A 57,276-nucleotide genomic window follows, 5' to 3' on the forward strand; every position below is an offset into this window, starting at 1 on the left:
AAAAGACCACCCATTTCTGAGTGGTCTTTGTAATCTTCCTGTGAAAGGAGAGATTAGAATACGAATACGAACTGAGCACGTGTTTCTTCGCCCGGATCAGCATTGCCGTCTTTTGCACTGGTTGCAAAGGACTGCATGATCTGGAACTGAGCGTTCTTAGCGAAGGTGTAGTCAATACCAGCACCCCAAGATTTAACGTTGTTCAAGAGGCTGCCTTCTCTCCAGCCATAGGTAGAACCAATGAAGTTACCCTTACCATCTGCAAAGCCGTTGTCGGCATTGAGGTATTCAACCCAAGCATCCCAGGATTTCGGTGTAGCGAAGTTGGCAGCACCATAGCTCAGGCGGCCAACCCATACTTCCGGATCGTCTTTAGAGCTATTCGTGTTGTTATATTTTTCATAGTTAGCCAGGGCATTCCATTTACCGAAGTTAACGCTGGCATAAGCGCCCCAGGAATCATCAAAATCAAAGCTACCTGTACGATCACTACCGCCAGCCACAGTATAGTCGTTGTAGTAAACGCCTACTGCCGAACCAGCTGCACGGCCGCCGCCGAAGAAGCCATCTAATTCGCCGTAACCGGTCTTGACACCATCAGTATCTGTAGCCATCGAGCCTTCTTTAAATTTACCATAGCCAGCGGTAGCTGCGAATTTGTCGTTGTGATACTGCAACTGAGCGCCGTCGAAGGTATCGCCATAGAGGAAGCCATAGCCGTGGCCATTGCCCATGTCATATTCATAACGGCCTACGAGGAGGTCCCAGTTGTTGCCGCCGAAGTTGTAATCAACGTTGGCCAAGTCCGTATAGATATTGTTATTATCGCTATCGCTAGCCGTGCTATTGTCAGCAAAGCTTATGCTATTAGTGCTAATACCATAAGTAACTTTCGTGCGGTCATTGACCTGAGCATTGGCACGGACGCGGACACGATAGGACCAGGAATCATCATTCTTCGTGGCATCATTTACACGACCCGTATCTTCAAAGGTCGGCTGTTTAGCCGTATCTTTTACACGGTCGCCTTCGCTCTGGTGAATGTAACGGATACGAGCGTCACCAGTGAGTTTTACGTTGCCAACGCGGTTTTCCAGAGCGCTTACGCGAACGCCGAGGTTGTTGAGTTCGTCAGCATATTCGTCAGCAAGTTTGTTAATGAGGGCGCGCTGTTCAACAGAAGCTTTGTCCATGTGAGCCATAGCTTTGGCGACCATTTCAGCGGCTTCGTAACGAGTGATGTTACGGTTGCCCTGGAAGTACTGGCCGTCAACGCCCTGGATGATGCCGGCGTCAGCCAATTCTACGACGGATTTGTAAGCCCAGCTGTCGGACGGTACGTCGACGAACGGGTTAGCTGCGAATGCGCAGGTTGCGCCAACAGCCATAGTTGCTGCGAGAGCTGCTAATACTTTTGTTTTCATGAGTATTACCCCTTTTCAAAAAATAAGTTTCCTAAAGCCTTACTCGGTTACAAGCGAGAGACAGAAACATATTTCTGAGTGTTCATTGGCGAGTTGTCCTAGTTTCCTCTCTTTTACTGCCTCAGACTGTCTGTTTCTTCGTACCTCTTTTCACTAGTATACCTGCGACGCACTACACTAGTTATTTTTCACTATACCTTATTTTGTAAATTTTGTCAAAATTATGTAAGTTTTTGCCATACTAAAAAGCCTCATAAAGGGCATAAAATAGCCAGGTTTTACGTATTATGCCAATTAGGAATATATATAAAAAAAGACCACCCATTTCTGAGTGGTCTTTGTAATCTTCCTGTGAAAGGAGAGATTAGAATACGAATACGAACTGAGCGCGTGTTTCTTCGCCCGGGTCGTTGCTGCCTTCTTTAGCTTCAGATGCGAAGGACTGCATTACCTGGAACTGAGCGTTCTTAGCGAAGGTGTAGTCGACGCCAGCACCCCAAGACTTAACGTTGTTCAAGAGGCTACCGTTTCTCCAGCCATAAGTAGAACCGATGAATTTGCCATCTGCATCAGCAAAGCCGTTGTCGGCATTGAGGTATTCAACCCAAGCGTCCCAGGACTTCGGCGTAGCGAAGTTAGCTTTATTGTAAGTAATCTTACCAACCCATACTTCCGGATCATCTGCTTTGCTGTTTTCACTATTGTATTTTTCGTAGTTAGCCAAAGCATTCCATTTACCGAGGTTCAAGCTGCCATAAGCACCCCAAGCATCGTCAAAATTGAAGGACTTGTTACCACTGAAATCATTGTAGTAAACGCCGATAGCCGAACCAGCTGCACGGCCGCCGCCGAAGAAGCCTTCTAATTCGCCATAGCCAGTTTTTGTAGCTTCATGGGAATCTACTACGCTATTGTCACCACCCATGACGCCTTCTTTAAATTTACCATAGCCAGCGGTAGCAGCGAATTTATCGTTGCTGTATTTCAACTGCGCACCGTCGAAGGTATCGCCATAGAGGAAGCCATAAGCACGGCCGCCGCCCATGTCATATTCATCACGGCCAACTTTCAAATCCCAGTTGTTGCCGCCGAAGTTGTAGTCAACATAAGCGCGATCCGTGAAGATGTTATTATCCTTGCTATCGCTAGCTGTGCTATTATCAGCGAAGCTTACATTGTTGGTGCTGATACCATAGACGACTTTTGTACGGTCGTTGACCTGAGCATTAGCGCGAACACGAACACGATAAGTCCAAGAATCATCATTCTTAACTTCACCTTTGCCCTGGTCATCGCTGTCCTGATGGATGTAACGGACACGAGCGTCACCGGTGAGTTTGACGTTGCCAACGCGGTTTTCCAGAGCGCTTACGCGAACGCCGAGGTTGTTGAGTTCGTCAGCATATTCGTCAGCGAGTTTGTTGATGAGGGCGCGCTGTTCGACAGAAGCTTTGTCCATGTGAGCCATAGCTTTTGCGACCATTTCAGCGGCTTCATAACGAGTGATGTTACGGTTGCCCTGGAAGTAAGAGCCGTCAACGCCCTGGATGATGCCGGCGTCAGCCAATTCTACGACGGATTTGTAAGCCCAGCTGTCAGACGGTACGTCGACGAACGGGTTAGCTGCGAATGCGCAGGTTGCGCCAACAGCCATAGTTGCTACGAGAGCTGCTAATACTTTGGATTTCATGAGAATTACCCCTTTTCCAATAAAAATAAGTTTCGTAAAGTCTTACACCGTTACTAGCGAGCGCCGAAACGTATTTTTTCCAAGGGTTCATTGGCGAGTTGTCCTAGTTTCCTCTCTTTTACTGCCTTGAAAAAGGTACTGTTTTTTTGCTCTTTCCGCAGGTGTTGCCTGCATCCGCACCACACCTGTTGCAGTTATTATACAACTTTTCCCGGCGCTTGTCAAAACTCTATATCTACAAACCAGTTTTAGCGAAATAAAGATTGGCTTAACAGCGCCATTCAGCTTCCATTTTTTAGTCTTATTTTTTGATTTCCTAAAGCTTATTTTTGCATAAAAATTTTGTAAATGGTTATTTATACATTTCTTGTCGTTTTATATGTCGTTATCGTTATAAACGTTATTGACTCTCATTCTTTTATTCTGTAACCATTGTGACCATGACTGGCTCCATCCCTGTTTCGTCTGGTCCTGTACATACTGATAAAATAAGGACACCATTTCGTGTTTTTCATGATAATACGGTCCTTTCCAATCGCCTCGTTTGGGACGGGATACATCGTGTGGCGTGTAGTTGCCGCCGATTTCATACTGGCGATAGACGATATCCCGGTAGGACACGTCGGGATTCTTTATCATATCGTACATGACCATATAAGCCGTCGTCCGGCCGGCTCCGGCTTCGCAATGGAAATGGAGCCAGGCGTCGTCTGGTAAAGTGCGAACAAAGGCCAGGAAAGCGTCGATTTCGCCCGGCGTCGGCCAAAGGTGATCCGTACTGGCCAGGCGGACGTAGTGAACGCCTTTGCTTTCTGCCAGTTCCTGTTCCGTCTGGACGCGTCGTACGGTCATAATCTGAGGATGAACGGGCAAATCGCCTTTCCCCTGGTCGTAGACCGTGACGTCTGTCCCCAAAGCGGCCTGCAAGCGCTGCTGTTCATCGATGAGAACCTCGGCCTGGGACTTTCCTATATTTCCCCAATCGTGACGGCCATACCAGCTGATAGCCGTGCCATTGAAGAAGCCGTGTGACTCCTGGCGCAAGTCGACGTCATAAATAGGACCCCGGGTCTTTTTCCGCAGCTCATGGACGAGGGCGTCGAACTGGCGGGCCGAAAACTGGCCGGACCCGGAAATACGCAGGTCATCCAAGCCCTTCCGGGACGGAACATAAGACGGATCCACCTCAGATGCATATTTATGTTCCACTCCGTGAAAAGATGACTGACAAGTGCGAAAATTCCGTGGCAGACCTGCATCATTTTCTGCATCGACACGCCAGAAATGACCGCGATACGCTGCCGGCGCCAAAGCCGGCAAAGACGTGGGTACATTCGTAGAAAGCGCGATGCTATCGCCATTTTCCTGACCTTGAACAGCCAGCCCCATAGCCGAAAAAACGGCCAAGATGACTGCGATTTTTTTATACCCAATCATAAAATTACCTCCTGTAGTAATTATTTATTTTCATGCATTATGTGTGTTTAGTAAAACGTGTTAGGGAATATATATAAGGGGCCTGACGGCCCCGCTGGCCGTGTATTTTTTTTGCGGCCTGCACTCATTCCCATCGCCTGTATGCGATTCCGTAGGGGCTCGCACGTGGCGAGCCCGCCGTGAATCCTGGGAAGAGCAAAAAGAAAACCTCTCCCTATTGGGAGAGGCCTTCTTTCAAGGCCTCGATTTCTTCGGCCAGTCGTTTTTCTTCTTCCTCGTTGCGTTCGATGGTGATAGTGAAGGCCATGCCTTCATCGGCGCCGTCTGGCAAGAGTTCCAGTGGGAACTGGAGTTCGTGTTCATCGTCGTTGAGGATGATGTAGGCTGTCTGTTCGGTTATGCGGTCGATGCTGCCGACGAGTTCTTTTTTCATATCAATGCTCCTTTTCAATGCTGTATGACGAGCCGTCGGTGGTAATGGTGATGACGCCGTTGCGGTCAGTGCGATAGACTTCGACGTTGTATTTCTGCAAGGTCTTCAGCGTCGGTTCATGCGGGAACTTGTACTGGTTGCCGGCGGCGCAGGAAATGGTTGCCGCTTTCGGGGCTATGGCTTTAACGAAGGCGTCGGACGACGAGGTCTTGCTGCCGTGATGGCCGACTTTGAGGACGTCCGATTTGAGGTCAGCTGGTTTATAGTCCTTGAGGATCTTTTCTTCGACTTCTTTCTGGGCATCGCCAGTAAACATCATGGAGAACTGGCCATAGGTCATCTTGCAGACGATGGAATTGTCATTGGTCAGGCCGCTTTCAGAAACGCTCTGGGTATTTTCTTTAGTGAAAGGCGTGCCCGGCGACAGGACGGTAAAGGTGACGTCATCACCCAGGGTGAAGGTATCGCCCTTTTTCAAGGTCTTATAAGCAATATTCTTGGCCTTGATGTTTTTCAGGTAATTGCGGTACATGGCCGTATTGGCACTCTGGCCATTGTCATAGATCTGCTTGATTTTGAAGTCCTTGAACAGTTCCGCCATGCCGCCCAGGTGGTCGCCGTGGGGATGAGTGATGACGATGATGTCGATATCCTTGACCTTGCGTTCTTTGAGCTGTTTGACCAAATCGGCCCGGCTGTCGACTTCGCCTGTATCGATGAGCATATTCTTGCCTTTATACTGGATGAGCGTCGCATCGGCCTGACCGACGTTGAGGACGGATATGCGCAGGTCCTTGTCAGAGGCACTCAGGGACTGGACGGCCTTGGCCCCACCAGACGAGCTGGACGACGCGCTGTTGCCACAGCCGGCCAGGACGAGCATGAAGCTCATGGCCAGGGCCAGGGCGGCGGTAAAGAGTTTTCTTTTTTTCAATTTATTTTCCTCCAATCAAGGGCTGCTGCAAAATGGGCAGGGCCAAATCTTCTTCTAAAGAAGCCAGGACGCCGGGAAGGGCATCGGCTGTTTCCATGGGCGTAAAGCCATAGGGGCCGCAGGCTTTGCGGCAGGCATCGCCGGCTGATCCGTGGAGATAGACGCCGGCACAGGCGGCACTGCACAAATCGCTCATGCCCTGATGGGCCGTCATGGCGGCAATCATGCCGGTCAGGACGTCCCCCATGCCGCCACAGGCCATGCCGGCATTGCCCGTGGAGTTGATGTAGACGTTCCCCGTCCGGGCCGAAACGATGAGCGTCGGCGCCCCTTTGAGGACGAGGTTGACTTTCCATTCCGAGGCAAAATGACGGGCTGCCGCGATGGGGTCCGCTTTGATTTCCGTCATGGACAGGCCGCTGAGGCGAGAAAATTCGGCCAAGTGCGGCGTCATGATAATCCGGCTGCCCCGCGAAGCGATGAGGGCCTTTTCTCCGGCCAGCAGGTTGAGGGCATCGGCATCGAGGACGACAGGGCAATCCACAGCGGCCAGGACTTTCAGGAGAAATTCTTTCGTCCCGGCGTCGCGGCCCATGCCGGGGCCCATGGCCAGGACGGACCAGGTCTTGCTTTCAGCAATGATTTCATCGGCATCAGCAGCGGTGAAGTGGTCGCCAGTACCGACGCCGCGGACCATGATTTCCGGCTGGGCGCCGATGCAGTACGGCGCCGTCGCACCGGGCACGCGGAGGAAGACCTTGCCGGCCCCGCTGCGGACGGCTCCATGAGCGGCCATGAGGGCGGCTCCGGCCATTTGGCTGCTGCCGGTGACGATAGCGATGGTACCGTGAGTTCCTTTATGGCTGTCCGGGCTGCGGGGCACGACGATTTCAGCGATATCCGATTCCTGCAGCAAATAAGCCGGGTCTTCTTCGAGCTGCATGAGCAGCGGACCAGGCATGCCGATGGGGTCGACTTCAACGTGGCCGGCACAAGCCCGGCCGGGATAGAGGACCAGGCCCCGTTTGAGGGCACCAAAGGTGACGGTCATATCGGCAAAGAGCGGACCGTCTTCATCGTCGTCACCGTTGCTGACAGCCCCCGTATCGGAGTTGACGCCAGTCGGCATATCGACGGCGATGACCGTGACGGCACCGGCGGCGGCAGCGGCGTTGACTTCCGCTACGATAGAGGCAATGGGCTGGCGCAGGCTGCCGTGGAAGCCCGTCCCCAACATGGCGTCGATGACGACAGAAGAGGCGAGGAGCCGTTCTTGCAGGACCTGCCAGTCAGCTTCCGACTGCGGCGCCGGCAAGAGCAGGCACGTTTCATCGTCGGCCAGCTGCTGCAGCGTATGCAAGTGCTGACGCGCTTCATCGCTATAGTCGGCTTCTTCCCCGAGGACATAGACATAGGCCCTGGCCCCGGCGGCTAAGATATGGCGGGCAATGACGAAGCCGTCGCCGCCGTTATTGCCTTTGCCGCAAAAGAGGACGACATCCTTGCCATTCCAGCCTTCCAGCCAGGCACCGGCCCGTTCGGCAACGGCATGGCCGGCATTTTCCATGAGGACAGCCGGCGCAATGGCATATATGCCATGCATAGCTATCCGATCCATATTCCGCATCTGAGCGGCAGTAGTAACTTTTTGCATAGTAATTCTCTCCTATTTTTATTGAAAAGGGCGCGTGTAATGGGGCCTGACGGCCCCGCCATCTCAGGCCGCCATGGACTCAAATGCCGTGCCGCTGCGCGGCGTCAAACTCAAAGGGACGACATCGCCTCGGGAAACCATTGGCTCGTAAAATTGCCCCATCCGGGGCCACCGTAGAGGCCGGCCTGTAAAGGCGGCCCGCTACGCGCTGAGGGCTTCCCGAAGCGTCGTTCTCAGTTTGAGTCTGTCGCGGCAACGCCGCATCTGAGTCCGAGGAAAGGCCGTGGCTCGTGGTTCTTGGTTCGTAAAATCCCGCCATTAGACAAGAATGGGCTGTGGTTAAACCTCACAGCGGCACTATCTGACAGCCAATCAACCTCTCAGTCAGCTTCGCTGACAGCTCCCCTATCAGGGGAGCCATGGCGGACTGCCATCTGCGGTCTGCGGACTGCGTTTTTTCTACCCTAACACGGTGAAGGCGATGGCGTAATCGCCGTCGTGGGCGATGGACAGGGACGGCAGCTGGCTATCCTGGCCCACGGCCTGGGCGTAATAGCCATGGAGCTGATAATACGGAGCTCCCAACGAGTCATGACAGACTTCGACGTCCGTCCATTTCCCCTGTCGGAAACCGGTCCCCAAAGCTTTAAATAAGGCTTCTTTGGCAGCAAAGATGCCGGCCAGCGATTCCGCCCGCCAGGTACCATCGTTCCGCTGGCAATAAGCCAGTTCCTGTGCGGTAAAAAAGCGGCCCAGGGAACGGCCGTGACGGGCGGCCATGTCCGCTATACGGCTGATTTGTACGATATCGGTTCCGCAGTGCATCGCATTTCCCCTCCTTTTTGGGCCTGACGGCCCCTACGCATGCCTCTCAACCTCTCAGTCAGCTTTGCTGACAGCTCCCCTATCAGGGGAGCCATTGCGGCCGGCCATCTGCGGCCTGCGAACGGCGTTTCCCCTCCTTCACCACAAAAAGGAGGCTGCCGCATTGGCGACAACCCCCTCTGTATTTCACTACCACTTCTGCATTCGGATACAAACGCCCAATCCTTCCAGGATGACCCGGAAAGTCATAAAGGATACGGTCATATCGTCATGAAGGCCGTGGGCTACTTTATAGGAAATGGTGACGGTCTGATGTTGATAGTCGTAACGGAAGCCGTGCAGATTGGTCTCAAAGGTGTATTTGGGAGCCGGAATGGCAAACTGCGGCGGCTTTTCTACTTCCAGGCCATGGGTCAGGCGTTCGAGGATGACCCGTTTGGGCAGTTCAGACTGCAACATCTCTTCTGTAAAGCTATCCAATACAGACATGTATCCCCCTCAGTCTTCGTCGAAGAAGTGCGCGTGGATAGCTTTGACGGCTTTGTCGATGACATCTTCTGCAATCAGGCAGGTGATGCTGATTTCCGAAGTGGAAATGATTTCGATATTGATGCCGTTATCGCCAAGGACACCGAACATGCCGGCAGCGATGCCCGGATGACCAGCCATGCCAGCACCGACGACAGAAACTTTAGCCATCTTATCATCGATGAGGATATCTTCGACAGGCATTTCCTTGCGCAGATTGGCAAAGACAGCTTTGGCCTGTTCCAGGTCCGTACGGGCAATGGTAAAGGTAATATCCGTTACGCCTTCGTTGGCAATGCGGACACTCTGGACGATCATGTCGACGTCGACGTGTTTTTCTGCCAATTCAGCGAAAACGCGATAAGCGAAGCCCGGTTTATTGGGAATCCCTAAAACGGTGATTTTTGCAACATTTTTATCCGAAGCGACGCCGCGGATGAGATACTGTTTGACTTCCATAGAGCAATCCTCCTGTATCATAGTTCCTTCATCTTCAGAAAAAGTCGAGCGTACATGGATGGGGACGCCGAAGCGGCTGCCCATTTCGACGGCACGGGGCTGCATGACACCGGCGCCGAGTTTCGCCATTTCCAGCATTTCGCCGTATGTAATCTGTTCGATTTTCCTTGCATTGGGAACGACACGGGGATCGGACGTGTATACGCCGTCAACGTCGGTATAGATTTCACAAACATCAGCATGGATGGCACCGGCAATGGCAACGGCTGTCGTATCGGAACCGCCGCGGCCCAGCGTCGTGATATCGCCATGGCCCGTAATGCCCTGGAAACCAGCGACGACGACGATATTGCCCTGATCCAGCGCTTTCATGATGCGGCCCGGTTTCAATGCCAGGATACGGCCTTTGTTAAAGGAATCGCTGGTCTTGATGCCGGCCTGAGCACCGGTAAAGGAAATAGCCTTCTGGCCGGCTTCCTGGAAAGCCATAGCCATGAGGGCGATGGAGACCTGTTCGCCCGTCGTCAGGAGCATATCCATTTCACGGCCGTAAGTCTTAGAGGTAATCTGCTTTGCTAATGTCACTAAATCGTCGGTAGTATCCCCCATTGCCGAAACAACGATGACGATTTTGTCTTCAGGCTTTTTGCCTTTTAAGACTCGTTGTACAATAGCCCGCATTTTGTCCGGTGTCGCAACGGAGCTGCCGCCGAACTTCTTAACGATTAATGCCAACTTAAATCCCTCGCTTTTGTTTGTTTAAGTATTCATTATCATGGTAATTCATTATTATGGTTTATTACCATCTGAAACCACTTATTGAAATGATATCATGGACAAGGGGAAATGTAAAGGGCTTGTAGGGCCTAAAGGCCCGCAGGCCGCAGTTCGCCGGTCGCAGGCCGCCGTCCGTTCATCGTAGGTCGTTCTTCGTTCATCGTGATGAAATGGCCGTTTTCAAACATAAAAAAAGGACTGTCCACGATGGCCTATGCCTTCGTGTAACAGTCCTTTTAGATTCACAAGGTGATGAGTAATCAGTAAGCCGAGTTTTGTTCTGCTTGCGCAGCAGCAATCATCTATCTAGACATACCGTTGCCAGCATGTTCAAGCGACACAACCCGGAAGATCAGCGGGCCGCTTCATCCCTCCCCTATTCGGTCTTGCTCCAGATGGGGTTTACCTAGCCGATGCATTACTGCACCGCTGGTGCGCTCTTACCGCACCGTTCCACCCTTACCACTTGCGTGGCGGTACACATTTCTGTGGCACTATCCCTAAAGTCACCTTCGCCGGCCGTTAGCCGGCATCTTGCCCTACGGAGCTCGGACTTTCCTCTAATGCAAAAGCACTAGCGATTGCTTTTCATACTCATCATTCGTATAGGATACCATATTTGATGATGAGAGTCAAGGGCCTGACGGGCCCGCAGGCCGATTCCGTTCATCGAATCAGGGGCCTGATGGCCCCGCAGGTCGCAGGCCGCCGTGAATCTCGGGCACAGCCGGCATTTATGACAGGTGATACATGGTCGTAATACAATCATGAGTCTGTCGCGGCAGAACTGCCGCATCTAAATCCGAGGAAAGAGCCGTGGCTCGTTGTTCGTGGCTCGTGGCTCGTAAAACCCCGCCATTGGACAAGAATGGGCTGTGGTTGAACCTCACAGCGGCACTATCTGACAGGAAATCAACCTCTCAGTCAGCTTCGCTGACAGCTCCCCTATCAGGGGAGCCATTGCGGACGGCGGTCTGCGAACTGCGACCGGCGCTATAAGCTCTATTCGCTTATAGCTAACGCAAGGTCCGGCGGATTTTTTCTACGGCGCCTTTGATGTCTTTTTGGCCTACGATGGCGGAAATCATGGCAAAGGAACGGAAGCCTTCGTCGTAGAGGCTGCGGATGTTGGCCAGGCTGATGCCGCCGATGGTGACGACGGGCAGGTCGAATTTAAGGGCATATTCCTTGGCTTCAGGCGTTACGACTTCGTCGGCGTCTTTCTTGGACTGTGTCGGGAACATGGGACCGAAGCCGACGTAATCGGCACCGTCAGCCAGGGCCTGTTTCATTTCATCGACGGTATTGGTCGATACACCGATGAAGACGTCCGGGCCGGCGAGCTGACGGACGATCTGGGCCGGTGCATCATCCTGGCCGACGTGGATGCCGTCGGCGCCGCAGGCGATGGCCAGGTCTGTCGAGTCGTTCATGATAAAGGTCACGTCGTGGTCGTGGCAGAGCTGGGCAATGGCTTTGGCTTCTTCGTACTTGGCGCGCCATTTCTTATGTTTTTCGCGGTACTGGATAATCGTGACGCCAGCCGCGATCAATTCCTTGGCGACGTCCATATTGCTACGGCCCAGGCAGAGTTCCTCGTTGCCCATAATGGCATATACCGGGTCTTCTAATAAATGTCTTACATGTTCTTCTTTAGTCATGATACGTTTCCTTTCTATGGGAATTAATGGGGCCTGACGGCCCCGCAGTTCGCTGGTCGCCTTGGAAGGCCGTGGCTCGTGGTTCGTGGCTCGTGGCTCGTAAAAACCCGCCATTGGACAAGCATGGGCTGTGGTTGAATTTCACAGCGGCACTATCTGACAGGAAATCAACCTCTCAGTCAGCTTCGCTGACAGCTCCCCTATCAGGGGAGCCATTGCGGCCTGCGACCTGCGAACGGCGCGCCATAAGGCGCTTTACATATAATGCAGCATGTCCTTACTGGTCGGGTCAGTTTCGCAGGTGATGTGCCATTGCTGTTCTTCGGCAGCTTGTTCCAGGCGTCGGCAGAGGTCGGCGACGACAGGCGATTCGGTGCCGAAGTGGCCGCCGTCGGCGACGACGATGCCCTGTCGGATGGCTTCCTGGGCGTCGTGGTATTTGACATCACCTGTGAGGTAAAGCTGGGCACCGGCGTCTTTCGCCAGTTTGATGAAGCCAGCTCCGCCACCTCCGAGAAGGGCGACGCGGCGGACGATGACGTCCGTATCGCCGGCATAGGACAAGGCATCGCGATGAAGGAGGCCTTTGATTTTCTTCAAGACGTCCATAGCCGGTTCCGGTGTCGGCCAGGTCCCGACGCGGCCCATCATGAAGGGATGACCGGCATTTTTCAGCGGATACAGGTCATACGCCGGTTCTTCATAGGGATGAGCGGCCAGCATGGCCTGTACGGTCTGACGGAGCTTGCTTTCGGGGACTATGGTTTCGACCCGTTCTTCTGCCGTTTTTTCGACTTGCCCGATTTCACCGATAAAGGGATGCGTCCCTTCATGGGCTTTGAAACGGCCTTCGCCTTTGGCCGTAAAGGAACAGTCGCTGTAGTTGCCGATATAGCCGGCACCGGCGTCGGCCAAGGCCTGGCGGACGGCGTCACCATGGCTTTCCGGGACGTAGACGGCGATTTTATAGAGTTTATCTTCGGCGACGGGGACGAGGCCCTTCAAATCCGTCAAGCCCAGGAGGCGGGCCAGGACGTCGTTGACGCCGCCGTCGGCACTATCCAGGTTGGTATGGGCGCTGTAGACGGAAATGTGGTGGGCCAGGAGTTTTTGGTACATGCGGCCGCTGTATGTGTCGGTCCGCAGGGATTTCAAGCCATCGAAAATGACCGGGTGATGGCTGACGATCATCTGGATGCCGTGTTCGATGGCATAATCGACGGTCCCCATCATGACGTCCAGGGTGACCATGAGTTTATCGACCGGTTCGTCAGGGCTGCCGATGAGCAGGCCCGGATTATCCCACGATTCTTTGAGCGACAACGGCGCCCAAGCTTTCAATACTTTGACGATTTCACCTACTGTAGTTGCCATTTCAATTCCCTCCAGAAGCGCAATTCGCTTTCTATTTTTTCCATCCGTTCGTGCACATCTTTGCGGCTCTTCTTCAGGCCTTCCAAGATGTGCCCTTTTGTTTCCATGAGAATGTCTATCTTGCGGCCGAGCAGCGGGTCGCGGCGCTGCCAGTTCACGGGGCCGATGTCATAGATCCAGTCCGGCAGGGCCCCGGCCTGTCCCGGCACGGCCCGCATCAGTTCGTAAAGGCGGCCGTCGTCGATGACCAGCCGTTCGTCTTCGATGTGCCAGCCATGCTCATACAGGTAGCGGCGCAAGGCACCGGCATCGCTCTGGGGCTGCAAGACGACAAATTTCAAAGACTGCCAGACCGCATAGGAAGTCTGGAGTATCCGCACCATCAGCGGGCCGCCCATGCCACAGATGACAGCGCCATCGACTTCCCCTGCTTTGACGCAGGTCAGGCCGTCACCCAGGCGGCAGTCGATGCGGTCGGTCAAGCCGGCACCGCGGACGTGGGCCACGGCCGCTGCCAGCGGTCCCGGGACGATATCGGCGGCAATGGCCGACGGACAGTGGCCGCTCTCACAGACGGAGACCGGGATATAGGCGTGGTCGGTCCCGATGTCGGCAATGACGGCCCCCTGTGGAATGAGGGATACAGCCGCAGCCAGGCGGTCCGTTAATTTCATGATATAAACACTTCCTTTATAAACAGAATCTAATTGCACTCCCTATTATAACAGACGGGACGAGAATTGAAAGGGGCTAGTGGTTCGTAGCTAGGGGTTAGCGGTTAGGGGTTAGCGGTTAGAGTCGTAGGTCGTTCATCGTTCGTCGAAAAAAGGGGCTGTCGCATGTGCGACAGCCCCTTTTAAGTGGTTCGTAGCTAGCGAATGGTTTTAAATTTAAAACCATCTTCTCCAAACTACAAACTCCGTACTACAAACTTTAAAGAGCAACCTCTCAGTCAGCTTCGCTGACAGCTCTCCTATAAGGAGAGCCATGAACCACTAGCCACTATTATTCCCACTCACTTCGTCAAGGCGATGATGGTGGCGACGGCGGCCATGCCGATGGCGATGTTGGCCTTACGGTTGGCTTTGTCGACATCTTTCTGGGTCGATGTCTTATGGTTCTTTTCCCAATCTTTCCGTTCTTTTTCCCAGTTGCGGTCATCATGACGATAGTCGCGGTCATCGTGCTGTTCCCAGCGCTGTGGATAATCTCTGGGGCCTGCGGCCTGGGCCGTCAGGGCGGCGCCGCTGAAGGTCATGAAGGTAACGACCAAAACCAGCATCATGCGTACTATATAGTTGAACTTCTTCATAAGTATCACTCTCCTTATTTAGGTTACTCATAGTATACTCATGAGCCGTTACAATTCAGTCACAAGGCCATTTCAGGAGGGCTACAAATCGGCTTCTTTTTGGTATATGGCCCAAATGCCTTTCTGGGTGCGCCATTTCCAGTTCCCCGGTACTTCCTGGAGGAAGTGGGCTTCATCGCGGTCGCGGACGACGGCCAGGACTTTAGGATGGTTCGGCAGGTCTTCGATAGCCATGAAGGGCATGACGTTCTTGGCATTCCAGCTGATACCGCCAGGCAGTTTATTGGCAATGTCATCAGCCTGTTCCAGGCGATAAGCCGGATGATTGGAATAATAGGTCAGGGATACGGGGTAGCGGCCGCCATAGGTGACGACGGCCGTTTCATTATCGGCCAGGCCGCTGACGACCTGGGCGGCATCATAAGCCGAAGCCTGCTGGCACTGAGGCACGATGACCGTACACGTAGCGGCTACGTAAATGGCCAGGACGATGCCGGCCATGTTGAGGACCAGGCGGTCATATTTCTTCAAATACGACGCAAAGCCGATGGCCAGGGGAATCATATACGGGAAGGTATAGGTCATGTATTTCGTCGCCATGAGCTGATAGGTCACGAAAATCGTAGCCGCCCAGACGATGAGGAACTGGGTCTTCATGGACAAGGCAGGCAGGCGCAGTCGTTTTTCCCGCCAGGCCGCCGCGATTTTCCGGGTCAGGCCATAGTCGCGCCAGGCCAGGGGCAGAGTGAAGACCCAGGGGATGAAGCCGGCCAGGAAGATGGCGCTGTAATAATACCAGACATTGAACTGAGGATGTTCGGAAACGGTAGCCCGCAGGACGTTATGGACGCCGATGAACTGACTGACGAAGTCGCTGCCATGCATGGCGTACATCGGACCATACCAGATGAGGGTGATGGCCAGGAACAGGATCAGGCCGGAAAAGAGCTTGATGTGCAGCAGGGCCTTGAGATCCCGGCGCCATACGAGGAAAAGCAGGATGATCAGCCCGGGCTGGAAGAAGCCGATAGGCCCTTTGGTCAGGACGGCCAGGCCGGCAAAGGCGTAGGCCAGGTAATACCAGCGCGGCTTGCCTTCGCTGTAGGCGATGTAAAAGGCCATGAGGCAGGCCGAATAAAAGACGAAGAGGGTCATATCCGTAATGATGGCCTTGGAGAGGTAAAAATATTCTACCGTCGTCAGCAAGATGAGGCCGGTCAGGAATCCCGTCTTCTTATCGTAGAGGCGGGCCGTGAAGCCATAGGCCAGGAGGATGCCGGCCATACCGAATAGGGCCGGGAAAAAGCGGGCCGAGAAATTACTGATGCCGAAGAGCTTGAAGGCGGCAATGAGTTCCCAATAGAAGAAAATCGGTTTATCGTACCAGTAATTGCCGAAGATGCGCGGTGAGAAGTAGTCGCCAGAAGCGAGCATTTCCTTAGCCGTCAGAACATAGTTCGATTCGACAGGGTCCGTGACGACCAGCAGGTGGTTGGCCACAAAACAGAGGATGGCTGCCAGGACCAGGAGGATGGCAGCCGGCGAAGCCATGATTTTCTGCCACAGGCGCTGCCATACCGACAGGGCCACGTCTTCCTGTTTTGCACGAAATTCATACATAATAAAAACTCCCCTTCCTATTCGTTACCGTTTTGATGGTATCAGTATAGGAAGGGAAGTTAAATAAAAGATAAACAGAGCGATAACAAAACGAGAAAAAACCGTAAAAAATTCCGTCAGGCTAACCCCGGAAGCGGTAGCCGGCGCCCCAGACCGTTTCGATGTAGCGGGGGTTGGCCGTATCCTCTTCGATTTTTTCGCGGATGCGGTTGACGTGGACCGACACGGTCGCCGTTTCCCCCAGGGCTTCGCTGCCCCAGACGCGGTCGAAGAGGGTCTCCTTGCTGAAGACGATGCCCGGATTCTTGGCAAAGAACAAGAGGAGCTCGAATTCCTTATTGGGCAGGGTCACTTCTTTCCCCTTGACGAAGACGCGGTGGCCGCTCTCATCGATTTCCAAGTCGCCGTAGTGCAGGACGTCGCGATGGACTTCGCGGGACGTGAGCTGTTCATACCGGGCCAGGTGACCTTTGACGCGGGCTACGAGCTCATTGGGACTGAAGGGCTTGACGATGTAGTCATCGGCGCCCAGGCCGAGGCCGCGGATCTTGTCGATGTCTTCCTGCCGGGCCGATACCATGAGGATCGGGATGTCCTGGGTTTCGCGGATAGTCCGGCAAATCTGGAAGCCATCGCGGCCGGGCAGCATGATGTCCAGCAGGATGAGGTCATAGGCGTCTTCCAGGGCTTTCTTTTCCCCTGTCTTGCCATCGACCGCGATGTCGGCACTGAAGCCATTGGCTTCCAAGTAGTCCCTTTCCAATTCGGCAATGCCCTGGTCGTCTTCAATAATCAAGATACGTTTCATGTATGTGATTCCCCTTTCGGTAACGAAATGCAAATGGTCAATCCCTTAGGCACTGTCGCCTGGGCCCAGATTTTTCCCTTCATGGCATGGACAATCTGCTGGACCACGGCCAGGCCCAAGCCGCTTCCCTTGGCCACATTGGTCCGGGCCTTGTCGGTGCGGTAGAAACTTTCAAAGAGCTTCGGCAGTTCCTTCTCTTCGACGCCGCAGCCGTCATCGGCAAAAGAAAGGAGGTATGCCCCTTCCCCGCCATCGGTCAGGATAATGGCCAGATGGCCGACGGCCTGGTCTTTATATTTCAAGCTGTTGCCCAGGATATTTTCAATGACCCGCTGGAACTGCTGACGGTCCATAGAAATGACGGCCTTGTCCAGGGAGGACTGGAAGGTCACGTCCAGCCCTTGCTGGTGGAAATGGTCCGTCTGTTCGCCAATATAATCCTTTAAATAGGCCGCCACGTCGACGTCTTCCCAATGGAAGGGCACCTGGCCCAGGTCGAGCTTGGAAAAGAGGAAGAGCGTCCGGACCAGGCCGGCCATGTGGCGCGACGTATCGACGATCATGCCCAGGTAGTGCCGTTCTTTTTCCGGCGTATTGGCGATGCCGTCGAGGATGCCGCTGGCATAGCCTTCGATTTTCGTCAAAGGCGTCGACAAATCATGGGAAATGCCGGCCAGGAGTTCCTTGCGGTTCTTGTCGTATTTTTCCCGCGTATCCCGGGCAGCCCGCAGCTGGAGGCGCATCTTTTCAAAAGCCTGGCAGGTATCGCCGATTTCGTCACGCGACAAAATCGGGACGGGATGGTCCAAATCGCCCTGGCTGATGGCATCGGCCATATTGCGCAGCCTTTCGACGGGACCGACGATCTGGCCGGCCATCCAGCGCGACAGTTTCAGGCCGACGAGGATGGTCAGCAAGATAGTCAGAATAGCCAGGACGTAAAAGGCGACCTTCAAGATGTCCTTCGATGACAAGTCGATGTACTCGTTTTCGGAATAACTCGGCACGGCACCGGCGACGGCCAAATGGATGTCCGTATGAGGCGAGACGTAGTAAAAGCGCAGGCCTTCGCCAGTCCAGGTAAAGTCGGCATGGCCCTGACGATGACCGGCCATGACTTGCTGGCGCAGGTACACCTTGTCGATGCCATCCGTATCGTAGAGGTCTTCCTTATCGCGCCAAATGGATACATTGAGGCCCTGGTCCTCCAAATGATCGGCGGCCTGGAGGAGACGGTCCATGTTGCCATTATACTGATCGGCCCGGACACGAAGGCGGCTCAGCTCGAACTGGATGGACATGTTCTGACCGCTCTCAGGCCAGATAAAGGAAATGATACTGGCCCGGTTGATGTTGCCGAATTGCAGGGCCAAAAAGATGGCGATGCTGACGACGACCGTAAACAGGACGGGAATGAAAATCATGATAAAGTTGGAAAAAAGGAGGCGCTTGCGCAGCCGCCAGTCCCGGAGTTGCATAGTCCTCACCTGGTTTCTCTAAATTTTCTTCTAGTATACATATATACATACTAAGGTTAAACAAAAATATAACAAAAAGCAAATTTTCTGGTGAATCTTTTGCCCTCTTTAAAAAAGTCTGTTATAATAGGGTACAAATCTAGTATAGTTTTCGATTAAATAAGGGGTGTTTATGAAATGACTCAAATCACAAAAGAAACAAAGGAAGAAATCAGCCGCCGCTTCCCGCAGTTCGTCGAAGCGACGCAGGCTTTTTACGCTAAGGAACTGCCGCCGGCCAAATATAAGGGGACGTCGGGCAAGTTCGGCTGCTATGGCGAACGGGGGGCCCATAGCACCATGCTGCGCCTGCGCTTTTCCGGCGGTGCCATCGAACCGGCACACATCGCTTTCCTGAAGGACGTCCTCGACCGCTACGACATCGACCTCGTCCACTTCACGACAGGTGAGGCCCTGCAGCTCCATCATTTGGGCGAAAAAGAAGTCCTCGCTCTCTATCAGGAATGTTTCGACCACGGCGTCTACTGCGTCGGCGCCGGCAGCGACAATCCGCGTAACATCACGGCCAGCCCGCTCCATGGCGTCGCTCCGGGCGAATACTTCGACATGACGCCGTACATCAAGGCAGCAGCCAACTTCGTCATCAACTGCATTCCCAAATTCAACTTGCCGCGTAAATATAAAATCAGCTTCTCCAGCGGCCTGGACAACGAAGGCCATGCGACCTTCAAGGACCTGGGCTTCGTGGCCCGGCCGGACCACAAATTCGACGTCTATGCCGGCGGCGGCTTCGGACTCAACGGCTCGCGCTTCGGCATCCTCATCGACGAAGGCGTCGATCCGCAGGATATTTCCTATTACATCCTGGGCTATGGCCGGGACGTCTACATGAAATACGGCGACTATGAACACCGCGGCCAGAACCGTTCGCGTTTCATCCTCACCAAGCTCGGCGACGATGCCTTCCGCCAGGCCGTCCGCGATGCCGTCGCCAAAGCCAAGGCCGAAGGCGATTACCGCCTGACCATCGAAGAAGAAACGCCGTTAGCTAAGAGCGGCGCCGATGACAGCGTCCTCGAAGACGGCCGCATTGGCAAACAGAAACAGGCCGGCCTCTATTACGTCGAATACAAGCCTTTAGGCGGCACGCCGAAACTCTCCGTCTTCCACGACCTGCTCAAGGCCCTCCAGACCATGGAAGGCGCAGAAATCCGCCTCAATGCCGACGAAACGGCTTACATCATCAACCTCACGGCAGACGAAGCCCGTAAAGTCGCTGCCCTCACGGCGGACGACACGGCGACGACGGCCTTTGAACATTCCGTCAGCTGCATCGGCGCTACGGTCTGCCAGCAGGGCCTGCGCGATTCTCACGGCACCTTCGTCAAACTGGCCCAGCTCTTCAAAGACCGCGGCATCGACAGCCACTTCCTGCCGAAATGCCACTTCTCTGGCTGTCCGTCGAACTGCACGGTCCAGCAGCTGGCTCCTCTGGGCCTGCGCGGCGCCAGCAAAAAAATCGGCGACAAAATGGAACCGGCCTTCAACATCTACGCCGGAGGCAACTACGCCATCGGTAAAGGCGTCATGGGCGAACAAATCGGGGTCATCACCATCGAGCACCTGCCCGACTTCTTCCTGGCCCTCAACCAGACCCTTTTCGATGCCAACCAGTCCTACAACGAATGGTATCCCCAGCATAAAGAAAGACTCATAGAATTAGTCAATCAGTTTGAATAGAAAAAAAGCGCTGTCCTCGCGGACGGCGCTTTTTCTGTAGAGGCGCCACGCGGGGCGCCCGCTTTGTAATATGTACGTTTTCCCAATCAGCTTGCTAAAAAAATGCTTCATACTCCTAACGAAGTCATATTGTTTTCTTTCTCTGTATTCATAGACTGTCCCCTTCCCTTTTTAACAGCCGTTGGCCTTCATGGTGTGCATGACCCAGAAATAGGAACCACCTGTAAATAGGCAGGCCAGGACCCAGCAAATAGGGCTGGCACAGCAGATGCCGAAGTAGCCCCACATGGCGGCCAGAACCAGGGCCGATACGCTGCGGCCGCCCAGTTCCAGGATGCTGCTGATGAGGGGCACGCTGGAAATGCCCATGCCCTGCAATGCGTTGCGGTAGACGAAGATCTGGCCCAGGAAGAGATAGAACGGGACGGACATCTTCAGATAGAGGAAAGCCTGTTCCATGAGGACTTCGTCGTGGTCCGTCGTGAAGACGCTGACGAGTTCCCGGCCATAGCTGTACATGGCCACGGCTGCGGCCAGGCAGAATACCAGGGACACGAGGGAGCACTGACGGACGCCCTGGCGGATGCGGCCATACTGGCTGGCGCCGTAGTTCTGTGCCGAATAGACAGCCATGGCGATGCCGAAGGAAATCATGGGCTGCAAGGCCAGCTGTTCGATTTTCGTCGCCGATACGAAGCCGGCAATCGTTTCAGGGCCAAAGGTATTGCAGACCGACTGCAGGACCAGGATGCCCATGGAAATGATAAGGAACTGGACGGCCATGGGCAGGCCCAGGCGCAAATGCTGCCAGGCAAAGGGCCAGTCAAAGTTCCAGTCGGCTCGGGTCAGGCGCAGCATGGGAAAGCGGCGGCGCATGAAACACAGGCAGAGCACGGCCGATACGGCCTGGGCGATGACCAGGGCGATGGCCGAGCCGGGGACGCCCCAGCCAAAGGCGACGATGAACAACAGGGCCAGGGCGATATTCAAGAGAGACGACACGATGAGGAAATAAAGTGGCGTCCGGCTGTCGCCGAGGGCCCGGCAGATGCAGGACAGGAGATTATAGCTCATCATGGCTACCAGGCCGAGGACGACGATGAGCATGTAATGATAGGCGTCGTCGTAGAGGACATCTGAAATGTTCATGAGCCGCATGATGAGCGGCATGGCCAGGCTCACGCAGGCCGTCAGCATCAGGGTGATGACCAGGGCCAGCATGGCAGACGTCGCCACAGACCGGCGCACGCCGTCCATGTCTTCGGCACCGAAGCGCTGACCCGTGATGACGGAAAAACCGGAAGACAAACCGATCGTCAGGCCGAAGACGGCCATGAAGACGGGTGCCACGGCGCCGACAGCGGCCAGGGCATTGACGCCGATAGTGCGGCCGACGATGATGATGTCGGCGATATTATAAAATTGCTGGAAAACATTGCCGATTAAAAGGGGCACCGTAAAAGCCAGGATGAGGCGGATGGGATTGCCCGAAGTCATACTGCGAACCATGGAATCGTCCTTTCTCTAATAACAAGGAGTGAAATAGTTTTATTATAGCATGATAGGGCACAAAAACAAGTTTTAATCATTTTTTAATCAAGGCCCCTGATTTTTTAATGTCCCTTTCATATTTCCAGGGTACAATAGGCGTAACACGCATCTTGTTTTAAACGTTTTGTTTTTTTCGGAGGTGTTGCCCATGTATCACAAACCGTTTTTCTCCCTTCCTGCATGGCGGGAACCCTTCTCTACCGTTCCCCGGTGCCAGCTCATCACCTTTTGTACGTATCAAAAGGAAGAAACACTGGGGAAAGTCCTGCGCTATCAGGGACAGCACATCTGGCGGCCGACCGCCTGGGGCATGGCGGCGACGCGGGCCCTCAAGGCCATGCAGCGGAACAACCAGATTGCCATCATCAAAGAGTTCACGGTCATGCCCAATCACATCCACTTGTTCATCTTCTACAAGAAATTCCACCCCCGCCTGCCGGAATGGTTCATCGAAAAGACCAGGGAATTCCTGCTCTATTACATCGAACCGCCCCGCGACTGGCCTGTCCCCATCTGGGAAGAGTCCGTAGATACGCAAATGGTCTATACCGATACGGCCCAATACGCCGTCGCCGAAAGTCTAAAAGAATACGCCCATCATTGGAAATACGACCCGCTGCATAAGCGGTGAGGGGGCAAAAAGAGGCTGCCGCATGCGCGACAGCCTCTTTTTTGTAGGGGCGTCCACGTGGGGCGCCCGCTCTGAAATATGTACGATTTCCCGACCAGTCTGCTAGAAGAATCACACAAATCCCTAACGGGTCGCCCACGTGGCGACCCCTACGAAACACGAACTATTTAAAAGAGCAACCTCTCAGTCAGCTTTGCTGACAGCTCTCCTATCAAGAGAGCCAGGTGGGCCGCCCCTACGATCCGCGATCCGCGAGCCACGAACCACTAGCCACGAGCCACTAATAATTCCGGTGTCTTCATCTGGCGTTCGCTGCACTGGTTGACGTAGTTGTAGAGCAGGGCTTCCAGGAATTTCAGGTCGGCCATGCGCAGGTTCACGGTTTCTTGGGTTCCCCAGGGATAGTGGACCAGGGTCTTCCAGGTCTGGCGTACAGACGGCGTCAGAGGCAGTTCTTTCATGTTTTCCGGCCTTTCATCGTCGATGTAATAGACGGGCTGCCGGCAGTAGCCCTGGCCCTGACAGAAGACGCGGGCCGTGTCGATGTCCGGCAGGAAGCCTGTCAGGGCCATGAGCTGCCAGCCGGCGATGATGGTGACGATGCGGATGTCCTTGAGTTCGATGGCCCGGCTATAGAGGCGGACCAGATCGTACAGGACTTCATCGGCTCCGCCGCCGGCCATGAAGAGGACCATTTCGACGAAGATCTGCGAATAGATATAGCCGTCCCAAGTCAGCTCGCGGAGGCGCTGGTTGCTGCGGCAGTCGTATTCCGTCAGCGTGTAGACGCCGTCTTTTTCAAAGACGTCAAAGGTCATCTCGGCCAGAGGCGTCAAGGCGCCGTAGCCCATCTTGCCCTGAGTGCTGCGGCGGGCCAGGACGTGGAGGATGCCGGCCTGCCGGGTCAGGACCGTGACGACGAGCTGTTTGGCACTGGTCTTGCGGACGGTGAGGATGATGCCTTCATAGGACCGCGACGGTTTGCGGCCATAGTAGCCGCTACGATTCATGAGTCTTATCTTCTTCATCCCCGCTGTCTTCCCCAGGGGCAGCCGCTCCCGGCAGGGGTACGGCTTTCAGGCGGACGATGCGGAAGCGCTGCATTTCCAGGACTGTAAAGCAGTAGGCGCCGATAGTGACTTCGTCGTGGACTTTCGGCGTATGGCCCAGGGCATTGAAGACGTAGCCGCCGATGGTATCGGTATCGACATCGTCTTCGACGGGGATGTGCAGCAGCTCTTCGACGTCGTCGAGAAGGACTGTCCCGGCAAATTCATAGGCGCCGTCAGGCAGGGGCTGGATTTCTTCTTTTTCCTGGGTGTGTTCGTTCTGGATCGTGCCGACCAGTTCTTCCAGGATGTCTTCCAGGCCGATGAGGCCGACGGTGCTGCCGTATTCATCAACGACCATGGCCAGGTAGGTCCGGCGCATGCGCATGAGCTGGAGGAGCTTCGATGCCGGCATGATTTCCGGGACCATGAGGATCGGCCGCTTGATGAGGTTCAAGTTGCTGCGCTTGTGGATATAGAGGTCCATGATGTCCTTGATGTGGACCAGGCCCAGGACGTGGTCCTTATCGTCTTCACAGAGGGGATAGCGCGTATGCCGCGACTGGCGGATGGTCTGCAAATGCTGGTTCATCGTATCTTCCGTATAGAGGCAGACGATGTCCTGGCGGGGCACCATGATTTCCTTGGCCAGGCGGTCGGCGAAATCGAAGACGTTGCCGATGAGTTCGCTTTCGACCTGGTCGATTTTCCCTTCCTTGTGGCTGGCCGTAACCAGCATGCGGATTTCATCTTCCGAATGGTCCATATCGATTTCATTGGTCACATCGAGGTTGCGGTCTGCCAGGATGGCCCGGCCCAGCCAGTTCCCGAAGAGGATGAAGGGCATGAAGGGCCGGCTCCAGGGCTGGATGAAGCGGCGCAGGGCCTTGAGGCTCTTTTCCGGGCGCTGGAGGCCGATGGACTTGGGGATGAGCTCGCCAAAGACCCAGAGGATGAAGCAGAGGACGATACCGGCGCAGATTTCGATGAGCCAGATGAGCCACGTATAGCCGATATACGGAGCCAGCAGGCCGTAGAGGCCATAGAGGCCGCAGAATCCGGCAGCGCCGGCGATGAGGCCGGACAAGGCCATGCCGAGCTGGGCCGTCCCCAGAAAGACGATGGGCTTGTCGTAGAGGGACAAGAGCGGTTTCAGCGACGTATCGCCGTCGCGGACGAGTTCTTCCAGGTATTCCCGGCGCAGCTGGGCAAAGGCGAATTTACCGGTGACGCAGATGGCGCTGACGGCCAAACAGATGAGAAAGACGAGCAGACATTGGACGATTGATTGTACTTCCATCATGCAGCCCCCTACTCGTTCTTATAGCCCAATTCGCTGAGGGCGCCCGACTTATTGCGCCAGTCCCGCTTGACTTTGACCCAGATGTCGAGGTAAACCGAAGAACCGAGGATGTTTTCGATTTCCTGGCGGGCCAGGTTGCCTACTTCTTTGAGGACCGTGCCGTTCTTGCCGATGACGATGCGCTTCTGCGAATCCCGTTCGACATAGACCGTGACCCGGATATAGACCTTATTGTGACCGCGGTCCTTCATTTCTTCGACATAGACGGCGATGGCATGGGGCACTTCATCGCGGGTACAGCGGAAGAGCTTTTCCCTGACGATTTCAGCGACCAAAAGGCGTTCCGGCTGGTCCGTGATCATGTCGTCAGGGAAATACTTGGGCCCTTCCGGCAGGATCTTGCGCAGTTCGTCGACGACGGCATCGACGTTGTCCCCTTTCAGGGCGGAAATGGGGATGACCTGGGCGAAAGGATAGAGTTCGGCATATTCCGTAATCTTGTGCAGTATCTCTTCTTTCGTCATGAGGTCGACTTTGTTGATGATCAAGAAGACCGGAACGCCGACGTCTTTCAGCTTATCCAGGACGAAGAGGTCGCCAGGGCCCTTCTTTTCATTGCCCGAGATGAGGAACAGGACGGCGTCGATGTCGCGCAGGGACTGATAGGCCGCTTCATCCATGAATTCCCCCAGCTTATGTTTCGGCTTGTGGATGCCCGGCGTGTCGAGGAAGACGATCTGACATTCGTCGTCCGTATGGATGCAGAGGATGCGGTTGCGCGTCGTCTGTGCCTTATCGGAGACGATCGAGACTTTATGCTTGATGATGCGGTTGATGAGTGTCGACTTGCCAACATTCGGGCGGCCGACGACGGCGACGAAACCCGATTTAAATGATTCCATAGATATCGTAATTCCTCCCTTATAATTCTTCGCCTTCGCGGACATAGCCCAGGCGCTGTAAAATGAATTCTTCTTCTTTGCGCATTTCTGCTTTATCGTCCGGTTCCATGTGGTCATAGCCGAGGATATGCAGCATGCCGTGGATGGTCAGATAGGCCAGTTCCCGTTCAAAGGAATGACCGTATTCGTCGGCCTGTTCCTGGACTTTTTCCAGAGAAATGATGATATCCCCCAAGAGGGCCGTATCGGGACCGTCATAGCCGTCTTCCTCCCCTTCGTTGAGGGCAAAGGACAGGACGTCCGTCGGCCGGTCGATGTTGCGGTACTGTTTGTTCAATGTATGGATATAGTCGTTATGGCACAGAAGGATGCTGATTTCAGCCTTCGGCCCCAGGTCGTAGACCAGGGCGGCTTCTTCACAGACGCGGTCGATGACTTTTTCATATTCATCGTGCTGGAACGACGGATCTTCGTAATTGATGTTGATATTCATGGCAATTCCCCCAATCTAGTGATCGTGATGATAATAAGTTTCGTAGGCCCTGATGATGCGGCCTACCATATCGTGACGGACGACGTCTTCATCGCTGAAGTAGACCATGCCGACGCCGCGGACGTCTTTGAGTATCTTTTCGGCTTCCGTCAGGCCCGACATGCGCCGGTCGACGAGGTCGATCTGGGTCGCATCGCCGTTGACGACGACCCGCGAGTGGTTGCCCATACGGGTGAGGAACATCTTCATCTGTTCCCGCGTCGTGTTCTGGGCTTCGTCGAGGATGATGAACGATTCTTCCAGGGTCCGGCCGCGCATGTAGGCCAGTGGCGCCACTTCGATGATGTTGCGGTCGATCATCTTCTGGAACTGGTCATAGCCGAACATGTCGGCCAGGGCGTCGTAGAGCGGGCGCAGGTACGGGTCGATCTTTTCCTGCAGGTCACCGGGCAGGAAGCCCAGTTTTTCCCCGGCTTCGACAGCCGGCCGGGTCAGGATGATCCGTTCGACTTCGCGGTTCTTGAGATAAAAAGCCGCCAGGGCTACGGCCAGGTAGGTCTTGCCCGTCCCGGCCGGACCGATGCCGAAGGTGACCAGGTTCTTGCGGATGGAATCGACGTAGCGTTTCTGGCCCAGCGTCTTGGGCTTGATGAGACGGCCCCGGGCAGAAATGCCGACCGTATCTTCATAGAGGTTGTGCAGGGCCTCCGATTGGCCTTCTTTGATGAGTCTGGCCGAATAGCGGACGTGCTGCGTCGTCAGATAGGTATTTTCCCGGAACAAGTAGCGCAGGACGCGGAAGACTTCGGTCACATAGGCCACATCCTCTTCGCTGCCGACGATCATGGCCGTATCGCCGCGGACGGCAATGCGGCAGTCCGGGAATTCGCGCTGCATCGTCTTGAGGAATTCGTCTTTCATGCCCAGGACGGCCCGGGCTTCACGCAAATCGGAAAATTGCAGTTTCTTTTCTACCAAAGTGAGATACTCCTTTATTTCATGAATTTACGGACGGCCTTGCCGTGCAGGTAGTCACAGCGGGCTCCCTGGCAGGTGCCGCGTTTTTCCAGTTCTTCATCGATCATATCGCGGATGCGCCACCATCCCATGCCCCAGTTGGCGAAGTCCGTCGCTTCTTTCGGCGCCCGGCCGATGAGACGCTGGAAGACCGTATCGGGCCGGCTGTATTCGAGGAAGGCCACGACGCGGCGGACGTACTCTTCGCAGGTCCAGAGCTTGATCTTTCCCTGGGCATACCATTCGGCCATGGCCGTGTTCTTAATGATGTACAGGGCGTGGAGCTTGACTTCGTCAGAGCCGAGGGCGGCAATGATCTTGGCTGTCTCGACGGTGTCTTCCATGGTGTCCCAGGGCAGGTCGAGGATGACATGCGTACAGGTCCGGAAAGGATACTCCCGGAGCATGACCATGGCGTCGATGTATTCGGCAACGGTATGGCCGCGGTTGATCTTGGCCAAGGTCTTATAGTTGACCGTCTGCAGGCCCAGTTCGACGAGGATATCGACGCCGTACCTTTCTTTGACGTCAGCCATGATATCGAGATAGGTCTCGTTGAGACAGTCCGGCCGGGTCGCTACGGCCAGGGCCACGATATCGGGCTGGCAGGCGGCGGCGAGGTAATCCCGGAAACGCTCTGGCGGCAGGTAGGTATTGGTGAAATTCTGGAAATAGGCGATGAATTTATTGGCCTTGTACTTGGGCTTGATGTGAGCCATGTTCTGCTCGATCTGCTGGCCAATGGTCACCGTCGCCGGCAGGTTCTCGTAGCCGGCGCCGATGGAACCGCAGAAGGCACAGCCCCGGACGCCCAGGGTCCCGTCGCGGTTGGGACAGGTATCGGGGATGCTGATAGGCAGTTTATAGACTTTTTCGCCATATGTTTCTTTTAAATACGTCGAGTAGACGCGGTAACGTTCGTTCACGATGGTTCTCCTTTGACCGGGATGGCGCACCATTCGGCCCGGTCTTTCTTTTTTTCAGCCAGCATATAGGCCGCGCCTTCCGGGACGGGCCCGTAGCGGCGCAGTTCCCCTTTCAGGGCCGGGCTGGCAGGCCAGATGCGATAGCGCATCTTGATGTCGCGCCAGTTGGTGAAATGATAGTCCCTGGCAAATTGGCGGAGCCAGGCTTCGTCGCGGAAGATGGCGTCGGTCTGGCTGCGCGGCGCTTCGCACCAGCCGAGGAAATCGGGATGGAGGCGGAAGCGGAAAAAGGTCAGCATATCCAGGGCCAGCAGGTCTTTGGCCAAGCGCTGCTGGTCTTCTGTCAGGGGCAGGATATCTTCGATGCAGTGGCAGAGGAAATGACACAAGGACTCATCGGACAGGGCCTTTTGGTCATTATGCAGGACGAGCCACTCGTCTGTCAAGGCCTCGTAGAGTTTCATATAATCCGGAGCATAGCGGCGGCCGAGCCAGTTGAAGAAATAAGTGAATTTCCCGGAATTATAAGTCCGCTCGAAGACGTCTTCCAGGACCTTCATATAGGCGACTTTTTCATAAGGCAGCCACGTCGTCGCCAGGACTTCATAGGGCCCCTGCGGGTCGTACCGGTAATCGTCAGGATAGTCGCGGCGGATGCCGGAGCCCTTGAGGAGCTTCAAGAAACCGATCTGCAATTTATGGGGGTGCAGGGCATAGATATCGTTGAAGGACTGGCGCAGATGGCCGTAGTCTTCATAAGGCAGGCCGACGATGAGGTCTAAATGGAGATGCATCGTCCCCAAGGCGACAAGGCGTTCCATGATATGCGTAATGCGCGGCCAGTCATTATGACGGTGGATGGCCTGGAGCGTCGGCTCATACGTCGTCTGGATGCCCATTTCCAGCTGGATCCGTCCTTTCGGTGCCTGGGCCAGGAGGTCGATGTCGTCATCGGTAAGGACGCCGGGCTCGATTTCCAGGTGGAAATTGATGGGCTTATCGACGGCAATCATGTACGCTATGAGCGGCCGGTGATGGGCCGGGCTGCAGTTGAAAGTGCGGTCGACGAATTTGACCTGATGGACGCCGGCATCGACGAAAGCCTGCAGTTCCTTCAGGACCAGCGGGACCGAGCGGAAGCGGACGCGGTCGTTCATGCCCGACAGACAGTACTGGCAGTGGAAAGGACAGCCCCGGGAGCTTTCATAATACATGATGCGGTGGTCCAGTTCGCGGAAGTCCTGATGCTCGTAAGGAAAAGGCAGGCTGTCCAGGTCTTCTACTTCCTGGAAGGTCTCGTCGCCCTGGATGACGCCGCTGACGCGGCCGAGGACGCCGGGGACTTCTGTCCCATCGCGGCCGGCTGCCAGGGATTTCAGGAAAGCCGGTACCATCTCTTCCCCTTCACCTTGGAGGACGTAATCAATATGCTCATAACCTTCCAGTATCTGCCGGGCCGTATAGGATACTTCCGGGCCGCCGACGAAGACCTTGGTCTGGGGAAAGACCTGTTTCACCAGGTCGATGAGATGACAGGTCATTTCGATATTCCAGATATAGCAGGAAAAGCCGATGACGTCGGCCTCGAACGAGGCGATGTGGCGCAGGATGTCATAGCTGTTCTGATTGATCGTATATTCGGCTACGGACACGGCGACGCCCTGGTGGTCACACGCCGTCGACAGGCAGCGCAGGGCCAGGGACGATTGGATGAATTTGGAATTCAAGATGGTAAGCAGTGTTTTCATGAAAGCCTCTCTTTAAATTTTTATATGTATTAAGTATACCGCAAGGACGGCGTTCTGTCATGTCTTTTCCGCCCCTGGCCGGGGACAGCCTTTTCGCCTGCCCCTTTTTATGATAAGATGAGATAGTACATAGTTTTTCCCCTACAAAAAGGAGGCTTTTCCTTGTTTAAAATAGCACTTGCCCAGACAAATGTCCACCCTGGCAATCCACGGCAGAACACGGCCGTCATGAAAGAATGTATCGCCAAGGCCAAAGCAGCCGGCTGCGACCTCATCGTCTTCCCGGAGCTCGCTATTCCGGGCTATCTCATCGGTGATATTTGGGACCAGCCCGACTACATCGACGACTGCGTCCGCTTCGGTGAAGAAATCAAGGCCCTGTCCGACGGCATGGCCATCATCTTCGGCAACGTCGCCAAAGAGACGGACCGGGTCAACCTCGACGGCCGGACGCGGAAGTATAACACCATGTTCATCGCTTACAACGGCCGCTGGATTTCGCCGGCCCGCTCGCCCTACCCCTTCTACATCAAGACGCTCCTGCCCAACTACCGCGAATTCAGCGACATCCGCTACTTCACGTCGCTCATCGAAGTCGCCCAGGAACGCCATGCCTTCCCGGAAGACTTCCTGTCGCCCGTCCAGATTCCCTTCGACGACGGCCGCAAGTTCCGCATGGGGCCGCTCATCTGCGAAGACAGCTGGGATGAAAACTATCCTTTCAAGCCCATGAGCTATTTAGGGAAAATGTACGACATCGACATGTTCATCAACATTTCCAACTCGCCCTTCACCCTGGGCAAGACCCAGCGGCGTCACCGCCTCTTCGGCCAGGCCATCGACAAGGTCCACTGCCCGGCCATCTACGTCAACTGCACGGGTATCCAGAACAACGGCAAGAACATCTACACCTTCGACGGCGCCAGCAGCACGTACCAGAAAGACGGTTCGCAGCACGTCGAATGTACGCCTTTTACGGAAGAAATGGTCATCGTCGACTTCGATGAAAAGGCCCAGCGTTTCGTCTCGCCTTCGCACTTGCAGCCGGAAAAGTCTCCCATCGAAGACATCTACGCCAGCCTGCACTACGGCCTGAAATCCTTCATGGATGCCATCGGCGTCCATAAAGTCGTCCTCGGCGTCTCCGGCGGCATCGACTCGGCCGTCAACGCCGCCCTCTATGCGACGGTACTGCCGCCGGAAAACATCCTGCTGGTCAACATGCCCAGCTGCTACAACTCGGACATGACCAAGAGCCTGGCCAAAGAACTGGCCGACAACATCGGCTGCCTGTACACGGTCGTCCCCGTCCAGGACAGCCTGGAACTGACGCGGCACCAGTTCGAAGGAGCCGGGCTCAGCCAGAAAGGCCAGGACAAGGGTCATCTGGAACTGACCAGTTTCATTGAAGAAAACATCCAGGCCCGCGACCGGTCGAGCCGTATCCTGGCCGCAGCGGCGGCAGCCTTTGGCGGCGTCTTCACGTGCAATGCCAACAAGGCCGAACTGTCCGTCGGCTACGCCACCCTCTACGGCGACAGCGCCGGCTACCTGGCGGCTACGGCGGACCTGTGGAAGCATCAGGTCTACGACCTGGCCCGCTACCTCAATGACCAGGTCTTCCAGCGCGAAGTCGTGCCCCAGGGCAGCATCGACATCGTCCCCAGCGCCGAACTGTCGGACAAGCAGGATATCACCAAGGGCCAGGGCGACCCGATCATCTACCCCTATCACGACTACCTCTTCGCCGCCTTCGTCGAACGCTGGCAGCGGGCCACGCCGGAAACCATCCTCGAATGGTACATCGACGGCACCCTGGAAAAGAACATCGGCTGCAGCGTCGATGTCCATCAGCTCTTCCCGACGGCAAAAGCCTTCATCGACGACCTGGAACGGTGGTGGCGCCTCATCGCCGGCTTCGCCGTCGCCAAGCGCATCCAGAGCCCGCCTATCCTCTCCATCAGCCGCCGCCCCTTCGGCAGCGACCTGCGCGAAGCCCAGCTGGCACCGTACTACACGACACGCTACCTGGAAATGAAAGAACGGCTGCTGGCGAGAGATTAGGGGTTAGTGGCTCGTGGCTAGTGGCTCGTGGCCCGGCTCCCCTGCTAGGGGAGCTGTCAGCGCAGCTGACTGAGAGGTTGTTCTTTCAACATAGTTTGTAGTACAGAGTTTGTAGAAGATGGTTTCAAATTTTTAACCATCCGCTAACCACTAAAAAAAGGGACTATCGCACGAAGGCTTCTGCCATCATGTGAGGTCCCTTTGGCTTTATAGTTTGTAGTACGGAGTTCGTAGTTTGTAGAAGATGGCTTTAAATTTAAAAACCTTCACTAAAAACTACAAACTGAATACTCAAAAAGGCTTGTCGCACATGCGACAAGCCTTTTTTCATACTACATATCTTTCAGTCTTCCGACTGTTTGTTTAGGACGGACTCGTTTGTGTCCGAATGTTTCTACGATGATGAACATCATGGGGATGAGGAAGACGCCGAAGATGGTCGCAATGGACGTACCAAAGACGACGGTGATGCCCATCGCGACTCGCGATGCGGCGCCGGCGCCGCTGGCCATGGCCAGTGGGATGGAACCGACGACGAAGGCCAGGGACGTCATGATGATCGGGCGGAGACGGATCTTGGCGGCTTCGATAGCAGCCGATACGGGATCCATACCGCGTTCATCGACACGGACTTTAGCGTATTCGATAATCAAGATGGCGTTCTTGGCGGCCAGACCGATGACGGCCAACAGGCCAATCTGGAAGTACAGGTTATTCTGCTGGTTCAGGAGGTAGGCAAAGGCCGAAGCCCCGAAGACGCCTGCCGGCAGACTGAACATAACAGCAAAGGGTACTTTCCAGCTTTCATACAAGGCGGCCAGGACGAGGAAGACGAAGAGGATAGCCAGGGCAAAGACGTAGACCGTCTTGTTGCCGGCTTCGACTTCTTCACGGCTCATGCCGCTCCATTCATAGGCATAGCCTTCACTGAGCGTGTCTTTAGCGACTTCTTCCAGCGCTTTAAGGGCATCACCGGAGCTGTAGCCATTAGCCGGGGCCCCTTGAATCTTGATGGCCGGATAGTCGTTGAAACGGTTGAGGATCGACGCTGAACCGATGGCTTTCGGTCGGACAAAGTTGGCCACCGAAACGAGCTGGTTGGCACTGTTGCGGACGTAGATGTGGTTATTGGCATCGATGGTTTCACGGAATTCCGGAGCGGCCTGAACGACGACCTTAAAATTACGACCGAACATGGTGAAATCGTTGACCTGATAGGAACCATAGAAGGACTGGAGCGTCGAATAGAGGTCGCTCAGGGAAACGCCTTCTTTGGCAACTTTATCGCGGTCGATGTCGAGCTCATAGCCCGGCGTATCGGCAGCAAAGGCCGTGTAGGCCGACCCGATTTCCGGCCGCTTCCGGGCAGCGGCGATGAATTTCTGTGCCATCGCTGACAATTCGGCCGTCGTATGGCTGCCGCGGTTTTCCAGCTGCATCGTAAAGCCCGACGACGTGCCCATGCCGTCGATCGGCGGCGGGTTCATGGCGATGACCGTAGCCTGAGGAATCTGATTGCCCATGCCCATGATCTTGCCGACCAGGGCGTCGACGGACAGGGATTTATCTTTACGTTCATCCCAGTCACTCATGCCGATGAAGGACGTAGCCCCATTCGATTTCGGCCCATTGGCCAGGATACTGAAACCGACAACATTCATGACACTGGTCACGCCCGGCTGCTGTTCCAGCCATTTGCTGATTTGTTCACTGACTTGTTTCGTTTCCGTCTGGGAAATGCCTTCGGGCAAGGTGACGTTCATCATGACGAAGGCATTATCTTCCGACGGGACAAAGCCTGTCGGCATGATTTTAAAGACGCCTGCCGTGAGGGCGCTGATGATGACCAGGAAGGCCACGCACCATTTGAGGTGGAGCTGCAAGTGAGCCAGGCGCAGGCCATACCAGGCGATGAGCCTATCGAAGGCATCATTGAATTTCTGGAAGAACTTGTAAATGCCCTTGGGGTTGTCATTGGGTTTGTGGACATTCAAAATCGACGCACACATGGCCGGTGTCAGGGTCAAAGCGACGAAGGCCGAAATGAGGACCGACACGGCAATGGTCAGGGCGAACTGGCGGTAGAGGATACCGCTCATGCCGCTGATGAAGCCGACGGGGATGAAGACGGCGGCCAGGACGCAGGCAACACCGATAACCGGGTTCTGTACGTTCTGCATGGCGATGATCGTCGCCTCCCGCGGACTTCGGGCGTTGTACTTGATTTCGTATTCGACGGCTTCGATGACGACGATGGCGTCGTCGACGAGGAGGCCGATGGCCAGGACCATGGCGAACAGCGTCAGGGTGTTGATGGAGAAATCGAGGACCTTGAAGCAGGCAAAGGTACCCAGAAGGGATACAGGGACGGCGATGAGCGGGATCAGCGTCGACCGGCCGCTCTGAAGGAAGATGTAAACGATGAGGGCGACCAGCAGCAGGGCTTCGATGAAGGTTTCAATAACTTCGTGGATCGATGCCGTAACGAAGGTCGTGCTATCGTAGACAATCTTATAATCCAAGTCAGATGGGAACGACTGTTTCGCCTTTTCCAAGACTTTGCGGGCGCCGCTGACGGACTGCATGGCATTGGCGTCTGCTGTCAGGCTGATCATGAAACCGGCAGCCTTGCCGCCGTTGAGGTTACTGGCAACGGAATAATCCTTGGATCCCAGGCTGACATCGGCAATGTCGCCGACGCGGACCATGGTACCGTCGGGATTGGTGCGGACGATGACGTTCTTGAACTGTTCCGCCGTCTGCAAGCGGCCGTCGGTACGCAGGGTATACTGGTAGGTCTGGTTGTTCGGCGACGGCTGGGAGCCGATGGTGCCGACAGCGGCCTGTTTATTCTGAGTGCTGATAGCCGAGATGACATCGGTCGGTGTAATCTTCAAGATATTCATCTTCATCGGGTTGAGCCAGATGCGCATGGCATAGTCAGACCCGAATTCCTGGACGTCGCCGATGCCCGGGACGGATTTCAGTTCATCCATGAAGTATTGGGTAGCATAGTTCTTCATGAACGTCGCATCATAAGAGCCATTGGGCGAAACCAGGGCGAAGACCATAGCCATGGAACTCGTCGACTTCTGGACTGTAACACCGGTCTGGGTAACTTCTGACGGCAAGGTCGACTGGACCTGGCTGACGCGGTTCTGAGTGTTGACCGTGTCCATATCACCATCGCTGCCGGACTTGAACTGGACGGTCATGGAGTAAGACCCGTTATCGTTCGTCGAGCTTTCCATATTGACCAGGTTATCGACACCGACAAGCTGGCGTTCGATGACGCTGGCCACGGTCGTGCCGACGACTTCGGCATTCGCGCCGATATAAGCAGCCGAGACGCGGACCTGCGGCGGCGTGACCTGCGGATACTTGGCAACCGGCAGAGTCGCCATCGACAACAGGCCGAAGATGGAAATGATCAGCGAAATGACGATAGCGAAGATAGGCCGGTCGATAAAGAACTTAGATATCACGATCCCGCCTCCTAACTATTTGACGATGATGTGTCCGACGACGTATCGGAGCTGTCGTTGTCGATATCGGCCTTGGTCAGCAGGTGCTGGTCCAAGGCAGCGCCTTTGGCCTTCTGATAGCCGTCGACGATAATCGTATCGCCATCCTGAAGACCATCGTTGATGATCCAGAATTTGCCGACTTTCTGGCCCGGCGTGACTTCCCGGTTCTGGGCTTCGCCATTGCCGTCGATGACGGATACATAATATTTACCCAGCGTCTGCTGGACGGCGCGCTGCGGTACGGACAGCGCATTGCGCTGGATCTGGGTATCGGAAACGACCGTCGCATAGAGGCCTGGGATGAGGAGATTATCCGGATTGTCGAAGACGGCCTTGACGATGATCGAGCCAGAGTTGCCATCCATGCCGTGGTTGACCTGGGTGACATGGCCTTCATAAGGATACATGGTGCCGTCGCTCAAGCGGAGCAGGAGATGGTCGCCCCAGCTGCCGGCGTTGTCCGCAGCCTGCTTGGTCATCTGCAGGTATTCGGCTTCACTGATGGAGAATTCGACATAGACCGGATTGGTCGAAGAAATGGTGACCAGTGCCGTCGAACCGGCCGTCGCAAAGGTACCGATAGGTACGTCATCGACGTTCAATTTGCCGCTGAACGGAGCATAGACAATGGTATCGTCGACGTTATCCTGAGCAGCGTCGACCTGGGCTGCATTGGCTTCGACGACAGCCTGCTGCTGCTGCGTAGCCGCTTCCTGGTCGGTGACGGTCTGCTGCGGGATGGCGTCCTGGCTGGCCAGGGTCTGGTAACGGCGCAGGTTCAGCTGCTGATTGGCCAGATTGGCTTCGGACTGGGCCTGGGTAGCCTTGGCCTGGGCCAGGGCGGCGTCATAGGTCCGGCTGTCGAGGCGGAACAACGGCTGCCCTTCCGTGACTTCCTGACCGCCTTGGACGTATTTTTCTACGACACGGCCGGAAATCTTGGGACGGACAGGCACCTTGTCTGTTGCCGTCACGGTACCGCTGTACTCGGCCTTGACCGGCGTGTCCGCGGCGACGACTTTGTACGTGTTGACTGCAACGGGAGCCTTAGTCGCACTTTGGTTGGCCCCACAGCCGGCTAAGAGCGCGGCGATGGTGAGTACGGTAACGCTCATCGTCGCAAGTTTGCGTTTTTGTATCATCTTCACTTTCCTCCTATTTCTTTCGATTCCTGATTTTTAATGCCATAAAGCAAGACGTTGATACAGCGCTTCATATAGTCACTAAAGGTGGAATCGTGTTTGACATCATTAAAATAATCGATAATGTCATCGGCTGCGCTATGCAGGATACGCAAGAACAGGAACTTATCAAAGGGCTTGAATTCTCCTGTCTCCTGAGCTTCATCGAGGAGCCGTTCCAAAAGGAGCCAGTCTTTTTTATAGCGGGACTGCAAGCGTTCACAAGTACCGGGCATCTTTGCCAGGAGATCCGATGTTTTCCGCACGGACAGGACCTGCCAGTTGTCACTGGGCACGTCGAAATAAGCGATGAGCTTGGCTTCGCAAGTCATGGCCGGATCGCTGACGATACGCTGATGATAGGCATAGATCTTATCGGTAAAATCGGCGATGGCCTGTTCGATGATTTCCTGTTTCGACGAAAAATTTTCGTATAAAGTCCGCTTGCTGATGCGCAGATTACGGGCTAAGTCGTCCATGTGGAAATTGGAACCATGGCGGTTGATTTCACGAAGGGCTTCGGCCAGAATCTTGGCGCGGATATTTTCTGTCATGTAAACACGTCCTACTCAAAAAAATACAAGGTGATACTTTTGAAACTCAAACTATAAAACTCAGTACCAATTTATAGTTTAATATACAGCACCTTATAAGTCAATAAACAAGTTGATATTATTATTTTCTCAATTCTTCGGCAAATTTCCGAATCGGCAGGACTTTGTATAAAACAGCACCACAGGCCGCACCAATACAGGTATTGGGCAAAAAGGCAACGATGAAGAACCATAAGGCGACGACTTTGGAATCGAGGACGAAAGCGGCGACAGGATAGGCGATGAGGCCGCCCAGAAGGCCGGTCCCGACGATTTCCCCGATGACGGCACCCCAGATGGAATTTGTTTTTTTATACAAAACGCCGGATAAAGCGGCGCCGATCATGCTGCCGGGATAGGCCAGGACGGTACCGACGCCCATTGCAATGCGGATGGATGAAATGCAGAAAGCACCGGCCGTCGAATAGCGCCAGCCCACGAGGACCGACAAGAGGACATTGATGAGGTGTTGCAGCGGGAAGACCCGGGCACCGCCGAAGGGAAAGGATACGAAAGGCGCCAGGAGGACGCCGATGGCGATGAAAATCGCCGTCACTGTCATTTTCTTGAGTTCAGTATTATTCACGATGTACTACAACCTTTCCATATTTTTGTAAGATAGCATCATTTAATTGATAAAAGGCATCGAAGAGACGGGCGTGAAAGGTCCCCGGCCCATTCTTCCCCTCCCCTGCCAGGGCCAGCTCGCCGCCGATGCCCATGGCCAGGATGCCGCCGGCTGCGGCTGTGAACGGGTCGGCCACGGCGGCAAAGGAGGCGATGAGGGACGTCGTCATGCAGCCCGTACCGGTCACATAGGTCAGCAGGGGACAGCCGTTGCGGATTTCGGCCGTCTGGCAGCCATCGGAAAGGACATCGACGGCGCCGGTGATGGCGACGGTCGTCCCGAGATGGCTGGCCAGGGACGAAGCCAGGGCCGGGTCGGCTGGGCCTAGACGGCTGTCGACGCCGAAATCCTGGCCGCTCTTATGGGCTGCCAGGCAGGTGATTTCCGACGCGTTGCCGCGGATGACGGCCATAGGCAGTTCATCCAGCAGGCGCAGGGCCGCCTGGGTGCGGAAGGTCGTACCGCCGGCGCCGACGGGGTCGAAGACGATGGGCACGCCGTGGGCAGCGGCCGATTTACCGGCTGCCAGCATGGCCTCCAGGGTCCACGCCTGGAGCGTCCCCAGGTTGAGGACCAGGGCCCTGGCGGCAGCCGCCATTTCGGCGACTTCCTCGACGGCATTGGTCATAGTCGGCGACGCGCCGATAGCCAGGGTCGCATTGGCGCAGTCAGTCATGGTGACGAAATTGGTGATATGGTGAATGAGGGGCCGCTGACGGCGCAGTTCCTCAAGGGCCCTGGCGACGGCCGGAATAAGTTCCATCTTCATCCCCCCTTCTAGACGTGGAGCTTGAGGATGGCCTTCTTGATGGCCTTCCCCTGCCCGTCAGGCGCGCAGAGGCAGCGATGGCCGTCAGCCGGCGTGAAAATGGCATACGTTCCCGGCGTCATGGCAATGACCGTATCGTCGGCGACATCGGGATTGTAGAACCAGGCATCGCTGTCGGCCCGGCTGTCATCGACGACAGGGCCGGCCTGGCATAAGGGCTGCCAGCCGATGTTCTCTTCGCCTTCGAGGACGTACTGGACGTCGATGTAGTCGCGGTGGGCTTCCATCAGACGCTGGCTGGCCGGCGCCGTTTCCGTGACATCGACATTCATGTAATTGACTGTATCGAAGGTATGGCGTCCGGGATTCAAGTCCGACTTGACCAGGGAAGACAATTTCTCGATCCACGGCCGGATATATTCCGGCAGGAAACGGCTTTCCTTTTCATACTGGGAAATATTACCTACGAACATGGGATTCCCTCCTAATCTTCGTCGCTGGCTTCGCGGGCTGCGACGTTTTTATCGAACAGGGCATCGGCGAACTGGGCGGCATCGAAGGGACGCAGGTCGTCGACGCCTTCGCCGACGCCGACCCAGCGGACAGGGACGCCCAATTCCCGCTTGACCGACAAGATGACGCCACCTTTGGCCGTCCCGTCGAGCTTGGTCAGGACGACGCCCGTCAAGGGGACGACGTCGCCGAAGAGTTTGGCCTGGCTGACGGCATTCTGGCCCGTCGTGGCATCGAGGACGAGGAGCGTTTCCTGCGGAGCTCCTTCGATGTTGCGGCTGGCGACACGGGCCATTTTCCGCAATTCTTCCATGAGGTTGGACTTGGTCTGCAAGCGGCCGGCCGTGTCGACGAGGAGGATATCCATGCCCTTGGCTTTGGCCGACGCCGTGGCATCGAAGACGACGGCGGCTGCATCGGCGCCTTCCTGATGCTTGACGATGGGTACGCCGACGCGGTCCGCCCAGATGGTCAGCTGTTCCGACGCTGCCGCACGGAAGGTATCGCCGGCGGCGAGCATGACCGATTTCCCCTGCTGCTTGTAATACTTGGCCAGTTTGCCGATAGTCGTCGTCTTGCCGACGCCGTTGACGCCGACGATGAAGATGACCCGCGGCCCGTCTGTTTCCGGCAGGGGTTCATCGTTTTCATTGAGCAGGGCGACGATGCATTTTTCCAAATACGGGACGACGTCGTTGCCGTCTTTGATTTCCTTCGATTTGACACCGGTCCGGATCTGGTCCAGGAGGTATTCCGTCGTTTCGACGCCAATATCGCCGGTGAGCATGACCGCTTCCAGGTCATCGTACATGTCGTCGTCGATCTTGGCATAGCCGCGGACGACGGTTTCGATATTCTGGATGAGCGAGTGTTTCGTCTTTTCTAAGCCTTTGCGCAGTTTTGAAAAAAATCCCATAGTTATGTTCCTTCCTTTAACAATTCATCTACTTTGACAGTCAGCAGGCGCGATACGCCTTTTTCTTCCATGGTCACGCCCAACAGGGTATTGGCCGCTTCCATGGTCTTGCGGCGGTGTGTGATGACGATGAACTGCGTCGCACCGCTGTAATTCTTGAGGTATCGGGCCATGCGTTCGACATTGGCTTCGTCCAGGGCGGCGTCGACTTCGTCGACCAGGCAGAACGGTGCCGGATGATAGGCCAGAAAAGCCAGGAGCAGGGCAATGACCGTCAGGGCCCGTTCGCCGCCGGAGAGAAGCGTCAGGGACTGCTGCTTCTTTCCTGGCGGGCGGATATAGATTTCCACACCGGCTTCCAGGATATGTTCCTTGTCGGTCAGGGCCAGGTGGGCCGTACCGCCGCCGAAGAGACGGCTGAAGATATCCTGGAAGTGGACACCGATTTCCTTGAAGGCCTTGGCGAATTGTTCGGCCATGGCCGCGTCGATTTCAGCGACGACAGTCCGCAGTTTTTCCCGCGATTCTTTCAGGTCATCGCACTGGCGGTTGTAGAAGTCCCGCTTTTCCAGAGCCGTCTTGTATTCGTCTTCAGCTGCCGGGTTGATGGTCCCCAGGGCTGTGATCTGCCCTTTCAGGGAGGCGACCTTGTCGTGGAGCTCTTTCAGCGAGCCTTCGCGGCGGCGCTCCATGGCTTCCTGGCGGCTCAGGCCCTGCATGGCCAGCCGTTCTTCATGATGGCTGATATCGCTCTTGTATTTTTCCCGCTGGATGTCGGCAGCGTTGCAGCGCTGCTGCCAATCCTGATGGCGCCGGCGCAGGTCGTCGACGACACCATCCAGGTCCTGGCTCTGTTTCAAAGACTCATTGCGGGTCTGATAAAAAGCCTCTTTGGCCTGGTCGCAGCGGACCGTATCGGCTTCTTTCAAGGTAATATTTTTCGACAGTTCTGTCAACAGGCGGGCCGCTTCTTCCTGGCGGCGGCGCAAATCCTGGCGGCGCTGGGCCAGGGCCTGTTCCTGTACCGTCAGTTCCTGCTGCCATTTGTCATGCTGGCGCAGCTGGTCGTCGCCATGGCTGGCCTGTTCTGTCAGTTTGGCTACGGCAATCTGCCTTTCCGTCAAGGTCTGGCGGCACTGGGCGGCTTCGGCCTTGGCAGCATCACAGGCGTCCTGCCATTGCTGGACATCGGCGGCCGGCCCCGTTTCCATATCGGCCAGGGCGGCTTCCTTGGCGACCAGCCGGGCCTGCATGTCGGCCCGTTCCTTTTCCAAGGCTTCGACGCGCTGGTCAAAATCAGCCAGGGCCTGGCGGATATCGGCCAGGCCCTTCTCTTCCTGACCGCCCTGCCAGCGGGCCTGTTCCGCAGCCTGGCTGGCTTTGCGCCAATGGTCTTCGGCCTGGGCCAGTTCCCGGGCAGATTCTTCGGCCTGCCGGCGCAGTTCCCGGCCCTCAGCGGCCAGGGTTTCCAGACGCTGCTGGCCACGGCGGCAGGTCTCCTGCAATTCCTGCAGCAGCGCCCGCCGGCTGATGAGGGAACCTTCCTGATTGCGGGCGCTGCCGCCGGTCAGGGAGCCGCCGGCGTTGAACTGCGTCCCGTCGAGGCAGACGATGCGCAGGCGATGGCCGTATTTCCGGGCCACAGCCGAGCCCGTATCCATGGTATCGGCCAGGAGGGTCCGCCCTAAGAGGGATGAAAAGACCTTCTCATATTTAGCATCATAAGAAATAGCATCGGAGGCGAAGCCGAGCATGCCCGGTTCGCCGGCAGCCTGTTCTTCATCGGCTGTCCGCTGCCGGCTGCGCAGGGTATCCAGGGGCAGGAAGGTCGTCCGGCCGGCTTTTCTGTCTTTTAAATACGAAATAGCCTGTTTGGCCGCCCTTTCGTCTTCGGCGACGACGTAACGGACGGCACCGCCCAGGGCGACGTCGATGGCGACGGCAAAGCGCGATGGGATCTGGCAGAGTTCGCCGACGGCGCCGCACAGCCGGCTGCGCCAGGGCTGGCTGGCTGTCAGGACGACTTTGACCGCCCGTCCCAGGCCTTCATGTTCCTGTTCCATGCTCTGGAGGACGCGCATGCGCTGGGAGGCGGCGTCGACATCGCCGCGCAGGCGGCGGTATTCGTCTTCTCCTTTTTTCAGGCGCTGGCCCTTTTCCTGAGCCGTCTGTCGCAGCGAGGCGGCCTGCTTTTCAAAGGCGGCGGCTTTTTTCTGGCACGCTTCCTGTTGGGCCTGGGCTTCCTCATGGCGGGCTTCTGCCGCTGTCAGGGTCTGCTTCTTGTCTTCCCACTGCTTCAGGGCCTGCTGGCAGGCGGCTTCATTTTCTTCCAGGCGGCGGCGCAGGTCTTCACTGTCCCGGCGCAGCATGAAAGCGTCGCGGCTGCGCTTGGAGTTGGCGTCGACCCGCTCCTGCAGGGCCTTTGCTGCCGCTTCGGCCTTGGCTTCGGCCTGGCCGAACAGGGTCTGAGTCAGGGCTAAAGCCTTCTGAGCCGCAGCCAGTTCAGCTGCTTTCTGGTCCTTCTGGGCCTGCAGGGTTTCTTTTTGTTCCTGCCAGGCTGCCTGGCGCTGCTGCAGCTGAGCGGCGTCGTCAGCGGCCTGGGATTCGTTCTCGGCCAGTTCGGCCTGCCGCTGCCGGCAGGCTTCACGGCGGTGGACGAGGCTGTCCAGCTCGTTGTGGACGGCCATGGCTTCTTCATCGAGGCGGCGCAGTTTTTCGTCGTCTGCCGCCATGACCTCCAACAGGGCCTTGCGTTTTCCCTCGGCCGCTGCCAGTTCCTGGGCGGCCTTTTCTTCTTCTGTCGCCGCCGTCATGCGGCTGTTCTCGGCTTTGGCCAGGAGGCGTTCGCTGTTGCGCAGTTCCTGCAAGGTCACGGTCCCTTCATAGGCCAGGCGCTCGCTGTCGAGGCAGCGGAATTTCTGCAGAGTTTCTGCCTGTTCCTGCAATGGTTCCAGCCGCTCTTCGAGGACGCTCATGAGGTCGCGGATGCGCTCCAGGTTGCGCTCGGTCTCGGCGATCTTGCGCAGGCCGTCGGCCTTGCGGCCTTTGAAGCGGCTGATGCCAGCAACTTCTTCAAAGATGACCCGCCGCTCTTCGGGCTTGCTGTTGAGGATGCGGTCGACGCGGTTCTGGCCGATGACGGCCATAGAGTCCTGGCCGATACCCGTATCGGCGAAGAGGATATGGATATCTTTCAGGCGGCACGGCCGGCGGTTGATATAGTATTCACTGTCGCCGGAGCGGAAGAGGCGCCGCGTGACGACGACTTCCGTGAATTCCGTATCCAAGGCGTGGTCGCTGTTATCGAAGTACAGCGAGACTTCCGCTGCCCCCTGGGGCCGGCGGGTCTGGGTCCCGGCAAAGATGATGTCTTCCGACTTCTGCCCCCGCAGCTGGCGGACATTCTGTTCCCCCATGACCCAGCGGACGGCATCGGAAATATTGCTCTTGCCGCTGCCATTGGGACCGACGATGGCCGTAATGCCCTTGTCGAAGGTCAGGGTCGTCTTATCTGCAAAGGACTTGAATCCCCGCAGTTCCATTTTCAATAATTGCATAGTTTCTACTCTCTCTGTGGACTGCCCGGACGGACACGGTATGGCGCCGCATAGCAGTTCTGCTTATTTACTCGTACAGTTAATGATACCATAATTACCAGCCTGCCGCCACCACGGCGTCGCCAGCCAGGGCTGGGCAAAGTTTGTGTAAAATATCAGGGAAAGCCTTGACAAGTCCTGTCTTAATGGATTATATTAGAATTTAGGTTTGAAGGCCCTCATTCTGCAGAAAGGGAGAGTACCGTAATGATTCAAGTTTATAAGCACAGCAACGGCCATCTGGAAGACAACATTTCCCTGGCATCGGCTGAAAAAGGATCCTGGATCCACGTCGTAAATCCCGATTCCGAAGATTTACAGCTCGTATCCATGGTCACGGAAATCCCCACTGATGTTCTGAAAACCGCCTTGGACACGGAAGAACGTTCCCACGTCGAAATCGAAGATAACTACATCTTTGTCGTCATCAACATCCCGATCATCTTGGAAACGGACAGTTATGACACCTTGCCCCTGGGCATTTTCATTACACCGGACTTCATCATCACCCTCTGTATTCAAGAAACAGAAGTCATGCGCGCCTTTACGGAGAATAAGTATCCTCTGTTCTATACATTCAAGAAGACGCGTTTCTTATTCCAGATCCTGTACCGTTCGGCGACGCTGTTCCTGCGCTACTTGATGCAGATCAACCGCCGGACCGATGACATCGAGGAAATCCTGCGCCATTCCATGCGCAACAAGGAATTCTTCCTGCTCCTGGAATTACAGAAATCCTTGACGTACTTCACGTCGGCCCTGCGCAGCAATGGCATCGTCATGGAACGGCTCATGCGCCTGCGCCGCAATACGTCGCTCCACCACCTCATCAAGATGTATGAAGAAGACGAAGACCTCCTGGAAGATGTCATCATCGAAAACAAGCAGGCTATCGAAATGGTCGAGATGTATTCCAACATCCTCATGAATATGTCCGATACCTTTGCATCCATCATTTCCAACAACCTGAACTTGGTCATGAAATTCCTGGCTTCCATTACAATCATGCTGGCCGTCCCGACGATCATCTTCAGCCTGTGGGGCATCAACGTCCCCGTCCCCTTCCAGGACACGACAGCCGGCTTCTATTACGTCGTAGGCATCGCCATGTTCTGCACCGTCGTCGCCGTCATCATGCTCTGGCGGAAGGATTTATTCTGAAAGGCCCTTCACCATGCTCTTTATCGGTTCAAAAGAGCGGCGGTGAATGGGACAGGGCCCGTATTTTTGCAACGCTTCCATATGCATTTTCGTCAAATATCCCTTGTGCACGGCAAAGCCGTACTGGGGATATTTTTTGTCGTATTCGACCATGAGGCGGTCACGCGTGACTTTGGCGATGATCGAAGCGGCGGCGATGGACGCGCTCAGGGCGTCGCCGTGGACCAGGGACTTATGGGGCACGGTCAGTTCCCGAAGAGGCATGGCATCGACCAGGACGGCTTCAGCCGGCACGGCCAGGCCGTTCACGGCGTCGTACATGCCCTGCATGGTGGCGTGGTAAATATCGAGTTCGTCGATTTCTTTTTCCGACTTGGCCACACAGGATACGGCAACGGCTTCGGCCATAATTTTATCATAGAGGACGTCCCGCTTGGCCGGCGGGACTTTTTTGCTGTCATTGAGGCCGGGACATTCCCAGTAGGGCGGCAGGATGACGGCGGCTACCATGACCGGACCGGCAGCCGGGCCGCGGCCGGCTTCGTCGATGCCGGCTACGTGGTACAGCCCTTGGTTGTAGTAAGCCGTTTCCTGGGCATACATGTGCAGGACCCGTTCCCGTTCGGCTTCTTCCCGGATTTTCTGGCGCATATAGGCGGCAGCCAGCTTGCGGACCGACACGCGGCCGTCTTCTTTCATGGCTGCCAGGAGGTCCTGGACGTCACCGCCAGCGGCCAGGCGGGCCTTGAGGTCGGCGACGCGGAGTTTCTCGATGTCCATGGTCAGTCCTCCCCTTCCCATTCGCCCAGCCGGTCCAGGGAGATGGCGCCGATTTTGCCTTCGCGGAATTCCTTGAGGATGAGCTTGTACGTCTTTTCCAGGTCGACGACGCCGCCGGAAACGATACAGCCCCGCTTGCGGCCGATGGCTTCGATCGTATCCAGCGGCTTGTCACAGAGGGTTTCCAGTTTATAACGGGCCTTCAATTCATCAGGGTACTGGGCCGATAACTGTTCGATGAGCTGCATGATGACCGTTTCCATGTCGAAGACCGTATCGGAAATGGCCCCTGTCGCTGCCAGGCGGTAGGCGCTGACCTGGTTTTCCAGTTTCGGCCACAAGACGCCCGGCGTATCCAGGAGGTCGAGCTGGTCGCCGATGTGGACCCACTGCTTGCCCTTCGTTTCGCCAGGCTTGTCGGCCGTCTTGGCCGCACTGCGGCGGGACAGCTTGTTGATGAGCGTCGATTTGCCGACATTAGGAATGCCCAGGATCATGGTGCGGACGGCGCGGTTCTTGAGGCCCCGGGCCTTCCAGCGGGCCAGCTTCGGCGCTGCCAGGGAGCGGACCAGGGAAATGAGCTGTTTCACCCCTTTGCCGCCTTTGCTGTTCAGGGCCAGGACTTTGCGGCCCTGCTGCTTGTAATAGGCCACCCATTCGTCGAGGACGGCCGGGTCGGCCAGGTCGGCCTTGTTGAGGACGACGACAGACGGCTTGTCGCCGATGAGGGACTTAATCATGGGATTGGTGCTGCTCATAGGGATACGGGCATCGACGAGTTCGATGACGACGTCGATGATCTTGAGATTTTCCTGAATAAGGCGCTTGGCCTTGGCCATGTGGCCGGGATACCAGTTGATTATCATAGTGAATCTCCTTTGGTGATGAGAAAAAAGGGCTTGTCGAACGACGACAAGCCCTTTTTAGTTGTTAGTGGCTAGTTGTTAGTTTTTAGTAGATGGCTTTATTTTAAAACTTCTAACTGCAAACTACAAACTCACGCTATTAGCCTTCTCTTGTTTCGGTGAGTTTCTGGATGTGGGCGACGACTTCGTCGATCGGTTTGGCGCCTAAATCGCCTTTGGAGCGGTCGCGCAGGCCGAGGGTGCCGTTTTCCATTTCTTTATCGCCGACGACAGCCATGTAAGGAACTTTTTCCATCTGAGCCTTGCGGATCTTGTAGCCGATCTTTTCGCTGCTTTCATCGACTTCGACGCGGATGCCCAATTTCTTGAACTTCTTAGCCAGGTCTTTGCAGTAAGCCAGGTGTTTGTCGGAGATGGGCAGGAACTTGATCTGGACCGGAGCCAGCCATACCGGGAAAGCACCGGCATAGTTTTCGGTGATGATGCCCAGGAAGCGTTCGATACTGCCGAAGCAGGCACGATGTACCATGACCGGGCGATGTTTCTGGCCATCTTCGCCGATATAGGTCATATCGAAGCGTTCCGGCATGAGCATGTCGAGCTGGATAGTACCGCACTGCCAGGTACGGCCGATGGAGTCTTTCAGGTGGAAGTCCAGTTTCGGGCCGTAGAATGCGCCGTCGCCTTCGTTGATGACGTACGGGATGTGGCGTTCTTCGATGACATCATGCAAGGTCTTGGTAGCCAGTTCCCAGATTTCGTCGGAGCCCATGGAGTCTTCCGGACGAGTGGACAATTCGACGTGATATTCCAGGCCGAACTGTTTGTAAGCCTTGTCGAAGAGGTCCATGACGCCGGAGATTTCTTCTTTCATCTGGCTCGGCAGCATGAAGATGTGAGCATCGTCCTGAGTGAAGCAGCGGACGCGGAACAGGCCGTGGAGGGCCCCATGGAGTTCATGGCGATGGACCAGGCCGAGTTCAGCCATGCGCATCGGGAAGTCGCGGTAGCTGTGGACGTTACTCTTATAGACCAGGATGCCGCCCGGGCAGTTCATCGGTTTGATGGCGTAAGGCTGTTCATCGATAGTCGTGAAATACATGTTGTCGCGGTAGTGATCCCAGTGGCCGGACTGTTCCCAGAGGTGACGGTTGAGGATCATCGGGGTCATGATTTCGTCGTAATCGGCTTCATCATGGAGTTCATGCCAGAATTTAAGCAAGTTGTTGCGCAGGATCATTCCCTTGGGATGGAAGAACGGGAAGCCCGGGCCTTCTTCGTGGAAGCTGAACAGGTCGAGCTGTTTGCCCAGTTTACGATGGTCGCGCTTTTCAGCTTCTTCCATCATCTTCAGGTATTCATCGAGTTCCGATTTCTTTTCAAAAGCGGTCCCGTAAATACGCTGGAGCATCTTGTTGTGTTCATCGCCGCGCCAGTAAGCACCGGCAACGGTGCGCAGCTTGAAGGCCTTGACGGCACCGGTCGAAGCGCAGTGCGGGCCGGCACAGAGGTCGACGAAGTCGCCCTGGCGGTAGATGGAGATGACGGCATCTTCCGGAAGGTCTTCGATGAGTTCTACTTTATAATCCTGGCCAGCGTCTTTGAAGAGTTTCAAAGCGTCGGCACGGGACAAGACTTCTTTGGTAATGGGAAGGTTTTCTTTGACGATCTTAGCCATTTCAGCTTCAATGGCAGCAAAGTCTTCCTGTGTGAAACGGTGTTCTGTGTCGAGGTCGTAGTAGAAGCCGTTTTCAATGGACGGGCCAATGGCGAACTTGACGCCCGGGAAGAGGTGCTGGATAGCCTGTGCCATGACATGAGATGCTGTATGGCGGAGCGTATCTTTCCCTTCCTGGTCGGCGAAGGTGAGGAATTCAACGGTCGAGCCGTCGACAATGGTTTCGCGGAGGTCCGTGACTTCACCGTTTACCTTTGCGACTAATACTTTCTTTGCAAGACTGTTGCTGAGCTGTTTGACAGCTTCGGCAAGAGAGATGCCATCGGGAAACTGTTTTTTGCTTCCGTCTTTTAATACTAATTCTGCCATTACAAACATCCTCCTTAATAAAAAAAGCTCTCGTCCTCAAGGGACGAGAGCATAACTCACGTGGTTCCACCCTAGTTCACCGGAAAACCCGATGTACTCAAGCGCGATAACGGGGCGGCCGGGACCCCCTACTTACTTCGGGAATCCTGCTCCAAGGCGGTAACTTGCCAGACTTTATAAAGCACTCTCACCATCGTGCCTCTCTCTGTAATAAAGGAGCTATCAAGTGTTGTCCTTTTCAAAGCATCTTACATATCTCTATGTATGCATAAATTATACGGCAGGAAATGGGGGTTGTCAAGAGAGAAAAGAGGCTGTCTTAAAGCGACAGCCTCTTTTTGAGTTTGTAGGGGTCGCCCGTGGGCGCCCCGCCAAGTATTTGTATGATGTTTCTAGCAACTTGAATAGGAAACCACACATATGCTGAAACGGGTTCGCCACGTGCGAACCCCTACGAACTAGTGGTCAGACACTAACGGCCAGCTGCCAGTAGCAAAAAAGGTCTATCGCATAGCGATAGACCTTTTGATTATGCACGGTTAGATAACTTATGCAATGCCTTTCTGTTTCTTGATAGCTTCCGTGAGGAGCGGGAGAACTTTGAAGACATCGCCTACGATACCATAGTCGCAGACTTTGAAAATCGGAGCATCTTCGTCTTTGTTGATGGCGATGATGCAGTCAGAACCAGTCATGCCTGCCAAATGCTGGATAGCACCGGAAATAGCGCATGCAATGTAGATCTTCGGACCAACTGTTTTACCAGTCTGGCCAACCTGATGGAGAGCATCGATCCAGCCAGCGTCAACAGCTGCACGGGATGCACCAACAGCGCCGCCGAGGACGTCTGCGCATTCTTTGAGGATACCGGTCTTGAACGATTCTTCACCGTTCATGCCACGGCCGCCAGCAACGATAACGTCAGCGTCTTCGATTTTAACGCCTTCGCCGCCCAATTTGATGAGTTCGACGAATTTGGTCATGAAGTCAGCATCGGAGAGGTTAGCTTTCTTTTCGATAACTTCGCCAGTTGCAGAAGGATCTGCTTCCGGTTTTTTGAAGACGTGCGGGCGGACAGTACCCATCTGCGGACGGTTGTCCGGGCAGATGATTTCAGCCATGATGTTGCCGCCGAGAGCCGGACGGGTCCATACGATGGTCTTCTTGTCGTCGTCAACGCCGAGCTGTGTGCAGTCAGCGGTGAGGCCAGTCTTCAAGGAGTTAGCGACACGCGGGCCGAGGTCACGGCCGATGTTGGTAGCGCCAACGAGGAATACGTTCGGTTTTTCTTCATGGAAGAAATCGCAAATAACTTTTGCATAAGCCGTCGTATTGTAATGTTCGAGCTGAGGATCATCATATACGAATACCTTATGAGCACCGTGAGCGATGAGTTCCTGAGCCAACGGTTTTACGTCTTTACCAATGAGGATTGCACCGACTTCGTCGCCGATGGTGTCAGCCAAGATGCGAGCCTGGCCCAACAATTCGAAAGATACATCACGTAATTTGCCTTCAAACTGTTCAGCAATTACATAAATGCCTTTATATTCTGCTAAATCCATTTTCACTGTTCCTCCTTAGATTAAATGATTTTCTGGGCAACCAGTTTTTCCATAATCTGGTCGACGATTGCCTGTTCGTTGTCATCTTCAACTTTGAGAACGAGACCACCGGATCTCTGAGGCGGTGTGAAAATCTTGCGGACTTTAGTCGGAGAGCCAGACAAACCGATCTGAGCGTCATCAGCTGCAACAGCAGCAGCGTCCAAATTCGGGATTTCGCGGCGTTTTGCTTTCATGGTGCCACGAATGGTCGGGAAACGCGGTTCGTTCAAGTCTTTAACAGCGGTAATCAATACCGGGAAGTTAGCTTCCGTTACGATGTAGCCTTCTTCGTTTTCCTGCTGAACAGTAACTTTGTTGCCTTCGACTTTGATGTCGCGGGCATACGTAATCTGAGGAATACCGAGTTCGCAAGCGATCTGCGGGCCAACCTGAGCGGTATCGCCGTCGATAGCCTGTTTGCCGCAAAGGATGATATCGAACTGTTCGATACCTTTGTCAGCAGCTATTTTTTTGATAGCCTGTGCCAAAGCATAGCCCGTAGCTAACGTGTCGGAACCACCGAGTTTGCGGTCGGACAGAAGATATGCATCGTCAGCGCCCATTGCGAGGCCTTCACGAAGAACGTCTTTTGCCTGATCAGGACCCATCGAGAGTAACGTAATCTTTACGTCTTTGTCAGCATCTTTCATCTGAAGAGCTGCTTCCAGAGCATTCTGGTCGAAGGGGTTAAAAATGTTAGGAACACCAGCACGAATGACGGTATGTTTTACGGGGTCAATCTTAACTTCTGCTGTGTCCGGAACTTGTTTGACACATACCAATATTTCCATTTACGTTTGCCTCCTAAAATCTTTTTTATGTAACAGGCTTGGCTGATGCCAAGCCTGCATCATAAACTTCACTTATCTTAACAGAGCACCGCCTGTAACCATGAGCTGAACTTCGTTCGTGCCTTCGTAGATCTGAGTGATCTTAGCATCGCGCATGTGACGAGCAACCGGATATTCTTCGCTGTAGCCATAGCCGCCGAAGATCTGGACTGCTTCTGTCGTTACGCGCATAGCAACATCGGAAGCAACGCGTTTTGCGATAGCAGCATCAACGGTGAAGGGTTTACCTTCCTGTTTCTTGCAAGCAGCTTTGTAAACGAGGTTACGGGCAGCTTCGATCTGCATCTTCATGTCAGCCAGTTTGAAGGAAATGGACTGGAATTTGCAGAGCGGTTTGCCGAACTGTACACGCTGTTTGGAGTATTCAACAGCATCTGCCAGTGCAGCTTCTGCAATGCCGAGAGCCTGAGCAGCAACGCCGATACGGCCGCCGTCCAAAGTCATCATAGCGATCTTGAAGCCTTTGCCTTCTTCGCCGAGCATGTTTTCAGCCGGAACTTTGACGTCCTGGAATACGAGTTCCATGGTCTGCGAAGTATGGATGCCCATCTTGTCTTCTTTCTTACCGAAAGTGAAGCCAGGCATGCCGTCTTCGAGGATGAAGGCTGTAATGCCGTGGTTGCCTTTGCTCTTGTCGGTCATAGCGAAGATGATGTAGATATCAGCAGCGCCGCCGTTGGTGATGAAAATCTTGGAGCCGTTCAGCGTGTATGTGCCGTCGTCGTTCTTAACAGCAACAGTCTGCTGGCCGGAAGCATCAGTACCAGCGTTCGGTTCGGTCAAGCCGAAAGCACCGAGTTTAGTACCTTCAACCAAAGGAACGAGGAATTTTTCTTTCTGAGCTTCTGTACCGAACTGCCAAATCGGGTTAGCGCAAAGGGAAACCGTTGCCGACAGGGTGATAGCAACACCAGCGTCGTATTTAGCCAATTCTTCAACAGCGAGGATGTAGCTCAAAACGTCGCCGCCGTCATCGCCGGAACCGCCGTATTTTTCTTCGAAGTAAGCGCCGGTAATACCGAGGCTGAGCAGTTCATCAATAAGGTCTTTGTCATAAATACCTTTGTGGTCGCGTTCCGTAATGGTCGGAGCTAATTTCTTTTCGCCGAAATCATGAGCGAGTTTTAAGAAGTCCTGTTGAATATCTGTTAAGTTAAAATCCATGATGTTTCCACTCTCCTTAGTGTATAGTTAGTTTAGTAAAGCCATAAGATAAAAACCTGAACATCGAGGCGATACATTTCCTTACAGTAAATTCTGTCTGGATATATATTCACACCGTCTCAGTGCTTACAAATGCATTGTACAACTTTTCACATGTTAAATCAATAGCAAAAAGCCTATAAAGCACAATATCACTATTCCATTTTCTCATCCTAAAACTTTAACAAGACTTTTTTGTACTAATGGAGGCAAAAAGATTAAAATCTTCTTGACAGAGTACGCCTTGCTTTTCCGTATACGCTTTTGTACGTATACCTAACTATACTGGTTACAAATATTAAGGAAAGCTTACGGTTGTATTATAGCACGGATACCCCGGAAGTTGTCAAGGATGTGTGCCGTAATTCCCCAGATTTTATAATTTTCATACGTATAAATCTTGACGTTATACGTCCGGCGCTGTTTCCAGCCTGTCTGATGGGAAATATCCAGGCCCTTGGGAAAGCCCGGTGCCGGCCGGGTAGCCAGTTCGACGCGGCCGATTTCCGGTTCATGCTCATCGAACCAGGACAGAGGGACCGTAAAGGTATGGTCCACTTCGCCCCGGTTGAGGACGAAGTCATCTGTATCCATATAGGCGGCAAAGGGCCATACGGTGACGCCTACAGGTGATTCCATGTAGTCCAGGGGGCCCCAGACGTGGATATGGGATGGGTCGACGCCGAGTTCCTCCTTCGTCTCCCGCAGGGCCGCTTCCAGAGCGCTGTCGTCGCCGTCGTCGATGCGGCCGCCGGGGAAGCAGACGTCGCCAGGCTGCCAGCCCAGCTTGCTGCTGCGCACTTCAAACACGGCCTGTTCTTCCCCGTCTTTGTAGATAATCGGCACTAAGACGGCACAAGCCCGCGTATTCATACAGGTGTTCTGGCGGACGATACGGTCCGGCCATGGCTTAAATGCTTTCATACAAGGCTCCTTTCTGAGGAAAAGACTAAGTTCAAAGAAGTACAAAGTAAAAGGGCTTGTCGTACTTCGACAAGCCCTTTTACTGTAGGGGCGCCACGCGGGGCGCCCATATCTGTTAGTTGTCAGTGGCTAGCCATCAGCTTATAGCTAACCCCAACCTCTCCGGCCTTTCAGGCCACCTCCCCTATCAGGGGAGGCAAAACTGCGAACTGCGGCCGGCGGGCTCGTCACGTGCGAGCCTCTACTTATTTTATGACGATGTTGATGATTTTCTTCGGTACGACGATGAATTTGACTACTTTCTTATCGCCGATGAATTCCTGGATGTGCGGTAAAGCCAGGACTTTTTCCTGCAAGGCATCTTTGTCGATGTCGACGGCTACGGTCAGGCGGTCGCGTACTTTGCCGTTGATCTGGACAGGCAGTTCGATTTCATCGACGACGAGAGCCGATTTGTCGACTTCCGGCCAATCCTGGGCATGGACGCTGCCTTCAAAGCCGCATTTCTGCCAGAGTTCTTCCGTAATATGCGGTGTGAAGGGAGCCAGGAGCTTGAGCAGGTTCTTGTTGGCTTCCAGGGCAACGGCCTTGTGGATGGTCTTGTTAGCGCCGACATAGCCATGCATGGCGTTAACATATTCCATGATCGAGCTGACAGCCGTATTGAGGCCGTAGTTGCCGTCTGTGCCGCGGACGTCTTCTGTGACCTTGGCAATGGCTTTGAATTCCTGGAAACGCAGTTCTTTTTCGGCTTCCGTATAGTCCGTCCCTTCAAGGCCGTCTTTGACCAAGTCCTGGAACTGATGGACAATGCGCCATACGCGGTTGAGGAAGCGGTAAGAGCCTTCGACGCCCTGGTCAGACCAGGCCAGGTCGCGTTCGGGCGGAGCCGCGAAGAGGATGAACAGGCGGGCCGTATCGGCGCCGTATTTGGCGATGATTTCTTCCGGCGATACGATGTTGCCCTTGGACTTACTCATCTTGCTGCCGTCGAGGAGGACCATGCCCTGTGTCAGCAGGCGTTCGAAAGGTTCGACATTGTTGACCAGGCCGGCGTCATAGAAGACCTTCATGAAGAAACGGGAATACATGAGGTGCAGGATGGCGTGTTCGATGCCGCCGATATACTGGTCGACGTTCATCCAATGGTTGGCTTTCTTCGGATCCCAGGCTTTTTCATCATTGCGGGCATCGGTATAGCGGAGATAGTACCACGACGAGCAGACGAAGGTATCGATGGTATCCGTTTCACGCGTAGCCGGGCCGCCGCATTTCGGGCACGTGCAGTGGACGAAGTGTTCGCTCGTAGCCAGCGGCGATACGGCGCCAGCCGTGAACTTGACGTCTTCCGGCAGCTTGACCGGCAGCTGGTCTTCCGGTACAAGCTGTTCGCCGCATTTCGGGCAGTAGATGATAGGGATAGGAGCGCCCCAATAGCGCTGACGGGAAATGAGCCAGTCGCGCAGGCGATAGTTGACGCGGCGTTTCCCCAGTCCTTTTTCTTCCATGTAGTCGATGATGGCTTTCATGGCTTTATGCATTTCCATGCCCGTGAAAGGACCGGCATTGACCAGGACGCCGTCCTTGTCTTCATAGGCATGGTCCATTTCTTCCAGCTTCAGTTCGTGGTCTTTCGGCTGCAAAGTGATGATCTTCGGGATGTTGTATTTCGTAGCGAACATCCAGTCACGCTGGTCACCCGTCGGTACGCCCATGACGGCGCCGGTACCATAATCGTAGAGGACGTAGTTGGTGATCCAAATCTGGACGCTCTTGCCCGTCAGCGGATGGACGCAGTCGATGCCGGTATACATGCCGACTTTTTCCGATTCCGTGCTCGTCCGTTCGATATCGCTGGTATTGCGTACTTTTTCGCAGAATGCTTCCAGTTCGGCTTTCTTGGGATTGTTTTCCAAAATCTTGTGGACCAGCGGATGTTCCGGCGGCAGGACGACGAAAGTGACACCGTAAATCGTGTCAGGACGCGTCGTGTAGACGGCGACTTTTTCCTTCAGGCTGGGAATGTCGAAGCTGAATTCCAAGCCTTCGCTGCGGCCGATCCAGTTCTTCTGCATGGTCTTGACGCGTTCCGGCCAGCCCGGCAGGAGTTTCAGATCGTCGAGCAGGCGGTCTGCGTAGTCGGTGATTTTGAAGAACCACTGTTTCAAGTCCTTTTTGACGACCGGTGTGTCGCAGCGCCAGCATTTGCCTTCGATGACCTGTTCGTTGGCCAATACGGTGTTGCATTTTTCGCACCAGTTGACTTTAGCTTCTTTGCGGTAAGCCAGGCCGCGTTTGTAGAGCAGTTCAAAGATCCACTGCGTCCATTTATAGTATTTTTCGTGGCACGTAGCAACTTCGCGGTCCCAGTCATACGACAGGCCCAGGGCTTTCTGCTGGCGTGTCATGTTTTCAATATTGCTGTATGTCCATTCTGCAGGCGGGATATTGTGTTTGATAGCTGCGTTTTCTGCAGGCATACCGAAAGCATCATAGCCCATAGGATGCAAGACGTTATAGCCGCTCATGCGGCGATAACGGGCAATGACGTCACCAATCGTGTAATTGCGGACATGACCCATGTGCAGGTTACCCGACGGATACGGGAACATTTCCAATACGTAGTACGGCGGCTTGCCGTTGTCTTCGGTGCAGCAGTCGCATTTACTTTCTTCCCATACGTGCTGCCATTTCTTTTCTATTTCCTGTGGAATATACTTTTCCAATTGTGAGAGCCTCCTATCCTGCCCCAGTCAAAATACAGACAGACTGTACTACAGCGTCTTGAGTATTATTATAGTGGCAGGGCGTCGTCAAGTCAATTCATGTTTTGCAAAACGCTGCCAAAAATGTGCCGGTTCAAAGCCTTTGCGCCAGAAGGCAGCGCCGCCCAAACCATAGGTCTGGACCAGGCCGGCTTTGGCTTTCAGTGACTTTTCATCTTCAAACCAGATCTTGACGGTCCCCGTCGTCAGCGGCAGTTCCAGATAATAGAGCTGCAGATCATCGTTCCAGACGACATAGTCCTTATAGGCCTTGAGGATGTCTTCGCTGTCGGCCATGGTCAACGTGCGGACGAAGAGCTTGCCCTTGCCGCCGCTCTTGCGCGCCGGAGCCGTGGCTGCAGCTTTGGGTGCCGTCCTGATACGACGCGGCAGGACACGGCGCTTATACGTTTCCCCATCGAGTTCGACAGGCATGATGACCGGCTGTTTGGCCCGACGGACATTTTCCTGTTCCGCCGTTACGACCTGGACCAGCATCGGCCCAGCCGCTTCTTCAGCTGCTTCTTCTCTGGCCTCGCTGTATTTCACGCCCTTTGCCGGCGGTGCGCCGACGACAGCCGGCCAGTCGTGGATGTCTTTCGGCAAATCGCGGCCATCGCTGGATTCATACCACAAGCGCATGTACAACGGCATGCCCAGCAGGACTTTCGACGGCGGTACGAGATCGATCGTATTCTGTACAGCCCGTTCGACCCAGGGATAGGAAGCGACAGGGCCGGCTGTCGTGCTGGCCCGGCCGAACTGGTCATAGGCCATGACCATGAGGTAGTCGAGATGCGGAGCCAGGGCCGCCCGGTCATAGACCAGGGACCAGTTGGGGCTGTCCGAGACGGGCGTGACATCCATGGAAAGCTGGATACCATAGGCATGGCAGGCCTGGGACAGTTTGGCCACAAAAACCGTCAGAGCATCTTTATCGCTGTAATTGACGTTTTCAAAGTCGATGTTATAGCCTTTGAAATCATATAATAAGGCATAGCCGACGAGCTGGCGGACCATCGTGTCCTGGAGACGGCTGTTGCTCAGGACCTGATGGGTCAGTTTGGGGTTGAAATTGTTGTCGATCAAAGGCCACATAACGTATCCCTTGCTGGTATACGTCGAAGCCAGCATATCGAAGTCGGGATTGCGCAGTTCGACGCCGCTTTCCGTCAGGCGGAAAGCACAGGGCGACATGACGGGCTGACGGGTCTGCAAAGACGGCAGGCTGGCGTCTTCCTTCATGACAGGGTCCCAAAAGAGGACGGTCCCCATCTTCCCTTCCTTAGCCGCTGCCGGTACTGCGTCCTGTACCTGGCGGAGTTCCGGTACCGTATGGACGGGCTGGGATGGCGGCAGGAGTTCGTTCTTTTCTGTCGTCCCGTTGCCCAGGACGTAGCTGATGCCCAGGGGACGGCGGACATGGCGGATATTGATGGTCCGGCCGCCGCTGACTGCTCGTCCTGGCAGAGTCAGCTGGACGTTTTCGTTCTGCCAGGACGAGCAGTCAG

At 55.0% G+C, this 57,276-nt stretch carries 45 protein-coding genes, 1 other RNA gene and 1 other annotated feature; of the genes, 4 read left to right on the top strand and 42 right to left on the bottom strand.

The genetic code is table 11. The features are described 5' to 3' along the window. Positions 1-53 precede the first annotated feature (53 nt). The 17 genes from WMO23_RS01820 to WMO23_RS01900 all read right to left on the bottom strand — a co-directional run bounded on the left by WMO23_RS01820 (position 54) and on the right by WMO23_RS01900 (position 18,360). Positions 54-1,424: an S-layer homology domain-containing protein gene (locus WMO23_RS01820; protein ID WP_302680767.1), complete on the bottom strand. Its 1,371-nt coding sequence runs from the start codon at positions 1,422-1,424 to the stop codon at positions 54-56. Between the two features lie 364 nt (positions 1,425-1,788). Beyond that, the gene (locus WMO23_RS01825; RefSeq protein WP_349173121.1) at positions 1,789-3,114 is read right to left on the bottom strand and encodes an S-layer homology domain-containing protein; all 1,326 of its coding nucleotides are present in this window, start codon (positions 3,112-3,114) and stop codon (positions 1,789-1,791) included. A gap of 375 nt (positions 3,115-3,489) precedes the next feature. Continuing rightward, positions 3,490-4,551, bottom strand: coding sequence for a protein-tyrosine phosphatase family protein (locus tag WMO23_RS01830; protein ID WP_302680766.1), 1,062 nt, complete (start codon positions 4,549-4,551; stop codon positions 3,490-3,492). A 214-nt stretch (positions 4,552-4,765) separates the two neighbouring features. Then, the gene (locus WMO23_RS01835; protein ID WP_020310910.1) at positions 4,766-4,984 is read right to left on the bottom strand and encodes a DUF3006 family protein; all 219 of its coding nucleotides are present in this window, start codon (positions 4,982-4,984) and stop codon (positions 4,766-4,768) included. 1 nt (position 4,985) lies between these two features. Further along, positions 4,986-5,918 (bottom strand): ComEC/Rec2 family competence protein, encoded by a 933-nt coding sequence (locus WMO23_RS01840; protein WP_301876793.1) that lies wholly within the window; start codon positions 5,916-5,918, stop codon positions 4,986-4,988. A gap of 1 nt (position 5,919) precedes the next feature. After that, on the bottom strand, positions 5,920-7,572 hold the full coding sequence (locus tag WMO23_RS01845) for an NAD(P)H-hydrate dehydratase (RefSeq protein WP_349173124.1): 1,653 nt from the start codon (positions 7,570-7,572) through the stop codon (positions 5,920-5,922). 459 nt (positions 7,573-8,031) lie between these two features. Further along, positions 8,032-8,397 (bottom strand): holo-ACP synthase, encoded by a 366-nt coding sequence (gene acpS / locus WMO23_RS01850; protein ID WP_296818532.1) that lies wholly within the window; start codon positions 8,395-8,397, stop codon positions 8,032-8,034. Positions 8,398-8,586: 189 nt separating this feature from the next. Beyond that, positions 8,587-8,886 (bottom strand): hypothetical protein, encoded by a 300-nt coding sequence (locus WMO23_RS01855; RefSeq protein ID WP_020723737.1) that lies wholly within the window; start codon positions 8,884-8,886, stop codon positions 8,587-8,589. A 9-nt stretch (positions 8,887-8,895) separates the two neighbouring features. Then, positions 8,896-10,119 (bottom strand): aspartate kinase, encoded by a 1,224-nt coding sequence (locus WMO23_RS01860; protein WP_020310915.1) that lies wholly within the window; start codon positions 10,117-10,119, stop codon positions 8,896-8,898. Between the two features lie 291 nt (positions 10,120-10,410). After that, positions 10,411-10,758, bottom strand: an RNA gene (rnpB, locus tag WMO23_RS01865) — RNase P RNA component class A. 419 nt (positions 10,759-11,177) lie between these two features. Continuing rightward, entirely contained in the window at positions 11,178-11,822 is a 645-nt protein-coding gene (thiE, locus tag WMO23_RS01870) for a thiamine phosphate synthase (protein WP_020310916.1), read from the bottom strand. Between the two features lie 255 nt (positions 11,823-12,077). Next, positions 12,078-13,196 (bottom strand): Nif3-like dinuclear metal center hexameric protein, encoded by a 1,119-nt coding sequence (locus tag WMO23_RS01875; protein ID WP_292298651.1) that lies wholly within the window; start codon positions 13,194-13,196, stop codon positions 12,078-12,080. Next, positions 13,181-13,870 carry a tRNA (adenine(22)-N(1))-methyltransferase gene (locus WMO23_RS01880; RefSeq protein ID WP_292302008.1) on the bottom strand — a complete coding sequence of 230 codons (690 nt, stop codon included), beginning with the start codon at positions 13,868-13,870 and terminating at the stop codon, positions 13,181-13,183. Before WMO23_RS01880 ends, WMO23_RS01875 begins: the two co-directional genes overlap by 16 nt. A gap of 341 nt (positions 13,871-14,211) precedes the next feature. Next, positions 14,212-14,508, bottom strand: coding sequence for a hypothetical protein (locus WMO23_RS01885; RefSeq protein WP_349173128.1), 297 nt, complete (start codon positions 14,506-14,508; stop codon positions 14,212-14,214). Between the two features lie 81 nt (positions 14,509-14,589). Next, complete coding sequence (locus WMO23_RS01890) at positions 14,590-16,128, bottom strand: ArnT family glycosyltransferase (protein WP_349173130.1); 1,539 nt, start codon at positions 16,126-16,128, stop codon at positions 14,590-14,592. A 121-nt stretch (positions 16,129-16,249) separates the two neighbouring features. After that, positions 16,250-16,936 carry a response regulator transcription factor gene (locus tag WMO23_RS01895; RefSeq protein ID WP_349173131.1) on the bottom strand — a complete coding sequence of 229 codons (687 nt, stop codon included), beginning with the start codon at positions 16,934-16,936 and terminating at the stop codon, positions 16,250-16,252. Next, entirely contained in the window at positions 16,933-18,360 is a 1,428-nt protein-coding gene (locus tag WMO23_RS01900; RefSeq protein WP_239639865.1) for a sensor histidine kinase, read from the bottom strand. Before WMO23_RS01900 ends, WMO23_RS01895 begins: the two co-directional genes overlap by 4 nt. Positions 18,361-18,591: 231 nt before the next feature. Here WMO23_RS01900 and WMO23_RS01905 point away from each other — a divergent pair, with 231 nt between their 5' ends. Then, complete coding sequence (locus WMO23_RS01905) at positions 18,592-20,154, top strand: nitrite/sulfite reductase (RefSeq protein ID WP_020310923.1); 1,563 nt, start codon at positions 18,592-18,594, stop codon at positions 20,152-20,154. Between the two features lie 171 nt (positions 20,155-20,325). On the opposite strand, the gene WMO23_RS01910 is transcribed toward WMO23_RS01905, so the two are convergent. Then, a complete protein-coding gene (locus WMO23_RS01910; RefSeq protein WP_292281459.1) occupies positions 20,326-21,663 on the bottom strand; it encodes an MATE family efflux transporter in 1,338 nt (445 codons plus the stop codon). Positions 21,664-21,853: 190 nt separating this feature from the next. On the opposite strand from WMO23_RS01910, the gene WMO23_RS01915 reads away from it, so the two are divergent. Continuing rightward, positions 21,854-22,336 (top strand): hypothetical protein, encoded by a 483-nt coding sequence (locus WMO23_RS01915; protein ID WP_020310925.1) that lies wholly within the window; start codon positions 21,854-21,856, stop codon positions 22,334-22,336. A 266-nt stretch (positions 22,337-22,602) separates the two neighbouring features. Here WMO23_RS01915 and recO read toward each other — a convergent pair whose 3' ends face one another. From recO to WMO23_RS01950, 7 genes are read right to left on the bottom strand one after another with little or no spacing between them, the layout of a single operon-like run. Then, the gene (recO, locus tag WMO23_RS01920) at positions 22,603-23,346 is read right to left on the bottom strand and encodes a DNA repair protein RecO (RefSeq protein WP_020310926.1); all 744 of its coding nucleotides are present in this window, start codon (positions 23,344-23,346) and stop codon (positions 22,603-22,605) included. Then, the gene (locus WMO23_RS01925; RefSeq protein ID WP_349173134.1) at positions 23,336-24,685 is read right to left on the bottom strand and encodes a hemolysin family protein; all 1,350 of its coding nucleotides are present in this window, start codon (positions 24,683-24,685) and stop codon (positions 23,336-23,338) included. Before WMO23_RS01925 ends, recO begins: the two co-directional genes overlap by 11 nt. Before the next feature lie 11 nt (positions 24,686-24,696). Next, entirely contained in the window at positions 24,697-25,590 is an 894-nt protein-coding gene (gene era, locus WMO23_RS01930) for a GTPase Era (RefSeq protein ID WP_349173136.1), read from the bottom strand. 19 nt (positions 25,591-25,609) lie between these two features. Then, the gene (ybeY, locus tag WMO23_RS01935) at positions 25,610-26,083 is read right to left on the bottom strand and encodes an rRNA maturation RNase YbeY (RefSeq protein ID WP_020310929.1); all 474 of its coding nucleotides are present in this window, start codon (positions 26,081-26,083) and stop codon (positions 25,610-25,612) included. 15 nt (positions 26,084-26,098) lie between these two features. Beyond that, positions 26,099-27,061 (bottom strand): PhoH family protein, encoded by a 963-nt coding sequence (locus WMO23_RS01940; protein ID WP_370854616.1) that lies wholly within the window; start codon positions 27,059-27,061, stop codon positions 26,099-26,101. Positions 27,062-27,075: 14 nt separating this feature from the next. Continuing rightward, positions 27,076-28,026, bottom strand: a complete 951-nt coding sequence (mnmL, locus tag WMO23_RS01945; RefSeq protein ID WP_020723917.1) for a tRNA modification radical SAM protein MnmL/YtqA — start codon at positions 28,024-28,026, stop codon at positions 27,076-27,078. Then, a complete protein-coding gene (locus WMO23_RS01950) occupies positions 28,023-29,774 on the bottom strand; it encodes a B12-binding domain-containing radical SAM protein (protein ID WP_349173139.1) in 1,752 nt (583 codons plus the stop codon). Before WMO23_RS01950 ends, mnmL begins: the two co-directional genes overlap by 4 nt. Positions 29,775-29,936: 162 nt before the next feature. On the opposite strand from WMO23_RS01950, the gene nadE reads away from it, so the two are divergent. Further along, complete coding sequence (nadE, locus tag WMO23_RS01955; RefSeq protein ID WP_296818512.1) at positions 29,937-31,838, top strand: NAD(+) synthase; 1,902 nt, start codon at positions 29,937-29,939, stop codon at positions 31,836-31,838. 332 nt (positions 31,839-32,170) lie between these two features. On the opposite strand, the gene WMO23_RS01960 is transcribed toward nadE, so the two are convergent. The 8 genes from WMO23_RS01960 to smc form a co-directional block, all read right to left on the bottom strand. Next, complete coding sequence (locus tag WMO23_RS01960) at positions 32,171-35,323, bottom strand: efflux RND transporter permease subunit (protein WP_349173141.1); 3,153 nt, start codon at positions 35,321-35,323, stop codon at positions 32,171-32,173. 11 nt (positions 35,324-35,334) lie between these two features. Next, positions 35,335-36,507, bottom strand: coding sequence for an efflux RND transporter periplasmic adaptor subunit (locus WMO23_RS01965; RefSeq protein WP_292107327.1), 1,173 nt, complete (start codon positions 36,505-36,507; stop codon positions 35,335-35,337). 2 nt (positions 36,508-36,509) lie between these two features. Then, positions 36,510-37,100: a TetR/AcrR family transcriptional regulator gene (locus WMO23_RS01970; protein ID WP_020310452.1), complete on the bottom strand. Its 591-nt coding sequence runs from the start codon at positions 37,098-37,100 to the stop codon at positions 36,510-36,512. Between the two features lie 121 nt (positions 37,101-37,221). After that, entirely contained in the window at positions 37,222-37,725 is a 504-nt protein-coding gene (gene thiW, locus WMO23_RS01975) for an energy coupling factor transporter S component ThiW (RefSeq protein WP_020310453.1), read from the bottom strand. Continuing rightward, a complete protein-coding gene (gene thiM, locus WMO23_RS01980) occupies positions 37,718-38,530 on the bottom strand; it encodes a hydroxyethylthiazole kinase (RefSeq protein ID WP_020310454.1) in 813 nt (270 codons plus the stop codon). Before thiM ends, thiW begins: the two co-directional genes overlap by 8 nt. A gap of 14 nt (positions 38,531-38,544) precedes the next feature. Next, on the bottom strand, positions 38,545-39,009 hold the full coding sequence (locus WMO23_RS01985; protein ID WP_020723921.1) for a NanQ anomerase/TabA/YiaL family protein: 465 nt from the start codon (positions 39,007-39,009) through the stop codon (positions 38,545-38,547). Between the two features lie 11 nt (positions 39,010-39,020). Further along, entirely contained in the window at positions 39,021-39,965 is a 945-nt protein-coding gene (gene ftsY / locus WMO23_RS01990; protein WP_020310457.1) for a signal recognition particle-docking protein FtsY, read from the bottom strand. A gap of 2 nt (positions 39,966-39,967) precedes the next feature. After that, the gene (gene smc / locus WMO23_RS01995; protein ID WP_020723922.1) at positions 39,968-43,522 is read right to left on the bottom strand and encodes a chromosome segregation protein SMC; all 3,555 of its coding nucleotides are present in this window, start codon (positions 43,520-43,522) and stop codon (positions 39,968-39,970) included. Positions 43,523-43,768: 246 nt separating this feature from the next. On the opposite strand from smc, the gene WMO23_RS02000 reads away from it, so the two are divergent. Next, a complete protein-coding gene (locus tag WMO23_RS02000; protein ID WP_020310458.1) occupies positions 43,769-44,722 on the top strand; it encodes a magnesium transporter CorA family protein in 954 nt (317 codons plus the stop codon). Here the strand turns inward: WMO23_RS02000 and rnhB are convergent. The 9 genes from rnhB to WMO23_RS02045 all read right to left on the bottom strand — a co-directional run. Then, on the bottom strand, positions 44,714-45,502 hold the full coding sequence (rnhB, locus tag WMO23_RS02005; protein WP_292105960.1) for a ribonuclease HII: 789 nt from the start codon (positions 45,500-45,502) through the stop codon (positions 44,714-44,716). The genes WMO23_RS02000 and rnhB overlap by 9 nt on opposite strands. 2 nt (positions 45,503-45,504) lie before the next feature. Then, complete coding sequence (gene ylqF, locus WMO23_RS02010; RefSeq protein ID WP_020310459.1) at positions 45,505-46,368, bottom strand: ribosome biogenesis GTPase YlqF; 864 nt, start codon at positions 46,366-46,368, stop codon at positions 45,505-45,507. 139 nt (positions 46,369-46,507) lie between these two features. Then, entirely contained in the window at positions 46,508-48,415 is a 1,908-nt protein-coding gene (gene thrS, locus WMO23_RS02015; protein WP_292260345.1) for a threonine--tRNA ligase, read from the bottom strand. A gap of 36 nt (positions 48,416-48,451) precedes the next feature. After that, positions 48,452-48,666 (bottom strand) — a binding site (T-box leader). Between the two features lie 297 nt (positions 48,667-48,963). Next, complete coding sequence (locus tag WMO23_RS02020) at positions 48,964-49,980, bottom strand: electron transfer flavoprotein subunit alpha/FixB family protein (RefSeq protein ID WP_292281703.1); 1,017 nt, start codon at positions 49,978-49,980, stop codon at positions 48,964-48,966. 20 nt (positions 49,981-50,000) lie between these two features. Then, entirely contained in the window at positions 50,001-50,813 is an 813-nt protein-coding gene (locus tag WMO23_RS02025; RefSeq protein WP_020310462.1) for an electron transfer flavoprotein subunit beta/FixA family protein, read from the bottom strand. A 72-nt stretch (positions 50,814-50,885) separates the two neighbouring features. After that, positions 50,886-52,037: an acyl-CoA dehydrogenase gene (locus WMO23_RS02030; RefSeq protein WP_020723925.1), complete on the bottom strand. Its 1,152-nt coding sequence runs from the start codon at positions 52,035-52,037 to the stop codon at positions 50,886-50,888. A gap of 348 nt (positions 52,038-52,385) precedes the next feature. Continuing rightward, positions 52,386-53,000 carry an NUDIX hydrolase gene (locus WMO23_RS02035; RefSeq protein WP_020310463.1) on the bottom strand — a complete coding sequence of 205 codons (615 nt, stop codon included), beginning with the start codon at positions 52,998-53,000 and terminating at the stop codon, positions 52,386-52,388. Positions 53,001-53,245: 245 nt separating this feature from the next. Next, positions 53,246-55,726: a leucine--tRNA ligase gene (gene leuS / locus WMO23_RS02040; RefSeq protein ID WP_020310464.1), complete on the bottom strand. Its 2,481-nt coding sequence runs from the start codon at positions 55,724-55,726 to the stop codon at positions 53,246-53,248. Positions 55,727-55,813: 87 nt separating this feature from the next. Further along, a partial coding sequence (locus tag WMO23_RS02045) for a glycosyl hydrolase family 18 protein (RefSeq protein WP_349173146.1) occupies positions 55,814-57,276 on the bottom strand: 1,463 nt, incomplete at its 5' end.

This window comes from Megasphaera intestinihominis (assembly GCF_040096415.1).
Lineage (GTDB): Bacteria > Bacillota > Negativicutes > Veillonellales > Megasphaeraceae > Megasphaera > Megasphaera intestinihominis.

Bases quoted from the DNA above. Each gene is read 5' to 3' on its own strand.
- WMO23_RS01820 (WP_302680767.1), bottom strand. From the start codon at position 1,424: ATGAAAACAAAAGTATTAGCAGCTCTCGCAGCAACTATGGCTGTTGGC.
- WMO23_RS01825 (WP_349173121.1), bottom strand. From the start codon at position 3,114: ATGAAATCCAAAGTATTAGCAGCTCTCGTAGCAACTATGGCTGTTGGC.
- WMO23_RS01830 (WP_302680766.1), bottom strand. From the start codon at position 4,551: ATGATTGGGTATAAAAAAATCGCAGTCATCTTGGCCGTTTTTTCGGCT.
- WMO23_RS01835 (WP_020310910.1), bottom strand. From the start codon at position 4,984: ATGAAAAAAGAACTCGTCGGCAGCATCGACCGCATAACCGAACAGACA.
- WMO23_RS01845 (WP_349173124.1), bottom strand. From the start codon at position 7,572: ATGCAAAAAGTTACTACTGCCGCTCAGATGCGGAATATGGATCGGATA.
- acpS (WP_296818532.1), bottom strand. From the start codon at position 8,397: ATGCACTGCGGAACCGATATCGTACAAATCAGCCGTATAGCGGACATG.
- WMO23_RS01855 (WP_020723737.1), bottom strand. From the start codon at position 8,886: ATGTCTGTATTGGATAGCTTTACAGAAGAGATGTTGCAGTCTGAACTG.
- thiE (WP_020310916.1), bottom strand. From the start codon at position 11,822: ATGACTAAAGAAGAACATGTAAGACATTTATTAGAAGACCCGGTATAT.
- WMO23_RS01875 (WP_292298651.1), bottom strand. From the start codon at position 13,196: ATGGCAACTACAGTAGGTGAAATCGTCAAAGTATTGAAAGCTTGGGCG.
- WMO23_RS01880 (WP_292302008.1), bottom strand. From the start codon at position 13,870: ATGAAATTAACGGACCGCCTGGCTGCGGCTGTATCCCTCATTCCACAG.
- WMO23_RS01885 (WP_349173128.1), bottom strand. From the start codon at position 14,508: ATGAAGAAGTTCAACTATATAGTACGCATGATGCTGGTTTTGGTCGTT.
- WMO23_RS01890 (WP_349173130.1), bottom strand. From the start codon at position 16,128: ATGTATGAATTTCGTGCAAAACAGGAAGACGTGGCCCTGTCGGTATGG.
- WMO23_RS01895 (WP_349173131.1), bottom strand. From the start codon at position 16,936: ATGAAACGTATCTTGATTATTGAAGACGACCAGGGCATTGCCGAATTG.
- WMO23_RS01900 (WP_239639865.1), bottom strand. From the start codon at position 18,360: ATGATTTTCATTCCCGTCCTGTTTACGGTCGTCGTCAGCATCGCCATC.
- WMO23_RS01905 (WP_020310923.1), top strand. From the start codon at position 18,592: ATGACTCAAATCACAAAAGAAACAAAGGAAGAAATCAGCCGCCGCTTC.
- WMO23_RS01910 (WP_292281459.1), bottom strand. From the start codon at position 21,663: ATGGTTCGCAGTATGACTTCGGGCAATCCCATCCGCCTCATCCTGGCT.
- WMO23_RS01915 (WP_020310925.1), top strand. From the start codon at position 21,854: ATGTATCACAAACCGTTTTTCTCCCTTCCTGCATGGCGGGAACCCTTC.
- recO (WP_020310926.1), bottom strand. From the start codon at position 23,346: ATGAATCGTAGCGGCTACTATGGCCGCAAACCGTCGCGGTCCTATGAA.
- WMO23_RS01925 (WP_349173134.1), bottom strand. From the start codon at position 24,685: ATGGAAGTACAATCAATCGTCCAATGTCTGCTCGTCTTTCTCATCTGT.
- era (WP_349173136.1), bottom strand. From the start codon at position 25,590: ATGGAATCATTTAAATCGGGTTTCGTCGCCGTCGTCGGCCGCCCGAAT.
- ybeY (WP_020310929.1), bottom strand. From the start codon at position 26,083: ATGAATATCAACATCAATTACGAAGATCCGTCGTTCCAGCACGATGAA.
- WMO23_RS01950 (WP_349173139.1), bottom strand. From the start codon at position 29,774: ATGAAAACACTGCTTACCATCTTGAATTCCAAATTCATCCAATCGTCC.
- WMO23_RS01965 (WP_292107327.1), bottom strand. From the start codon at position 36,507: ATGATACAAAAACGCAAACTTGCGACGATGAGCGTTACCGTACTCACC.
- WMO23_RS01970 (WP_020310452.1), bottom strand. From the start codon at position 37,100: ATGACAGAAAATATCCGCGCCAAGATTCTGGCCGAAGCCCTTCGTGAA.
- thiM (WP_020310454.1), bottom strand. From the start codon at position 38,530: ATGGAACTTATTCCGGCCGTCGCCAGGGCCCTTGAGGAACTGCGCCGT.
- WMO23_RS01985 (WP_020723921.1), bottom strand. From the start codon at position 39,009: ATGTTCGTAGGTAATATTTCCCAGTATGAAAAGGAAAGCCGTTTCCTG.
- ftsY (WP_020310457.1), bottom strand. From the start codon at position 39,965: ATGGGATTTTTTTCAAAACTGCGCAAAGGCTTAGAAAAGACGAAACAC.
- smc (WP_020723922.1), bottom strand. From the start codon at position 43,522: ATGCAATTATTGAAAATGGAACTGCGGGGATTCAAGTCCTTTGCAGAT.
- WMO23_RS02000 (WP_020310458.1), top strand. From the start codon at position 43,769: ATGATTCAAGTTTATAAGCACAGCAACGGCCATCTGGAAGACAACATT.
- rnhB (WP_292105960.1), bottom strand. From the start codon at position 45,502: ATGGACATCGAGAAACTCCGCGTCGCCGACCTCAAGGCCCGCCTGGCC.
- ylqF (WP_020310459.1), bottom strand. From the start codon at position 46,368: ATGATAATCAACTGGTATCCCGGCCACATGGCCAAGGCCAAGCGCCTT.
- thrS (WP_292260345.1), bottom strand. From the start codon at position 48,415: ATGGCAGAATTAGTATTAAAAGACGGAAGCAAAAAACAGTTTCCCGAT.
- WMO23_RS02020 (WP_292281703.1), bottom strand. From the start codon at position 49,980: ATGGATTTAGCAGAATATAAAGGCATTTATGTAATTGCTGAACAGTTT.
- WMO23_RS02025 (WP_020310462.1), bottom strand. From the start codon at position 50,813: ATGGAAATATTGGTATGTGTCAAACAAGTTCCGGACACAGCAGAAGTT.
- WMO23_RS02030 (WP_020723925.1), bottom strand. From the start codon at position 52,037: ATGGATTTTAACTTAACAGATATTCAACAGGACTTCTTAAAACTCGCT.
- WMO23_RS02035 (WP_020310463.1), bottom strand. From the start codon at position 53,000: ATGAAAGCATTTAAGCCATGGCCGGACCGTATCGTCCGCCAGAACACC.